General features: G+C 40.4%; 54 protein-coding genes and 1 other RNA gene (2 of these 55 running past the window's edge). 35 read left to right on the forward strand and 20 right to left on the reverse strand.

What is annotated here, in order from left to right; genetic code table 11:
- The 8 genes from zapE to sspB form a co-directional block, all read left to right on the forward strand.
- A protein-coding gene (zapE, locus tag PVK62_RS05220) for a cell division protein ZapE (RefSeq protein WP_274442472.1) crosses the window boundary here: on the forward strand, positions 1-1,013 show its 3' portion. Its footprint begins 94 nt before the window's first position; 1,013 of the gene's 1,107 nt are visible here — the last part of the coding sequence; its start codon lies beyond the left edge, outside the window; the stop codon is at positions 1,011-1,013.
- A gap of 278 nt (positions 1,014-1,291) precedes the next feature.
- Complete coding sequence (gene rplM / locus PVK62_RS05225) at positions 1,292-1,720, forward strand: 50S ribosomal protein L13 (protein ID WP_122033687.1); 429 nt, start codon at positions 1,292-1,294, stop codon at positions 1,718-1,720.
- Positions 1,721-1,735: 15 nt separating this feature from the next.
- On the forward strand, positions 1,736-2,128 hold the full coding sequence (rpsI, locus tag PVK62_RS05230; protein WP_274442473.1) for a 30S ribosomal protein S9: 393 nt from the start codon (positions 1,736-1,738) through the stop codon (positions 2,126-2,128).
- A 396-nt stretch (positions 2,129-2,524) separates the two neighbouring features.
- Positions 2,525-3,118 carry a ubiquinol-cytochrome c reductase iron-sulfur subunit gene (gene petA / locus PVK62_RS05235; RefSeq protein ID WP_122033850.1) on the forward strand — a complete coding sequence of 198 codons (594 nt, stop codon included), beginning with the start codon at positions 2,525-2,527 and terminating at the stop codon, positions 3,116-3,118.
- Positions 3,118-4,386: a cytochrome b gene (locus PVK62_RS05240; RefSeq protein WP_274442474.1), complete on the forward strand. Its 1,269-nt coding sequence runs from the start codon at positions 3,118-3,120 to the stop codon at positions 4,384-4,386. Before petA ends, PVK62_RS05240 begins: the two co-directional genes overlap by 1 nt.
- Complete coding sequence (locus PVK62_RS05245) at positions 4,383-5,120, forward strand: cytochrome c1 (RefSeq protein ID WP_274442475.1); 738 nt, start codon at positions 4,383-4,385, stop codon at positions 5,118-5,120. Before PVK62_RS05240 ends, PVK62_RS05245 begins: the two co-directional genes overlap by 4 nt.
- Positions 5,121-5,264: 144 nt before the next feature.
- A complete protein-coding gene (gene sspA, locus PVK62_RS05250) occupies positions 5,265-5,900 on the forward strand; it encodes a stringent starvation protein SspA (protein WP_274442476.1) in 636 nt (211 codons plus the stop codon).
- Positions 5,900-6,358, forward strand: coding sequence for a ClpXP protease specificity-enhancing factor (sspB, locus tag PVK62_RS05255; RefSeq protein WP_274442477.1), 459 nt, complete (start codon positions 5,900-5,902; stop codon positions 6,356-6,358). Before sspA ends, sspB begins: the two co-directional genes overlap by 1 nt.
- Positions 6,359-6,441: 83 nt before the next feature.
- On the opposite strand, the gene PVK62_RS05260 is transcribed toward sspB, so the two are convergent.
- From PVK62_RS05260 to PVK62_RS05275, 4 genes are read right to left on the reverse strand one after another with little or no spacing between them, the layout of a single operon-like run.
- A complete protein-coding gene (locus PVK62_RS05260; RefSeq protein ID WP_274442478.1) occupies positions 6,442-7,029 on the reverse strand; it encodes a BON domain-containing protein in 588 nt (195 codons plus the stop codon).
- 4 nt (positions 7,030-7,033) lie between these two features.
- On the reverse strand, positions 7,034-7,624 hold the full coding sequence (locus tag PVK62_RS05265; protein ID WP_122033680.1) for a phosphoheptose isomerase: 591 nt from the start codon (positions 7,622-7,624) through the stop codon (positions 7,034-7,036).
- Between the two features lie 3 nt (positions 7,625-7,627).
- Positions 7,628-7,999 carry a YraN family protein gene (locus tag PVK62_RS05270; RefSeq protein ID WP_274442479.1) on the reverse strand — a complete coding sequence of 124 codons (372 nt, stop codon included), beginning with the start codon at positions 7,997-7,999 and terminating at the stop codon, positions 7,628-7,630.
- Positions 7,980-9,791: a penicillin-binding protein activator gene (locus tag PVK62_RS05275; RefSeq protein WP_274442480.1), complete on the reverse strand. Its 1,812-nt coding sequence runs from the start codon at positions 9,789-9,791 to the stop codon at positions 7,980-7,982. Before PVK62_RS05275 ends, PVK62_RS05270 begins: the two co-directional genes overlap by 20 nt.
- Positions 9,792-9,926: 135 nt before the next feature.
- Between PVK62_RS05275 and rsmI the strand changes: the two genes are divergently transcribed.
- The 16 genes from rsmI (at position 9,927) to lpxC (ending at position 27,966) form a co-directional block, all read left to right on the forward strand.
- Complete coding sequence (gene rsmI / locus PVK62_RS05280; protein WP_274442481.1) at positions 9,927-10,790, forward strand: 16S rRNA (cytidine(1402)-2'-O)-methyltransferase; 864 nt, start codon at positions 9,927-9,929, stop codon at positions 10,788-10,790.
- A 55-nt stretch (positions 10,791-10,845) separates the two neighbouring features.
- Positions 10,846-11,253, forward strand: an RNA gene (rnpB, locus tag PVK62_RS05285) — RNase P RNA component class A.
- A 167-nt stretch (positions 11,254-11,420) separates the two neighbouring features.
- Positions 11,421-12,371: a 16S rRNA (cytosine(1402)-N(4))-methyltransferase RsmH gene (rsmH, locus tag PVK62_RS05290; protein WP_122033676.1), complete on the forward strand. Its 951-nt coding sequence runs from the start codon at positions 11,421-11,423 to the stop codon at positions 12,369-12,371.
- Positions 12,368-12,694, forward strand: coding sequence for a cell division protein FtsL (gene ftsL / locus PVK62_RS05295; RefSeq protein ID WP_274442482.1), 327 nt, complete (start codon positions 12,368-12,370; stop codon positions 12,692-12,694). The genes rsmH and ftsL overlap by 4 nt, the downstream gene beginning before the upstream one ends.
- The gene (locus PVK62_RS05300) at positions 12,691-14,430 is read left to right on the forward strand and encodes a penicillin-binding transpeptidase domain-containing protein (protein WP_274442483.1); all 1,740 of its coding nucleotides are present in this window, start codon (positions 12,691-12,693) and stop codon (positions 14,428-14,430) included. Before ftsL ends, PVK62_RS05300 begins: the two co-directional genes overlap by 4 nt.
- Before the next feature lie 7 nt (positions 14,431-14,437).
- On the forward strand, positions 14,438-15,913 hold the full coding sequence (gene murE, locus PVK62_RS05305; RefSeq protein WP_274442484.1) for a UDP-N-acetylmuramoyl-L-alanyl-D-glutamate--2,6-diaminopimelate ligase: 1,476 nt from the start codon (positions 14,438-14,440) through the stop codon (positions 15,911-15,913).
- A gap of 2 nt (positions 15,914-15,915) precedes the next feature.
- Positions 15,916-17,274 (forward strand): UDP-N-acetylmuramoyl-tripeptide--D-alanyl-D-alanine ligase, encoded by a 1,359-nt coding sequence (locus tag PVK62_RS05310; RefSeq protein ID WP_274442485.1) that lies wholly within the window; start codon positions 15,916-15,918, stop codon positions 17,272-17,274.
- Positions 17,274-18,356 carry a phospho-N-acetylmuramoyl-pentapeptide-transferase gene (mraY, locus tag PVK62_RS05315; RefSeq protein ID WP_274442486.1) on the forward strand — a complete coding sequence of 361 codons (1,083 nt, stop codon included), beginning with the start codon at positions 17,274-17,276 and terminating at the stop codon, positions 18,354-18,356. Before PVK62_RS05310 ends, mraY begins: the two co-directional genes overlap by 1 nt.
- Position 18,357: 1 nt before the next feature.
- Positions 18,358-19,683 carry a UDP-N-acetylmuramoyl-L-alanine--D-glutamate ligase gene (murD, locus tag PVK62_RS05320; protein ID WP_274442487.1) on the forward strand — a complete coding sequence of 442 codons (1,326 nt, stop codon included), beginning with the start codon at positions 18,358-18,360 and terminating at the stop codon, positions 19,681-19,683.
- A gap of 2 nt (positions 19,684-19,685) precedes the next feature.
- Positions 19,686-20,888 carry a cell division protein FtsW gene (gene ftsW / locus PVK62_RS05325; RefSeq protein WP_274442488.1) on the forward strand — a complete coding sequence of 401 codons (1,203 nt, stop codon included), beginning with the start codon at positions 19,686-19,688 and terminating at the stop codon, positions 20,886-20,888.
- On the forward strand, positions 20,872-21,936 hold the full coding sequence (murG, locus tag PVK62_RS05330) for an undecaprenyldiphospho-muramoylpentapeptide beta-N-acetylglucosaminyltransferase (protein ID WP_274442489.1): 1,065 nt from the start codon (positions 20,872-20,874) through the stop codon (positions 21,934-21,936). The genes ftsW and murG overlap by 17 nt, the downstream gene beginning before the upstream one ends.
- Positions 21,937-21,953: 17 nt before the next feature.
- On the forward strand, positions 21,954-23,417 hold the full coding sequence (gene murC, locus PVK62_RS05335; protein WP_274442490.1) for a UDP-N-acetylmuramate--L-alanine ligase: 1,464 nt from the start codon (positions 21,954-21,956) through the stop codon (positions 23,415-23,417).
- 225 nt (positions 23,418-23,642) lie between these two features.
- The gene (locus tag PVK62_RS05340) at positions 23,643-24,383 is read left to right on the forward strand and encodes a cell division protein FtsQ/DivIB (RefSeq protein WP_274442491.1); all 741 of its coding nucleotides are present in this window, start codon (positions 23,643-23,645) and stop codon (positions 24,381-24,383) included.
- Positions 24,384-24,397: 14 nt separating this feature from the next.
- A complete protein-coding gene (ftsA, locus tag PVK62_RS05345) occupies positions 24,398-25,660 on the forward strand; it encodes a cell division protein FtsA (protein ID WP_274442492.1) in 1,263 nt (420 codons plus the stop codon).
- 32 nt (positions 25,661-25,692) lie between these two features.
- Positions 25,693-26,943 carry a cell division protein FtsZ gene (gene ftsZ, locus PVK62_RS05350; protein WP_274442493.1) on the forward strand — a complete coding sequence of 417 codons (1,251 nt, stop codon included), beginning with the start codon at positions 25,693-25,695 and terminating at the stop codon, positions 26,941-26,943.
- 105 nt (positions 26,944-27,048) lie between these two features.
- On the forward strand, positions 27,049-27,966 hold the full coding sequence (lpxC, locus tag PVK62_RS05355) for a UDP-3-O-acyl-N-acetylglucosamine deacetylase (protein WP_122033663.1): 918 nt from the start codon (positions 27,049-27,051) through the stop codon (positions 27,964-27,966).
- A gap of 83 nt (positions 27,967-28,049) precedes the next feature.
- Here lpxC and PVK62_RS05360 read toward each other — a convergent pair whose 3' ends face one another.
- Positions 28,050-28,517 (reverse strand): DUF721 domain-containing protein, encoded by a 468-nt coding sequence (locus tag PVK62_RS05360; protein ID WP_274442494.1) that lies wholly within the window; start codon positions 28,515-28,517, stop codon positions 28,050-28,052.
- Between the two features lie 335 nt (positions 28,518-28,852).
- On the opposite strand from PVK62_RS05360, the gene secA reads away from it, so the two are divergent.
- Both secA and mutT read left to right on the forward strand, forming a co-directional pair.
- A complete protein-coding gene (gene secA / locus PVK62_RS05365; RefSeq protein WP_274442495.1) occupies positions 28,853-31,576 on the forward strand; it encodes a preprotein translocase subunit SecA in 2,724 nt (907 codons plus the stop codon).
- An 84-nt stretch (positions 31,577-31,660) separates the two neighbouring features.
- Entirely contained in the window at positions 31,661-32,059 is a 399-nt protein-coding gene (mutT, locus tag PVK62_RS05370) for an 8-oxo-dGTP diphosphatase MutT (protein WP_274442496.1), read from the forward strand.
- A gap of 78 nt (positions 32,060-32,137) precedes the next feature.
- Here mutT and yacG read toward each other — a convergent pair whose 3' ends face one another.
- From yacG to nadC, 8 genes are all read right to left on the reverse strand, one after another.
- A complete protein-coding gene (yacG, locus tag PVK62_RS05375; RefSeq protein ID WP_274442497.1) occupies positions 32,138-32,347 on the reverse strand; it encodes a DNA gyrase inhibitor YacG in 210 nt (69 codons plus the stop codon).
- A 7-nt stretch (positions 32,348-32,354) separates the two neighbouring features.
- A complete protein-coding gene (gene zapD, locus PVK62_RS05380) occupies positions 32,355-33,101 on the reverse strand; it encodes a cell division protein ZapD (protein WP_274442498.1) in 747 nt (248 codons plus the stop codon).
- A 5-nt stretch (positions 33,102-33,106) separates the two neighbouring features.
- The gene (coaE, locus tag PVK62_RS05385) at positions 33,107-33,730 is read right to left on the reverse strand and encodes a dephospho-CoA kinase (RefSeq protein ID WP_274442499.1); all 624 of its coding nucleotides are present in this window, start codon (positions 33,728-33,730) and stop codon (positions 33,107-33,109) included.
- Positions 33,727-34,614: a prepilin peptidase gene (locus PVK62_RS05390; RefSeq protein ID WP_274442500.1), complete on the reverse strand. Its 888-nt coding sequence runs from the start codon at positions 34,612-34,614 to the stop codon at positions 33,727-33,729. The genes coaE and PVK62_RS05390 overlap by 4 nt, the downstream gene beginning before the upstream one ends.
- A 53-nt stretch (positions 34,615-34,667) precedes the next feature.
- Entirely contained in the window at positions 34,668-35,894 is a 1,227-nt protein-coding gene (locus tag PVK62_RS05395; RefSeq protein WP_443111762.1) for a type II secretion system F family protein, read from the reverse strand.
- Between the two features lie 32 nt (positions 35,895-35,926).
- On the reverse strand, positions 35,927-37,615 hold the full coding sequence (pilB, locus tag PVK62_RS05400) for a type IV-A pilus assembly ATPase PilB (RefSeq protein ID WP_274442502.1): 1,689 nt from the start codon (positions 37,613-37,615) through the stop codon (positions 35,927-35,929).
- Positions 37,615-38,067 (reverse strand): pilin, encoded by a 453-nt coding sequence (locus PVK62_RS05405; RefSeq protein WP_274442503.1) that lies wholly within the window; start codon positions 38,065-38,067, stop codon positions 37,615-37,617. The genes pilB and PVK62_RS05405 overlap by 1 nt, the downstream gene beginning before the upstream one ends.
- Positions 38,068-38,404: 337 nt before the next feature.
- Complete coding sequence (gene nadC / locus PVK62_RS05410; RefSeq protein ID WP_274442504.1) at positions 38,405-39,292, reverse strand: carboxylating nicotinate-nucleotide diphosphorylase; 888 nt, start codon at positions 39,290-39,292, stop codon at positions 38,405-38,407.
- Positions 39,293-39,416: 124 nt separating this feature from the next.
- Here nadC and ampD point away from each other — a divergent pair, with 124 nt between their 5' ends.
- The 5 genes from ampD to lpdA all read left to right on the forward strand — a co-directional run bounded on the left by ampD (position 39,417) and on the right by lpdA (position 47,355).
- Positions 39,417-39,968 carry a 1,6-anhydro-N-acetylmuramyl-L-alanine amidase AmpD gene (ampD, locus tag PVK62_RS05415; protein ID WP_274442531.1) on the forward strand — a complete coding sequence of 184 codons (552 nt, stop codon included), beginning with the start codon at positions 39,417-39,419 and terminating at the stop codon, positions 39,966-39,968.
- Between the two features lie 299 nt (positions 39,969-40,267).
- Positions 40,268-41,038, forward strand: a complete 771-nt coding sequence (gene pdhR, locus PVK62_RS05420) for a pyruvate dehydrogenase complex transcriptional repressor PdhR (protein WP_274442505.1) — start codon at positions 40,268-40,270, stop codon at positions 41,036-41,038.
- Positions 41,039-41,093: 55 nt separating this feature from the next.
- Positions 41,094-43,757 carry a pyruvate dehydrogenase (acetyl-transferring), homodimeric type gene (gene aceE / locus PVK62_RS05425; protein WP_274442506.1) on the forward strand — a complete coding sequence of 888 codons (2,664 nt, stop codon included), beginning with the start codon at positions 41,094-41,096 and terminating at the stop codon, positions 43,755-43,757.
- 11 nt (positions 43,758-43,768) lie between these two features.
- A complete protein-coding gene (gene aceF, locus PVK62_RS05430; protein ID WP_274442507.1) occupies positions 43,769-45,646 on the forward strand; it encodes a pyruvate dehydrogenase complex dihydrolipoyllysine-residue acetyltransferase in 1,878 nt (625 codons plus the stop codon).
- 278 nt (positions 45,647-45,924) lie between these two features.
- Positions 45,925-47,355, forward strand: coding sequence for a dihydrolipoyl dehydrogenase (gene lpdA, locus PVK62_RS05435; protein WP_274442508.1), 1,431 nt, complete (start codon positions 45,925-45,927; stop codon positions 47,353-47,355).
- Positions 47,356-47,450: 95 nt separating this feature from the next.
- Here lpdA and PVK62_RS05440 read toward each other — a convergent pair whose 3' ends face one another.
- Positions 47,451-48,056: a TetR/AcrR family transcriptional regulator gene (locus PVK62_RS05440; protein WP_274442509.1), complete on the reverse strand. Its 606-nt coding sequence runs from the start codon at positions 48,054-48,056 to the stop codon at positions 47,451-47,453.
- A gap of 329 nt (positions 48,057-48,385) precedes the next feature.
- On the opposite strand from PVK62_RS05440, the gene hpt reads away from it, so the two are divergent.
- Positions 48,386-48,916, forward strand: coding sequence for a hypoxanthine phosphoribosyltransferase (gene hpt / locus PVK62_RS05445; protein WP_274442510.1), 531 nt, complete (start codon positions 48,386-48,388; stop codon positions 48,914-48,916).
- 341 nt (positions 48,917-49,257) lie between these two features.
- On the opposite strand, the gene can is transcribed toward hpt, so the two are convergent.
- The gene (gene can / locus PVK62_RS05450; RefSeq protein ID WP_274442511.1) at positions 49,258-49,917 is read right to left on the reverse strand and encodes a carbonate dehydratase; all 660 of its coding nucleotides are present in this window, start codon (positions 49,915-49,917) and stop codon (positions 49,258-49,260) included.
- A gap of 292 nt (positions 49,918-50,209) precedes the next feature.
- Between can and PVK62_RS05455 the strand changes: the two genes are divergently transcribed.
- From PVK62_RS05455 to PVK62_RS05465, 3 genes are all read left to right on the forward strand, one after another.
- Positions 50,210-51,865, forward strand: coding sequence for a SulP family inorganic anion transporter (locus tag PVK62_RS05455; RefSeq protein ID WP_274442512.1), 1,656 nt, complete (start codon positions 50,210-50,212; stop codon positions 51,863-51,865).
- 138 nt (positions 51,866-52,003) lie between these two features.
- On the forward strand, positions 52,004-52,921 hold the full coding sequence (locus PVK62_RS05460) for an ABC transporter ATP-binding protein (protein ID WP_274442513.1): 918 nt from the start codon (positions 52,004-52,006) through the stop codon (positions 52,919-52,921).
- Complete coding sequence (locus tag PVK62_RS05465) at positions 52,921-53,691, forward strand: ABC transporter permease (protein ID WP_274442532.1); 771 nt, start codon at positions 52,921-52,923, stop codon at positions 53,689-53,691. Before PVK62_RS05460 ends, PVK62_RS05465 begins: the two co-directional genes overlap by 1 nt.
- A 67-nt stretch (positions 53,692-53,758) precedes the next feature.
- Here PVK62_RS05465 and panC read toward each other — a convergent pair whose 3' ends face one another.
- From panC to gluQRS, 5 genes are all read right to left on the reverse strand, one after another.
- Positions 53,759-54,649: a pantoate--beta-alanine ligase gene (panC, locus tag PVK62_RS05470; protein WP_274442514.1), complete on the reverse strand. Its 891-nt coding sequence runs from the start codon at positions 54,647-54,649 to the stop codon at positions 53,759-53,761.
- A gap of 9 nt (positions 54,650-54,658) precedes the next feature.
- Entirely contained in the window at positions 54,659-55,453 is a 795-nt protein-coding gene (gene panB / locus PVK62_RS05475) for a 3-methyl-2-oxobutanoate hydroxymethyltransferase (protein WP_274442515.1), read from the reverse strand.
- A 22-nt stretch (positions 55,454-55,475) separates the two neighbouring features.
- The gene (folK, locus tag PVK62_RS05480; RefSeq protein WP_274442516.1) at positions 55,476-55,961 is read right to left on the reverse strand and encodes a 2-amino-4-hydroxy-6-hydroxymethyldihydropteridine diphosphokinase; all 486 of its coding nucleotides are present in this window, start codon (positions 55,959-55,961) and stop codon (positions 55,476-55,478) included.
- On the reverse strand, positions 55,958-57,310 hold the full coding sequence (gene pcnB / locus PVK62_RS05485; protein ID WP_274442533.1) for a polynucleotide adenylyltransferase PcnB: 1,353 nt from the start codon (positions 57,308-57,310) through the stop codon (positions 55,958-55,960). Before pcnB ends, folK begins: the two co-directional genes overlap by 4 nt.
- Positions 57,311-57,414: 104 nt before the next feature.
- Positions 57,415-57,671, reverse strand: the 3' portion of a protein-coding gene (gene gluQRS, locus PVK62_RS05490; protein ID WP_274442517.1) for a tRNA glutamyl-Q(34) synthetase GluQRS. Its footprint extends 637 nt past the window's final position; 257 of the gene's 894 nt are visible here — the last part of the coding sequence; the start codon falls outside the window, past its right edge — the gene reads right to left on this strand; its stop codon occupies positions 57,415-57,417.

Here is a 57,671-nt window from a genome sequence, read left to right on the forward strand (position 1 = left end):
TATATCGACGCTTATCTACTCGAAAAGTTCCTCAGCCAGAAGTGAAAAAATCATGGCGCACTTTTTTTAAGAAAACGACGCCTGAAAAGCTAACCCCAGAAAAAGGTCTGTATTTTTGGGGCGGGGTAGGGCGAGGTAAAACGTATTTAGTTGATACTTTTTATGATGCATTGCCAACAGAGCGAAAGATGCGAGTGCATTTCCATCGTTTTATGCAGCGCGTTCATGATGAGTTAGGGGAATTGCAACAGCAGGCTGATCCTCTATTAATTGTGGCGGACAAATTTAAACAAGAAACGGACATTATCTGTTTTGATGAGTTTTTTGTCTCTGACATTACCGATGCGATGATTTTAGCTACGTTATTAGAGGCTTTATTTGAGAGAGGGATCGCATTGGTGGCAACATCAAATATCCTACCTCAAGATTTGTATCGTAACGGTTTACAGCGTGCGCGTTTCCTCCCTGCTATTGCCCTTATAGAAGAGCATTGTGACATTGTAAATGTGGATAGCGGTATTGATTATCGCTTAAGAACATTAGAGCAGGCAGAGATATTTCATTTTCCATTAGATGATAAAGCAGAGCAGAATATGAAAACATATTTTGAAAAGCTCACGTCTGAAAGTGAATATCAGCCGATGGTTATTGAAATTAACCATCGTCAATTACAGGTAAAAGCAGAGGGTGATGGGGTTGTTCATTTTGAATTCTCTGCATTATGTGAGAGTGCACGGAGTCAGCATGACTATATAGAGTTGTCTCGTTTGTACCATACCGTATTACTTTCTAATGTTAAGGTGATGGGGGAATTGAATGATGATGCAGCTCGTCGTTTTATTGCCATGGTTGATGAATTTTATGAGCGAAACGTCAAATTAATTATATCCGCAGAGGTGGATTTAGCCTGTATTTATGAAAAAGGACGTTTAACGTTTGAATTTAAACGTTGTCAGTCTCGGTTGATTGAAATGCAAAGCCATGAATACCTAGCAAAAGAACATTTATCCTAATCATTCTCCCCTTGTTTTTATAATTTAAGGGGGTTATTTGATGTGATGAGGTTCAAAATTCATTTTTTTTATCTTTTTTCCCTAATATGTGAAATATCTTCAAAAAAAAGGTGATTTTTTCTTCACGCTTCACTATAATCCTCCGACCCACCGTTACTGTACTGGCTTAATAGCCAAGAGTGCCAACCACTCGAAGGGGTGATGACTGGGCTCGAAAATATACAGTGGGAGCTAAAGCTCCTAATCAGTGAATTTATTTTAAAACGGGTATCATTAGCATGAAAACTTTCGTTGCTAAACCAGCCGCTGTAAAGCGTGACTGGTATGTTGTAGACGCTGAAGGTAAAACTCTTGGTCGTATCGCAACTGAAATCGCATCTCGCCTACGTGGCAAGCATAAAGCAGAATACACTCCTCACGTAGATACTGGTGATTACATCATCGTTATCAACGCAGAGAAAGTACGCGTAACTGGTAACAAAGCAGCTGGCAAGATCTACTACCGCCACTCAGAGTTCCCAGGCGGACTAAAATCTATTTCTTTCGAGAAACTGATCGTTCGTAAACCTGAAATGGTTATTGAATTAGCTGTTAAAGGTATGCTTCCACGTGGTCCTCTTGGTCGTGCTATGTACCGTAAACTTAAAGTTTACGCTGGCGCTGAGCATAACCACACTGCTCAACAACCACAAGTACTAGACATTTAACCGAGGATCATTGCAATGGCAGAGAATCAATACTACGGCACTGGTCGCCGTAAAAGTTCAGCAGCTCGTGTTTTTATCAAACCGGGTACTGGCAACATCGTAATCAACAAGCGTAGCCTTGACGTTTACTTTGGTCGTCCAACAGCACGTATGGTTGTTAACCAACCTCTAGAGCTAGTTGAAATGACTGATAAACTAGACCTATACATCACTGTTTCTGGTGGTGGTATTTCTGGTCAAGCTGGTGCGATCCGTCACGGTATCACACGCGCTCTTATGCAATTCGATGAAACATTACGTCCTGCACTACGTGCTGCTGGCTATGTTACGCGTGACGCTCGTTGCGTTGAGCGTAAGAAAGTTGGTCTACGTAAAGCTCGTAAGAAACCACAATTCTCTAAGCGTTAATATTACGCTTACCAAGTGGCTTTGGTTTCAAAGTCATTTTGGTTATTGTGGAAAAAGCTCAGCATTTATGCTGGGCTTTTTTTGTTTTTGTGATATCGCATACTCTTCATCGCTTGAATTTCCTTGTCTTTTCTTATCCTTTCTCTTCACTCGCTTTAAAAAGCATATCTAGCTCACAAATGTTGCAAAAAAGTAGCTTTATCTTGTCAAAAAGTAAGGATTTCTTTATCATTTATGGGTTAAAACGACAGCGTTAAAAATATGAACAAATTCTTTAGCTTTATTTAGAGTTTGAGGTATCAATACTCTGTTGTATCACACCTTAAAGTTAGCCGTAGCTCGAAAATGTATGGACATAATAAAAACTATATCAAAGAGCACATGGGAGAAAGTTGGATGAGCAATGCGCCAGTGAGTAATGGTCGACGTCGTTTCTTAACCGCAACAACGGCAGTTGTTGGCGGACTAGGGGCAGCAGCGGTGGCCGTACCTTTTATTAAATCTTGGAACCCGAGTGCAAGAGCGAAAGCCGCGGGTGCTCCAGTTGAAGTCGATATCAGTAAGCTTGAAGATGGACAGATGGTTCGTGTTGAGTGGCGAGGTAAGCCTGTATGGGTTGTACGTCGTTCAGAGGCACTTCTGCAATCGTTAACTGAAATTGATGGTCAACTACGAGATCCTTCTTCAGGGGAAGAGCAACAACCGAACTATGCTCAAAATGCATACCGTTCAATTAAGCCTGAGATATTTTTAGCCGTTGGGATTTGTACCCACCTTGGTTGTTCACCTACCTATTTACCTGACAGTTTTAGTGAGCAAGTTGAAGGGGTTAATTCTGGTTTCTTTTGTCCGTGTCATGGTTCTAAATTTGATATGGCTGGTCGAGTATTCCAAGGCGTACCTGCACCACTAAACCTTGTTGTTCCTAAACATATGTACCTTAGTGATACTCGTATCCTTGTTGGGGTTGATGAAGGAGGGGAAGCCTAATGCAACCATTACTTGATTGGGTAGAAAAACGTCTACCTGTAATGAATGCTTATAAAAAGCATTTATCAGAATATCCAATGCCGAAAAACTTTAACTTTTGGTATTTTTTTGGCTCACTAGCAATGTTGGTTTTAGTTAATCAACTAATTACGGGTATTTGGCTAACGATGAACTACGTTCCTTCAGGCGAGGGTGCGTTTGCTTCTGTTGAGTACATTATGCGTGATGTCGATTACGGTTGGTTGTTGCGCTATATGCACTCCACTGGTGCGTCAGCGTTCTTTGTTGTCGTTTATCTGCATATGTATCGTGGTTTGATTTATGGGTCATACCAGAAACCTCGCGAGCTTCTATGGCTGTTTGGTATGTTGATTTTCCTAGTGTTAATGGCTGAAGCTTTCATGGGGTATTTATTACCATGGGGCCAAATGTCTTACTGGGGGGCTCAAGTTATCATTTCACTGTTTGGTGCAATACCGGTTATAGGTGATGACTTAACACTGTGGATCCGTGGAGATTATGTCATTTCCGGTGCGACGCTAAACCGTTTCTTTGCTCTGCATGTTATTGCTTTACCTATTGTATTGTTGCTATTGGTTGTACTGCATGTACTGGCCTTACATGAAGTTGGGTCAAATAACCCTGATGGTATTGAAACTAAATTACCAAAAGGAAAAGATGACAAGGGCGATCATACAACCCAGTTTAAATTTCACGAATATTACACTAAGAAATATAACATCATTGATTCTGTTCCTTTCCACCCGTATGGGACGGTAAAAGACATGATCGGTGTGGCTGGTTTCTTATTCTTCTTCTGTTATGTGTTGTTCTTTAATCCAGAAATGGGCGGCTACTTCCTTGAAGGGCCTAACTTTGAAGCGGCAAATCCACTGAAAACACCAGAGCATATTGCCCCTGTTTGGTATTTCACGCCATTCTATGCCATTTTGCGTGCGGTACCTGATAAGTTAATCGGTGTTGCAGCAATGGGAGCATCGATTGTTGTTCTGTTTCTTCTACCATGGTTAGATCGTTGCAAAGTACGCTCATATCGCTATCGCAGTAAGTTACATCTATTGAATATTGCACAATTCACTATTAGCTTTATTGCTCTTGGTATTTTAGGTGCATTACCAGCAACGGCGTTGTATACGTTACTGGCGCAAATATTCAGCTTAACTTACTTTATGTTTTTTGTTCTTCTGTTTGTTTACAGTAAAAATGAAGTGACAAAACCATTACCAGAAAGGGTGACATTCAAATGAGAAAGTTGATTTTAGTGCTTTTTGTTTTGTTGCCATCAATGGCAATGGCTGCTGGGGCTAGCGTTCCATTAGATAAAGCAAATAATGATATACGTGACCAAGCATCGCTGCAAAATGGTGCGAAGCTATTTATGAACTATTGTGCAGGTTGTCACTCAACTCAGTACCAACGTTATGGTCGAGTAGCAGAAGATTTAGGCATCCCTGTTGATTTAATGATGGATAACCTTGTTTTTGATCCGAACGCTAAAATTGGCGATTTGATGGAGAATGCAATTCCTGAAAAACAAGCTGCGAACTGGTTTGGTGCTCCGCCACCAGATCTAACTCTTGTTGCACGTGTTCGTGGAACGGATTGGTTGTATACGTATTTACGTACATTCTATGCTGATCCAACGCGCCCATTTGGTGTAAATAATATGGTGTTCCCAAGTGTTGGTATGCCTCATGTATTTCAAGAGCTACAAGGCGTAACTACTCCTATTTATGAAACAACCATCATTGATGGTGTTGAACATAAAATAGTAGTGGGTGTGGAGTCTGATGGTACTGGTGAACTTAGTACGGGTGAATACAACGTGGCAGTTCGTGATTTAGTTAACTTTTTAGAGTATTCAGGTGATCCGGTACAACTTGAGCGTCACCGTTTAGGTTGGTGGGTTATGGGCTTTTTAGTGATATTTGCCTTTGTTTGTTACCTGCTTAAGAAAGAATATTGGCGTGATGTCCACTAATCGTGATATTCTAGATCGTTAATTGTACGCAATGGAGGCTTGGCCTCCATTGTTTTTGTGTCACTACTATTTTAGATTGAATGGTAGCTGACAAGCACCAACAATATGGTGCTTTTTGCTCCTAGATAAATACCGGAGGGCTCAATGGCTGTTGCTGCCAACAAACGCTCAGTAATGACGCTTTTTTCAGACGCTTCTGACATGTACAGTCATCAAGTACGCATTGTACTTGCTGAGAAGGGTGTAAGTGTTGAAGTTGAATTGGTTGAACCATCTAACTTGCCTGCAGAACTTGTAGAATTAAACCCTTACAAAACGGTACCAACGCTAGTTGACCGTGAGCTTGCTCTATACAATTCAAACATCATTATGGAATATTTAGATGAGCGTTTTCCTCATCCTCCATTGATGCCTGTTTACCCTGTCGCTCGTGGTAATAGTCGTCTAATGATGCACCGCGTCGAAACTAACTGGTACTCATTAGCAAAAATTATTGAGTCTGGTTCTTTTGATGAATCTGAAGCTGCTCGTGCAAAACTGCGTAACGACTTACTAATGTTAGGTCCAATTTTTGCTGAATACACTTACTTCATGAGTGATGAGTTTAGCCTAGTTGACTGTTATTTAGCTCCGCTGCTATGGCGTTTGCCATCAATGGGAATTGAATTATCAGGCCCAGGTGCTAAAGAACTTAAAATTTATATGACTCGTGTATTTGAACGTGATTCATTCCTAGCTTCGTTAACAGAAGCTGAACGTGAACTGCGTCTAACAAACTAATGGATATTAGTTCAATGATGCCGCGTCGCCCATATTTATTACGAGCATTTTATGAATGGATCGTTGATAACGAACTAACACCACATCTTGTTGTTGATGCAACTATGAATGGTGTTCGAGTACCTGAAGACTTTGTTCAAGATGGTCAAATCGTTTTAAACGTGGCGCCACATTCTGTTGGTAATTTAGAAATGGGTAATGAAGCGGTAACATTTAATGCCCGTTTTGGTGGTCGACCACATTCGCTTATTCTTCCTCTATATGCGATTCAAGCTATCTATGCGCGTGAAAACGGCGCTGGAACTATGTTTGAACCAGAAGAGGCTTATGAGTTGACTGCGGACGATGGGGTGTTTGAAGAGACACTTTCTTCTGTATCTGAAGATGAAACATCATCAGATGATAAGCCTGAGCCACCACGACCAACAGGTCGACCAAGTTTACGAGTAGTTAAGTAGTTTATACTATTTACATCCAGCATAATAAAAAAGCCTGCATATCATTGCAGGCTTTTTTTTAAATAGAAATCATAGAAATAAGGTTATTTTTCTACATTGCCACCTTGGCCGTACTCAAAGGCCTTAATCACTTCTTTAACGCCTTTAATATTGCGTGCGACTTCTGCGGCTATATTACCTTGCTCTTTTGTGACAAAACCAACAAGGAATACTTCTTGTGCTTCAGTGAACACACTGATCTTTATCCCATTTAACTCTGGTTTAGCAAGCAATGTAGACTTCACTTTTGTGGTGATCCAGCTATCGTTATTAATTTGAGAGAAGGTTAATAAAGGACGAATTTGAATTTGGTTATAAACGGTATTTATACCGCTCATATTTTTAATTTGTTGTTCAAATTTTTGATTGAGTTGTGCATCTTTTGCTTGCCCCATTAGTAATATTTTACCGTTGTAAGTAACAGCATTTACACGCATGTTATATTGATAAGGCGCTTTATTGACTAGGCCTGTTGCTTCTAAAGATAGATTCTTATCTGACAACTGCTCTTTCATTGAACGGTTATCTGTCACAACAGAGGCGGTTGTTGCTGCACCAGCAATGAACAAACCAGCACAGCCTTGCAATAAAATGGCAGAAAGTAAAAGAGCACTTAGTTTTACTAATTTCATCGTATTACTCTGAATGTTGTGGGAACAGTACTTGATCAACAAGATCACAAATACAGTGCAGGGTTAAAAGGTGAACCTCTTGAATGCGGGCAACACGATGAGATGGAATTCTAATTTCAACATCAGACTCACCTAATAGGCCAGCCATAACGCCACCATCCATTCCCGTTAAAGCAATGATGGTCATATCTCTACTCACTGCTGCTTCCATTGCCTTTAAAATATCTTGGCTATTACCACTTGTTGAGATGGCAAGTAAAATATCCCCAGGTTGACCTAGAGCTCTCACTTGTTTAGAGAAAATTTCATCATAATTATAGTCATTGGCAATCGCTGTCAGAGTTGAAGTGTCAGCCGTTAAAGCCATGGCTGGTAAGCTAGGACGCTCCGTTTCAAAACGATTTAATAGACAGGATGCAAATTGTTGAGCGTTAGATGCAGAGCCACCATTACCGCAGGATAAAATTTTATTCCCTTTTAATAAGGTAGAAACCATCGCTTGAGAAGCATGCATAATGTGGTCAGGAAGCGCTTCAGCTGCTGCTATCTGGATTTGAATACTTTCAGTAAAGCTTTCTTTAATATGTTCTAGCATTGTTTACCCTTCAACAATTGCGTTTTTGATCCAGTTGATTTCCTTACCTTGGGAGTGGATAGCAACTACATCAAATCTAAAAGATGTATGTTCAACAGAGAGCCCATTTTTCATGAGCCAAAAGAGAGCGGTTCGCTGTAATTTGCGCTGTTTCTGCCATGTTACCATTTCTTGCGCGGAACCGTAATTTGAAGTGGCGCGATATTTTACTTCGACAAAAACAAAGCTATCTCGATCTCGCATGATGAGATCGAGTTCGCCTGTTTTTGAATAGAAATTACGATCAATGAATATGAGTTGATGTTGTTCTAAATAGCGTTGAGCCATCAACTCATAATATTCCCCTTTTGCTCGCTTATTCTGCTTTTTCTCCATGAATAGACCAACTCATTTGTCGTTGAATAACGCATTCTTGGTTAATACTCAACTCACCGGTTTTACCTTGCATATGATAATCATCTGAGGCTTTCATTTGTGGTAATTCGGCAATCAATTGGTAAGCATCCATCCCTAATGCGTGAAGTCGAGTTTCGCCATTGCTGCTTTTTGGCCAAAGCTCATCATATTGTGCTTTAAACTTATTGTCTTCATTGATTAATAGTGGAATATCACTGAATTCAATACCATGAATTTCGACCAATTTAGTTTGGCGACCACTATTACTACGTGAACTCGCGTACAATTTTGGTACGGTAATTCCTGGATTAATTGCGACATCAATGAAAGGTTTTAAGAGCACCAATTCACTGCTTCTTGCAACCATGTAAACCGAATCAATATCACGACGACTACGAGGTTGAGATTCTAGTTCAATTTTTGTTAGGGCATTCATTTGATAAATACGGGCTTGGCTGCTTTCAAGGCCAAACACACTGTTCACTCTCTGTTGTAATTGTGATTTTTTACCAAAGTAACTGATCGATGGTTTCTTGGCTGTTAATTGATACCATTTGTCACTAAATGCTTGGCTAAGACGTTCGCCCATCGTTCCTTGTGGAGCTAAGAACAGTGGGTGCTTATGTCCTAATTTAAAGAGGTGGATAGCGGCTTGTTCAGCTTCTTGTTCTGGGGAAAGAGTGAAATAACAGCTGTTTTTGTCAGCATCAATAACACTTGGGATATTTAGTGCTAACTGAGGGATTTCAGATTCATTTAATGATTGAAATTCTTCAATTTTACTGCGTAGAAGTGGCCCAACAACAAATTGGATATCTTCTTGGTTTAATGTGGCGATAATTTCAGACATTGGTGTCGCTTCTGTATCAATGACTTTAAATTTGGTAAATTCGCCACGTTCTTTATCTTCCATCATGGCATTAATAAAGCCATCTCGGACAAGTATTGCTTGAGCACCAAATCGCCCCGTAAGCGGCAGCAGCAGTGCGACATTATCAGGGCGTACAATTTCCAGCGCAAGAATGTCAATGATTACTTGAGGCGTATAAATCGTTGCTGGATGGCTTGGATTTGCTTGTAGCCATTCATTTAGTGTTTCTTGAAGGCGAGCGGGAGAATGTTTTAACGCATCTAAATAAGTCGCTAGTTGTACCCAACCATGTAAATTGGTTTCATTCTCATCTAACTTAACATCTTGCAAATTTGAGCTATTTAATGAAGACACATTTGTCCACACTTGAGCCCAAAGCTGTTCTTTTTGATCGTTAAGCGTGAAGGTGTCTAATTCAATTAATTCACGAGCAGAGTTAAGATTATCCCCTCTGAATAAGTAAAGTTCATGACGTAGTTTATGGTATTGAACCCATTGGCTGTCTTCTAGCTTCCACCATGTTTGAAAGTTGAGTACTTGAAGTGCCTCTTCATACTTATTTTGTGTTTTTAGCATACTTGCATGGCTTAATTGCATTTCAGCGGTTTGAGCAGAAGAGAGTTGCATGCTCGCTAAGCGTATTAATAGCTTATTTGCTAAATCTCCATTCTGTTCTTGCACAGCAGCTTTTAATGCCATGATCAGGAAATCAGCTTGAAGTGTGCCTTGTTGTTGGTCTGCTTTTAAAATATAAGCACTGCTGGTTTCTGATGGTGATAGTGTAATATCAAGATGATCAGGCGCTTTGGGTGAGTTCGAGCATGCTGCTAATGTCAGTGCTAAGGCTACAGGAGCTATCAGGCGTGTTACACTGTTCTTTCTAAGGGTCATATTTGCCATGGGTAATATACTGGTCCTACTTAAAAGGGCTGTTTTACTATGGATGCTAATCACCCGAACAGCTAAAATATTATTTTGATTATAGTGGTGTCTATCTATGTTCCCTATATTAATCGCAGAAGAGATAGTAAACAAATGACAGAACACAATTTATCTGTGGTAGAGACTGCAACTTTGTACATTGTTCCTACCCCAATCGGTAATTTAGGCGACATAACGCAACGTGCTTTAGAGGTGTTAAAATCCGTTGACTTAATTGCTGCTGAAGATACTCGACATACAGGCAAGTTATTGTCTCATTTTGGTATTTCTAGTCAAACATTTGCATTACATGATCATAACGAACAGCATAAAGCAGACTTGTTGATCAGTAAATTACAACAAGGTAAATCTATTGCGCTTGTCTCAGATGCTGGAACGCCGTTAATTAGTGACCCAGGGTATCATTTAGTGAATCGTTGTCGTCAAGCTAACGTCAATGTTGTGCCATTACCTGGTGCTTGTGCGGTAATTACTGCGTTGTCAGCAGCAGGCTTACCTTCTGACCGCTTTAGCTTCGAGGGTTTTCTGCCGCCAAAAAGTAAAGGGCGTCGTGATAAATTTGAAGAAATTGCACAAGCAGAACGTACGTGTATTTTTTATGAATCACCACACCGAATTATGGATTCATTAGACGATATGTTAACGGTTCTTGGTGCAGAACGACAAGTTGTTCTTGCTCGTGAATTAACTAAAACTTATGAAACCATTCATGGAGCGCCACTTGGTGAGTTGATTGAGTGGATAAAAGAAGACTCAAATCGTAAACGTGGAGAGATGGTATTATTGATCCATGGCTTTAGAAGTGAAGCAAAAGATGAACTACCATTTGAAGCGACACGTTCGGTTTCTATTCTTGTAAAAGAACTTCCGCTCAAAAAAGCAGCGGCAATGGCGGCTGAAATTCATGGTGTGAAGAAAAATGCCCTATATAAATGGGGTTTAGAGCATTTAGACTAAGAGAATTGAAAAAAGGGGTGGTAACTTATTACTGACTCTTATATTATTCGCTTCAGGAGCTGACTCGGTAATCGCTGCTTCATTGATGTCCTTCGGGAGACTGATGGAGGGGAGGAAAGTCCGGGCTCCATAGAGCAGGGTGCCAGGTAACGCCTGGGGGGCGCAAGCCCACGACAAGTGCAGCAGAGAGAAAACCGCCGATGGCTTAATCTTCTTTTATTCTTCGGGATAGGAAGTAAGCACAGGTAAGGGTGAAAGGGTGCGGTAAGAGCGCACCGGGCGTCTAGTAATAGTGCGTTGCAAGGTAAACTCCACCCGGAGCAAGATCAAATAGGCCCTCACATAGCATTGCTCGTGTTTGGGGGCGGGTAGATTGCTTGAGCCTGTGAGCGATTGCAGGCCTAGACGAATGGTTACCACCGCGCAAGCGGGACAGAACCCGGCTTATATGTCGGCTCCTAACTTAGCCCACCATAGTACTATTTCGGTAGTGTTATGGTGGGCTTTGTGCTTTCTGCAACATTGGTTTAGAATTATCATTAATTTGACACACATCCCTGTATTTTTAGTTTACAATTTATACTAAAATTCAGTCGCTTATTCTCATAATTACGGTAGTAAATACTCACTATGTCTGAACAATTTCAACACGTATCTGTACTTCTTAATGAATCTATTGATGGCTTAGCTATTAAACCTGATGGTATCTACATTGATGGTACTTTTGGTCGTGGTGGTCACAGCCGTCAAATTTTATCGCGATTAGGTGAAAATGGACGTTTGTACAGTATTGACCGTGATCCACAAGCGATTGCTGAAGCGAAAACCATTACTGACCCACGCTTTACTATTATTCATGGTCCTTTTTCAGGATTAAAAGGGTACGTTGAAGAGCTTGGTCTGGTTGGACAAATTGATGGTGTATTATTAGATTTAGGTGTGTCATCTCCGCAATTAGATGATGCCGATCGTGGTTTCAGCTTTATGAAAGACGGTCCTTTAGATATGCGAATGGATCCAACCTCTGGAATGCCCGTTTCTCAATGGTTGCAAGATGCAGATGTTGAAGACATTACTTGGGTTATCCGTGAGTTTGGTGAAGATAAACATGCATGGCGTATTGCAAAGGGCATTGTTGCTTATCGTGAAAATGAAGAAAATGAGCCATTAACGCGTACCGGTCAATTAGCTAAGTTAATTTCTGATGTGGCTCCAAAGAATTTTAAAGAGAAAAAACACCCAGCAACTCGAGCTTTCCAAGCTTTCCGTATTTACATTAATAGTGAATTGGATGAGATTGATACTGCATTGAATGGTGCATTAGATGTATTTGCTGAAGGAGGCCGTTTATCGGTGATCAGTTTCCATTCGCTAGAAGATCGCATGGTTAAGCACTTTATCCGTAAAGAAAGCCGAGGCCCACAAGTTCCTCACGGTCTGCCACTAACAGAAGCCCAAATTAGTGCGTTAGGCAGTGCTAAAATGAAAGCGGTTGGTAAAGCAATTAAACCGACTGATAATGAAGTTGATGTGAATGTTCGTTCACGCAGTTCTGTTTTGCGTATTGCTGAGCGCTTATGAGTCAAGATACCTCTCCACCATCTAATTTAATAAAAATGATTGGCCTAGATCTTTTTAATGTAGGTCGGCTTCATACTATTTTGTTATTTTGTGTTTTTTTTAGCGCCATCGGGGTGGTGCTAGCAACCCATAGCACCCGTCAAATGGCGGTTAAGCGAGAAAATCTGTTGCTTGAAAAGGACATATTAGATGGTGAGTGGCGTAATTTGATTCTAGAAGAGAGCGCATTAGCTGAGCACAGTCGAGTTCAGTCTCGTTCTGTTCAAGAGTTAAATATGGAACGCCCAGCACCAGATAAAGAAGTCATAATTAAACTACGATGAAACTACCAAATAGAAAAAAAAATAATAAACGCATAACCAAAGCGCCGCCGACTCTCATTCAGTGGCGCTTTGGCGTTATTGTTTTCTTCGTTTTTCTCGCATTAGCGATTTTGATAGCACGAGCGGCTTATATTCAAGTTATTGAACCTGATAATTTGATTAAACAAGGTGATATGCGTTCAATCCGAGTTAAATCTCTTCCTTCTGCTCGTGGCATTATCTCTGATCGTAATAATGAACAGCTTGCGGTTAGTGTTCCTGTGGATGCCGTTTGGGCCGATCCTGTTGCCATTTATAAGGCTGGCGGTCTAGTTGAAGTTGATCGCTGGTATGCGCTTGCTGATGTGTTAGGACTAAAACGAAAAGAATTATTAACTAAGATAGAGAAGAACAAAAAACGTCGTTTTATTTACCTTCAACGTCAAATATCTCCAGCGGTTGCTGCCTATATTCGTAAATTAAAATTAGCCGGAATTGGCTTAAAAGCAGAATCACGTCGTTATTACCCAAGTGGTGAGATCAGTGCGCATGTTATTGGTGTAACAGGTATTGATAGCCATGGTTTGGAAGGGGTAGAGCGCAGTTATGATGGCTGGTTAACGGGAGAGCCGGGTCGTAGAACCGTACGTAAAGATCGTTATGGTCGCGTGGTTGAAAATATTTCTCTAAAAGAGAAGCAAGAAGGTAAACCATTAACTCTAAGTATTGATCAGCGTTTACAAGCGATAGCTTATCGCGCAATTAAACAAGCTGTATCTGACTTTAGAGCCATGTCTGGCTCAGTTATTATGATCGATATTAAAACGGGTGAAGTACTTGCAATGGTTAATGCACCATCTTACAACCCGAATAATCGTGAACAGTTACAAAGCTTTAGAATGCGTAACCGTGTAATTACCGATACATTAGAACCAGGCTCTACGGTAAAACCTTTTGTCGTGTTAGCCGCTTTAGATGGCGGAACAGCGAACTTAGATACGGTCATTGATACTGGCAATGGCATCATGCGTATTGGCGGTAGTCGTGTGCGTGATAGCTCGAAAGTAGGTAAAGCTGATCTAACAACCATCTTGAAGAAATCAAGTAACATCGGTGTAGCACATTTAGCGTTAGGAATGCCTTTGCAAGAGTTGCTAGCTGAGTATGCGGCTGTTGGCCTTGCTGATCCATCAGGCTTAAACCTCATTGGGGAGGCCACGGGTATTTTCCCTGATCGCCGTCGTTGGTCTGATTTTGAAATTGCGACGTTAGCGTTTGGCTATGGTCTTTCTGTTACGCCAATTCAGTTAGCACACGCTTATGCAACGTTAGGGGCTTATGGCGAATATAGACCGCTTTCAATTTTGAAAACGACTGGGCCAACGCCGGGTAAGCAAGTGGTTAACCGTCAACATGCGAAAGCCGTATTAGAGATGATGGAAACCGTAACTCAACCAGGTGGTACAGCAACAAGAGCTGCTGTACCTGGTTATCGAGTTGCTGCCAAAACAGGTACTTCACGAAAAGCCGTTCGTGGTGGCTACAGTGATGAATATATAACGGTGACAGCGGGTGTCGCACCAGTAAGCAACCCTAGAATCGCACTCGTCACTATCGTAAACCAACCGCAAGGCGATGAGTATTATGCTGGTCAAGTTGCGGCACCGATCTTTGGTCAAGTGATGAAAGATGCGCTACAAATTTTGAATGTAGCGCCAGACGAAAGTACCGTAAAACATATCGATGTATTGAATTAGGAAAATGATGATGCAGTTATCTGAATTACTGTTGCCTTGGTGCGAGTTAAATCAATCGGTGGCAATTTCATCTATGACATTGGACAGCCGTCAAGTTTCTCCAGGCTGTTTATTCGTTGCAATCAAAGGCCATGCAGTTGATGGTCGTCTATTTATGTCATCGGCTATTGAGCAAGGCGCTGTGGCGATTCTCGCCGACGCTGATGGAGAGAACATTGCAGGTACGGTAAAGATTATTGATCACACTATCGTTGTTTATTTTAATTCTCTTTCTATGCACCTAAGTGCAATTGCAGGGCGTTTTTATCAAGCCGATAAACGAAAAATGCAATTAGTGGGGATTACCGGTACTAATGGTAAAACGACGATCTCTCAGATCATTGCTCAATGGGCGACCTTATTAGGACAACCTGCCGCCGTAATGGGGACCACAGGTAACGGATTATTATCAGATTTGAAACCTGCGGTGAACACGACGGGCAGTCCAATTGAAATACAACAAACACTGACAGAGCTTGAGAATATCGAAGCTAAACTGACGGCATTAGAAGTGTCGTCTCACGGTTTGGTTCAAGGGCGTGTTAATGCGCTATCTTTTGATGCTGCCGTATTTACGAACTTAAGCCGTGACCATCTTGATTACCATGGTGATATGGAAAATTATGCTGAAGCTAAAAAGTTACTTTTTACTTCTCATTGCCCAAAACATTCAATCATCAATGCGGATGATCAAGTCGGTTGCCAATGGCTAAAAGAGATGCCTCATGCCGTCGCTGTTTCTTTAAATGAAGAAAGCGTCTATTTTCACTCTGGTAAGAAGGTATTTGCGACATCGGTTGTTTATTCAACCGAAGGTATTCAACTTTCTATTTCTTCTGATTGGGGAGATGTTGCTTTTTCAGTGCCTTTAATTGGAGCATTTAACGCAAGCAATATTCTCGTTGCTTTCGCAACACTTCTTTCTCTTGGTTATGACATTCAAGCCTTAGCTCAAACAGCCTCTCAGTTGAATGCGGTCATTGGTAGAATGGAGTTGTTTACTGCAGATAATAGAGCCAAAGTGGTTGTCGATTATGCGCATACACCTGATGCTTTAGATAAAGCATTGCAAGCATTACGAGTTCATTGTGAAGGGAAACTTTGGTGTATTTTCGGTTGCGGTGGCGATAGAGATACGGGCAAACGACCAATGATGGCAAGTATTGCTGAGCAACAAGCGGATATGGTCATTCTAAGTGATGATAACCCTCGCTCAGAAGATCCAAGTTTAATTACTAATGATATGTTAGCAGGGGTAAAAACACCAGAATTAGCACATGTTATTCATGACCGTTTTGAAGCCTGTCAGTTCGCACTTTCTCAAGCGGATGAAAAGGATATTATTTTACTCGCAGGCAAAGGACATGAAGATTATCAAGTGCTCGCTAATGAGACTATCCATTACTCCGATCGTGAAACAGCTCAGCAATTATTAGGATTATAATCATGATGTTAATGTCATTAAATGAGATTGCTCAAGCGTGTCAGGGGAACTTAATTGGCTCTGATACCACCATTTTAAGTGTGTCTACTGACAGCCGAAATATGGCAGAAAAAGGGCTGTTTGTTGCACTTATTGGTGAGCGTTTCGATGCTCATTCTTTTATTTCTGTTGCTCAAGAACAAGGCGCCGTTGCGCTATTAGTTTCGCGTGAAGTTGACTCTCTATTACCTCAAGTCGTCGTTGATGATACTGAAAAAGCATTAGGCTTATTAGGAAAATACGTTCATCAGCAGTGCAATACATTTACACTGGCGCTAACAGGAAGTTGTGGAAAAACAACCGTAAAAGAGATGTTAGCCTCTATCTTGAAGCTCTCAGGAGAAGTCGTAGCGACGGCGGGTAATTTTAATAATGAGATTGGTGTTCCACTAACCTTATTGCGCTCTCAACCAAGTAATGATTTTGCTGTTATTGAATTAGGAGCTAATCATCAAAATGAAATAGCCTATACCACGCAGCTTGTTCAACCGAATATAGCATTGGTTAATAATATCGCGGCGGCACATCTAGAAGGTTTTGGATCGATAGAAGGGGTAGCCAAAGCAAAAGGTGAGATCTTTGAAGGGCTAAAAGAGAACGGTACGGCTATTTATAATCTAGATAGTAATGGCTTACCTAATTGGAACGCTTTATTTGATGGTAAAACGGTATTTAGTTTTTCTCAAGATAATCACCAAGCAGATTTTTATGCCAGTAGTATAGAGGTGAATGAGCTAGGAGAACCGTCATTCAACTTAAATACTCCAATTGGCAGTGTCAGTGTTTCTTTAGCAATTATTGGAAAACATAATGTTGCCAATGCCGTTGCCGCTGCAGCATTAGCAATTCAAGCAAAATGTACATTAGATGATATTCAGCAAGGTTTACAAGCGCTAGGAAATGTTAAAGGCAGAGTCGCCGTTGAGATCTTACCGTCAGGACTTAAAGTGATTGATGATACATACAATGCCAGTGTTCCAGCGATGAAAGCGGCAGTGGATTTATTAGGTGGATTTAGCGGCAATCGTTGGCTTATTTTGGGGAATATGGCAGAGCTTGGTGAAGAAAGCCTTGCACTTCATCGTGAAGTTGGGGAATATGCTGCCCCATATCAATTTGAGCAAGTACTTACTTTTGGTGATGACACTAAGGTAATTAGTGAGTTATGTGAGGGGCGTCACTTTAAGTCTCGTGATGCATTAAATAGCTATGTACTGCAACAATTACAATTAATTAAACATAATGAGGTTACCGTGTTAGTAAAAGGTGCCAATAGTTCACGTATGAGCGAAGTGGTTTCTGCTCTTAAGGAGTGTCAGTAATGATCATCTGGTTATCAAACTTTCTAGAGCAATATTTCCCGTTTTTTCGTTTATTTGAATACCTTAGCTTCCGAGCTATTTTAAGTATTATCACGGCATTATCTATTTCATTATGGATGGGACCGAAACTCATCCGATGGTTACAGAACCTGCAAATTGGTCAAGTGGTTCGTGATGATGGACCAGAGTCTCATTTCAGTAAACGTGGTACGCCAACAATGGGCGGTATCATGATTTTAACCGCCATTTCGGTAACGGTTTTCTTATGGGCAGATCTTACCAACCCTTATGTATGGGCGGTTATGTTTGTGTTATTAGGCTATGGCGCTGTCGGTTTTGTTGATGATTATCGCAAAGTGGTACGTAAAAATACCGATGGGCTTATCGCTCGTTGGAAATATTTTTGGCAATCTGCAATCGCGCTTGTGGTTGCTTTTGCATTGTATGCTTATGGTAAAGATACCACGGCAACTCAGCTTGTTGTTCCTTTCTTTAAGGACATCATGCCACAGCTTGGCTTAACTTATATCCTACTAACCTACTTTGTTATTGTCGGAACAAGTAATGCGGTTAACTTAACCGATGGTCTTGATGGCTTAGCGATTATGCCTACGGTATTTGTTGCAGCAGGCTTTGCCTTTATTGCATGGGCAACGGGTAATGTACAGTTTGCGAATTACTTACACATTCCACACATTCCACAAGCAAGTGAATTAGTGGTTGTTTGTGCCGCAATCGTTGGTGCTGGTTTTGGTTTCCTATGGTTTAACACTTACCCAGCACAAGTATTTATGGGCGATGTAGGTTCGTTAGCACTAGGTGGCGCATTAGGTACGATTGCTGTTCTTGTTCGTCAAGAGTTCTTATTAGTTATTATGGGTGGTGTCTTTGTTGTTGAAACCTTATCGGTAATTCTTCAAGTAGGATCATATAAACTACGTGGTCAGCGTATTTTCCGTATGGCCCCAATACATCACCATTACGAACTGAAAGGATGGCCAGAGCCACGTGTTATTGTACGTTTCTGGATTATCTCTATGTTATTGGTTCTTATTGCATTAGCGACATTGAAGGTACGTTAATATGACAGGTTTTGGTGGTGTTAAAAATGTTGTCGTTGTTGGCTTAGGTATGACAGGTCTATCTGTTGTTAAGCACCTACTACGACAGCCTGAAGCGTTAACAATAAAGGTTATTGATACTCGTGATACACCGCCAGGCCAAGAGCAATTGCCTGAACAGGTTGAGTTACACGCCGGTGGTTGGCAGCAAGAGTGGCTTTTAGAAGCCGATCTTATTGTCGCTAACCCTGGTATCGCACTTGCCTCACCACCATTACAACCTGCGATAGAGCAAGGCACGCGTGTGGTTGGTGATATTGAGTTGTTCGCTTGGGCGGTTACGGCACCAGTGATTGCCATTACGGGCTCAAATGGTAAAAGTACCGTCACAGATTTAACCGGTGAAATGGCGAATGCTGCCGGTGTTAAAACGGCAGTGGGTGGTAACATTGGTTTTGCTGCTCTGGATCTTTTAGAGCAAGACGCCGATCTTTATGTTCTAGAGTTATCCAGTTTTCAACTCGAAACGACTTCATCATTAAAACTAAAAGCGGCAGCATTCTTAAATCTATCTGAAGATCATATGGATAGATATCAAGGAATGGCCGATTATCGTCAAGCTAAGTTACGTATTTTTGATCACGCAGAAGTGTGTATTGTGAATCGTGATGACAGAGCGACCTATCCAGATGCACCAGATAAAACCGTTAAAAGCGTTGGCTTTGATCAAGGTGATTATGGTTGTATCGACGTAAATAAAACCCATTACTTAGCAAAAGGTTCAACAAAAATTCTTGCAACCAATGAATTGGGTTTAGTGGGTAAGCACAATATAGCCAATAGCTTAGTTGCGATTGCTTTATTGGATGCGGTTGGAATTAATCTTGATTTAACCCTAGAAACATTAATAACTTACAATGGATTGACACATCGATGCCAAGTTGTCGCTGATAATCAAGATATTCGCTGGGTCAATGACTCTAAAGCAACGAATGTGGCAAGTACATTAGCCGCATTGTCTGGTTTGAAAATTGATGGCAAATTACATCTGTTGGTTGGTGGTGTTGGTAAGGGGGCTGATTTTTCAGAGCTAGCACCAGCATTAAAAGCATTAAATGTAATGATGTATTGCTTTGGGGAAGATGGAAATCAATTCATTCCGTTAGATCCTCGTTCTTGTTTATGTAACACAATGGATGAAGCAATTGAAACACTATTTCCTACGTTAAAAACTGGTGACATGGTGATGTTATCTCCAGCATGTGCGAGTTTTGATCAGTACGCAAATTTTATGGCTAGAGGTGACGCGTTCACTCAACTAGCAAAACAGTATTCAACTGAGAGTTAATTTTGATAATTGATCGTATTAAACAATGGACGTCTCCTGTTCAAGAGTGGTGTTTAACCCCGTCACCTAAAGTGATGTTTGATCGTCAGTTGATTTGGATTGCTCTTGCTTTGATGTTGACCGGCCTTGTTATGGTCGGCTCTGCGTCATTCCCTATTAGTACTCGCTTAACAGGTCAGCCATTTCATTTTATGATGCGACATATGTTATTTGTATGTTTGGCGTTGGGTGCATCATCAATAGTATTACGGATTAAATTAGATGACTGGTTGAAGTACAGTAGTCACCTATTATTGATTTCTTTTTTGTTATTGGCTGCTGTTTTAGTGGTGGGTAAATCTGTTAATGGTGCAGCACGTTGGTTGCCATTAGGGATCTTTAACTTACAACCTGCAGAGGTTGCTAAACTCTCTTTATTTGTCTTTATTTCTGGTTATCTTGTTCGTCGCCATGGTGAGGTGAGAGACAGTTTTAAAGGATTTGTAAAACCGTTAGTTGTTCTGATAGGCCTTGCTTTTTTCTTACTGCTACAGCCTGATCTAGGGACAACCATCGTAATGTTTGTTACCACTATCGGTATGCTATTTATTGCAGGCGCTAAGTTGTGGCAATTTATAGCATTAGTGATGAGTGGTATCTCATTAGTTATCGTACTGATCGTGGCAGAACCTTATCGTATGCGTCGTGTCACTTCCTTCTTAGACCCATGGCAAGACCCGTTTGGCAGTGGTTATCAGCTAACTCAATCGCTAATGGCATTTGGTCGAGGCAGCTGGTTTGGTGAGGGACTAGGTAATTCAATTCAAAAGTTAGAGTATCTGCCAGAAGCTCATACCGATTTTGTATTTGCGGTAGTAGCTGAAGAGTTAGGATTTATTGGTGTAACTCTCGTCCTTGCGTTGATTTTTTCTTTAGTGTTAAAAGCACTGCTTATTGGACGTACGTGTCTACAATACGATCAGCGTTTTGGTGGTTTTTTAGCTTTTGGTATCGGCATTTGGTTTGCGTTTCAAACGTTAGTTAATGTTGGTGCGGCTGCGGGTATTGTACCAACGAAAGGATTAACGTTACCTCTTATCAGTTACGGTGGTTCCAGTTTAATCATTATGTCAGTAGCAGTATCCCTGCTTATTCGTATTGATCATGAATGTCGTGTCTTTTTAGAAAACGAGCCTCCACGGAGCGAAAATGAAGAACAAAAATAAACGTTTATTAGTGATGGCTGGTGGTACTGGCGGTCATGTATTTCCTGGGTTAGCAGTAGCAAAACAGCTACAAAGTGAAGGGTGGGAAATTCGTTGGTTAGGTACAGAAGATAGAATGGAAGCGGATTTAGTACCCAAACATGGTATTGAAATAGATTTTATCAAAGTAAAAGGCTTACGCGGCCAAGGTTTTAAAAAGTTGCTTGCTGCACCATTTCAAATATTAGGTGCGATTTCTCAAGCTAAAAAGCATATCAAAGCATGGCAGCCTGATGTTGTACTTGGTATGGGTGGCTACGTAAGTGGCCCTGGTGGTATTGCTGCTTGGTTATCTGGTATCCCGGTTGTATTGCATGAACAAAATGCGGTTGCTGGCTTAACTAATCAATGGTTATCTAAAATTGCTAAACGTGTATTTCAAGCATTTCCGGGTGCTTTTCCAAATGCGGACGTCGTTGGTAACCCAGTAAGGGAAGATGTATGCCAATTGCCTCACCCAAGCGAACGATTTGCTGAACGTAGTGGCCCTATTCGTGTATTAATCATGGGGGGCAGTCAAGGTGCCCGTATTCTTAATACGACATTGCCAGAAGCATTGCCAAAACTGAATCACGCTGTTGAAATTTGGCATCAAGCAGGTAAAGGCAATCAAGAAACGGTTCATCAAGCATATTGTGATAATGGAATGACAGACGCGAACGTAACAGAGTTTATTGATGATGTTGCTGCGGCTTATGCATGGGCTGATTTATTGGTATGCCGTTCAGGTGCGCTAACGGTATCTGAAGTTTCAGCTGCTGGTGTTGGCTCTGTATTTATTCCCTTTATGCACAAAGATCGTCAACAAGCATTAAATGCGGATCACCTTGTACAGTGTGGCGCAGCGCAAATGATTGAACAACAAGATTTAACAGTTCAGGGTTTGGTTGATACACTGAATGGTTTAGAGCGAAAAGAATTATTAGAAATGGCATGTAATGCTCGTAAGGCAGCCATTATTGATGCTGATATACGTGTTGCCAGTGCGATTAAAGACCTCGCAAAATAGAAGAATTGAGATTTAGAATGATAAAAGATCAGAAACTGCAATTAGCTGAAATTAGAACCATGATCCCAGAAATGCGCCGTGTAGAATGCATTCATTTTGTTGGTATTGGTGGCGCAGGCATGAGTGGTATTGCCGAAGTACTTTTAAACGAAGGCTATAACATCAGTGGTTCAGATATGGCTGAAAATACAGTCACTGTTCGTTTAGCTCAAAAAGGCGCAACGATCTTTTTTGGTCATCAGGCAAGCAATGTAGAAAAAGCCAGCGTTGTGGTGGTATCTACCGCGATTGATCCAATGAATCCTGAAATTGTCGCTGCGAAAGAAAACCGTATTCCAGTTATCCGCCGTGCAGAAATGTTGGCCGAGTTGATGCGTTACCGTCATGGTATTGCAGTTGCAGGAACTCACGGTAAAACAACGACTACAGCACTAACGACTCAAATCTACTCAGAAGCAGGTTTGGATCCAACGTTTGTTAATGGTGGTTTGGTTAAAAATGCAGGTACAAATGCACGTTTAGGCTCTAGTCGTTTTCTTATTGCAGAAGCTGATGAAAGTGATGCTTCATTTTTGCACCTTCAACCAATGGTTAGTATTGTTACTAATATCGAAGCTGACCACATGGATACCTATGGCGGTGACTTTGAAGTATTAAAACAAACGTTTATTGATTTTCTTCACAATCTACCATTTTATGGTCAAGCGGTAATGTGTATTGATGATGATGTGGTAAGAGAGTTATTACCTCGAGTCAGTCGTCAGGTTATTACGTATGGTTTTGCAGAAGATGCGGATGTTCGTTTAGTTAACTATCGTCAAGTAGCTCAGCAAAGCTTCTTCACAGTACAAAGAAAAGATCGTACTGATTTAGATATTGTTCTTAATATCCCAGGAAAGCATAACGCCTTGAATGCAACTGCTGCGATTGCAGTGGCAACAGAGGAGGAGGTAGAAGATGAAGCTATTCTATCTGCACTGTTGAATTTTGAAGGCGCAGGTCGTCGTTTTGACCAATTAGGTGAATTTGAAACGGGTAATGGTTCTGCAATGTTGGTGGATGATTATGGTCATCATCCAACCGAAGTTGATGTAACGATAAAAGCAGCTCGTGCAGGTTGGGCTGATAAGCGTTTAGTTATGATCTTCCAACCGCATCGTTATAGTCGAACTCGTGACTTATATGATGACTTTGCCAATGTTCTGGATAATGTAGACGTGCTTATCATGCTTGATGTGTACTCTGCGGGTGAAACGCCAATTGTAGGTGCCGATGGGCGAGCATTATGCCGAACTATTCGTGGTCGTGGAAAAATTGATCCTATTTTTGTGCCAAATATAGAAGCATTACCACCAGTATTGGCTAATATTCTTCAAGAAGGTGATTTAGTCCTGACACAAGGGGCTGGTGACGTTGGTAAACTAGCAAAACAGTTAGCTTCATTAGAGTTAAATATTGAAACAATGAAAACATTAGGATAATAATTGTTTAATTAGTTAGAACTTCTAATAAAAACACGAATAATGAGATAGAATCCTCATTGTATTAATAATATCCTATCAGAAACTAGGATAGGTTTTTTTCAACCTATCGTTATTAGATGAATTTATTTTAATGCCATTAAATAGCGGTCATTTTATTTAATATAAAAGTGATGGCGATATTTTTGGCTCGATTGTGAAAATAATATGATTAAGACGGTCAAAATGAATACTTCATTTGATAAAGAAAAAATAAGAAAACACCTGCCAGGTGCGCTTTTTCTTTCTTTGGTTGTGATGATTTCATTATGGTTGATTGTCTCAACGATAAGTTGGATGACAGATGAAGATAGATTGCCCTTATCTCATATGATTATCCAAGGGCAGTTGAAACATATTACGGCAGATGATATTCGTGACGCGATAGACTCAATGGATTCTATTGGGACCTTCATGACGCAGGATGTTAATAAGTTGCAAGATGCCTTACTGACGTTGCCTTGGATCGCTCAGGTTTCTGTTCGTAAGCAATGGCCAGAAACGATAAAAGTGTTTGTGGTAGAAAATCAACCAGAAGCAACATGGAATAACAAAGTCATTGTTAATCCTGAAGGTGTGATTTTTAATGCACCAATGAGTGATTTATTAGAGCCTAAACCTGCGTTATTTGGCCCTGAAGCAAATAGTAAAGAGGTGCTCGATTTTTGGCATCAGTTACAGGCTCAATTTACCGTAATAAATACAACTGTGCATAGTGTTGCATTAACTGAACGTTTATCGTGGCAGGTCGTATTAGATAATGGCATTCGACTAGAGCTTGGTCGTGATGCTCGAGAAGAAAGAGTACAGCGTTTCATTGCTTTATATAAGCAATTAGATGATAAAAAGAATTCGATAGATTATATAGATCTTCGTTATGATACTGGCGCTGCTGTTGGGTGGAAGCCTGATAATGTAGACGATTAAAGAAGAGAATTGACATGAGTAAAACGCCAGAAGGCAGTATTATTGTTGGTTTAGACATAGGTACAAACAAGGTCTCAGCACTTGTAGGCGAAGTTTTACCTGATGGCCAAGTGAGCGTTATTGGCTCTGGTTCATGTCCCTCTCGCGGAATGGATAAAGGTGGCGTTAACGATTTAGAATCGGTAGTTAAATCGGTTCAAAGAGCGATTGACCAAGCTGAATTGATGGCAGAGTGCACCATTACCTCTGTGTTTATTTCTTTATCGGGTAAACACATTGCTAGTCAAATAGAGAAAGGTATGGGGTCTATTTCTGAAGAAGAAGTAACCCAAGATGATATGGATAGTGTTATTCATACTGCTAAATCGGTTAAGATTGGCGATGAACAACGTACACTGCATGTGATCCCTCAAGAATTCTCTATTGATGTTCAAAAAGGTATTCGTAATCCAATTGGGTTATCGGGTATGAGAATGGAAGTGAGTGTTCATCTTATTACCTGTCATAATGATATGGCACGTAATATAATAAAAGCGGTAGAGCGTTGTGGCTTAAAAGTTGAACACATCATCTTTTCTGGTTTAGCATCAAGCAATGCCGTGATTACAGAAGATGAGCGAGATCTTGGTGTTTGTGTCGTTGATATCGGCGCCGGAACGATGGATATTGCAATTTGGACCGATGGCTCATTACGTCATGCTGAGGTGCTCCCTTATGCTGGAAATGCAGTAACAAGTGACATTGCTTACGCTTTTGGTACACCATTTAACGATGCTGAAAAATTAAAAGTAAAATATGGTAGTGCTATTAGTGAACACATTAATCGTGATGAAACGGTTAACGTACCGAGTGTTGGCGGTCGACCGTCTAGAAGTTTACAGCGAAGAATGCTAGCAGAAGTGATTGAACCAAGGTATTCTGAGCTACTCGGGCTTGTAAATCAGCGTGTTCTTGCTATTCAAGATAAATTACGCGCTGAAGGTACAAAGCACCATCTTGCCGCCGGTATTGTATTAACGGGGGGCGGATCGCAAATTAATGGGTTGGTTGATTGTGCTGAGCGCGTGTTCCAGACCCAAGCTAGAATAGGCCAGCCTTTAGAGGTAACAGGTCTAACCGATTACGTAAAAGAGCCTTATCAAGCAACAGCGGTAGGGCTTTTGCATTACGGTAAAGAAAGTCAATTACATGACGATGAAGATTATGTGCCGAATAAGCAGCAATCTTTTACAACTGTAATGAAGAAGTTTAAAAATTGGATACTAAAAGAGTTTTAACCTGAGCGAACAGGAAGAAACGGAGAGAACAGATGTTTGAGCCGATGATGGAAATGTCCGACGAAGCAGTAATTAAAGTAGTCGGTGTAGGTGGCGGTGGCGGTAATGCTATCGAGCACATGGTACGTGAGTCAATTGAAGGTGTTGAATTCATTAGTGTAAATACTGATGCACAAGCACTTCGTAAGACTAGTGTAAATACAGTTATTCAAATTGGAGGAGACATCACAAAAGGCTTAGGTGCAGGTGCAAACCCGCAAGTTGGTCGTGATGCTGCGCTAGAAGATCGTGAAGCAATTAAAGAAGTATTAGCTGGTGCCGATATGGTATTTATCGCAGCTGGTATGGGGGGAGGTACTGGTACAGGTGCTGCGCCAATTATTGCTGAAGTTACAAAAGAATTAAATATTCTGACGGTTGCTGTTGTAACAAAACCGTTTAGTTTTGAAGGACGTAAACGTCTTGCTTTTGCTGAGCAAGGTATTGAAGAGTTATCAAAACACGTTGACTCATTAATTACGATTCCAAACGAGAAATTGTTAAAAGTACTTGGTCGTGGAATTACATTATTAGAAGCATTTGCAAAAGCAAATGATGTTCTTCGTAATGCCGTTCAAGGTATTGCTGAGCTGATCACTCGCCCAGGTATGATCAACGTCGATTTCGCCGATGTTCGTACGGTTATGTCTGAAATGGGACATGCAATGATGGGTAGTGGTATCGCAGTCGGTGAAGACCGAGCTGAACAAGCTGCAGAAGAAGCGATCTCAAGTCCATTACTTGAAGATATCGATCTTGCTGGTGCTCGTGGTGTTCTTGTTAACATTACCGCTGGCCTTGATATGCGCCTTGATGAGTTTGAAACTGTTGGTAATACAGTAAAAGCGTTTGCATCTGATAATGCAACAGTGGTTATTGGTACTTCTCTTGACCCTGATATGACCGATGAAATTCGAGTAACCGTTGTTGCTACGGGTATTGGTTCTGAAAAGAAACCAGAAATTACGTTAGTAACAAATAAAACAACGACGGCTCCGGCTCAGTCAGCTCCTGCAGCACAACCTGTAGTTCAAGCATCTGTTCAAGCGAAAGCGCCAGTTGTTGAACCAACGGTTGAAAAAGCGGCACAAAATGTGCAGGTAACTAAATCAGCAGCACCACAAACTACACCATCAACGTCGCCAGCGGCAGGTGTTCAGAATGCTGGTGCAGCGCAAGCTAAGCCAGATCAGAAAGAAGATTATTTAGATATCCCTGCGTTTTTACGACGTCAAGCTGACTAATTAATCATCAAACGATTTGGTTTTATAGAAAATTGTGTGCTAGAATATCAAGCCAGTTCTTAGAATTGGTTTGATATCAAGCATATTTATAGTTGAGATGAGCATATGATCAGACAACGTACACTGAAAAGTATCGTACAAATGACAGGCGTGGGTTTGCACTCAGGCCGTAAAGTTACGCTTACTCTTCGTCCAGCAGCAGCAAACACCGGTGTTATTTATCGTCGTACCGACCTTAATCCACCTGTTGATTTCCCTGCGGACCCAGAGTCAGTACGCGATACAATGCTATGTACAGCGTTAGTTAATGATGAAGGCGTAAGAATCTCAACGGTTGAACACTTAAATGCTGCATTGGCAGGCATGGGCATTGATAACGTAGTTATCGAAGTTGATGCACCTGAAATTCCAATTATGGATGGCAGTGCAAGTCCTTTTGTATATCTTTTGCAGTCAGCGGGTATTGAAGAGCTTAATACAGCGAAGAAATTCATTCGTATTAAAAAACCTGTTCGCATTGAAGATGGTGATAAGTGGGCAGAAATTCGTCCTTATAACGGCTTTCGTTTAGATTTCACTATTGACTTCAATCACCCAGCAATTGACTCTGATGACCAAAAGTTAGTGTTTGATTTTTCAAGCCAATCGTTCATCAAAGATATCTCACGAGCTCGTACTTTCGGGTTTATGCGTGATATCGAGTACTTACAATCGCAAAACCTATGTTTAGGTGGTAGCTTTGATTGTGCAATCGTACTAGATGATTACCGTATTCTAAATGAAGACGGATTACGTTTTGATAATGAATTTGTAACGCACAAAGTTCTCGATGCTGTTGGTGACCTATATATGTGTGGTCATAGTATCTTGGGGCAAATAAGTGCTTATAAATCAGGTCATGCTCTGAATAATCAGTTACTTCGTGCTGTTCTTGCCGATCAAGAAGCATGGGAGTGGACAACCATTGAAGATGAACAAGAATCACCAGTTGCATTTATGCAGCCAGGAATGGTACTTGCTTAATCCGTCATAAAATTAAAAAGCCAAGCATTATGCTTGGCTTTTTTTTGTCTGTAATATTTCTATTTCTATTTCTATTTCTATTTCTATTTCTTATTTGCTAATGCAGCTAAGCTCTCTAATCGCTTTTTAAGTTTTGGTGATGCGGTTTCTGCGACCATTTCTAATGCACTTGCTGCTGCTGCGGATAATTCTCGCTTTGCTTGTTTTTCTGTTTTGTACACCGCCGGTTTTTCCCCAACAAAAGATCGGGCGAGATCTGGGTTGATCTTGATTTCTAAATTAGATAACCCAGGTAATCCATGGCGGCGAAAAGCAGATAATATAGTTAATCTTTCATAGTTTATTCGTGTTGCCCAAACGCTGCCTGAGACTTCGATCACTAAAGATCCTTGGCGGTAATTTGCCACGCGGCAATGGTCTTCACAGCCAGTGGGTAACGCATCTTTTAGTACATGTGATAATTTAGACAGAATAATCGCTTTTTCTTGAATATCTTTAAAGCGAGTATTATTAAAAAAATCATTCGCAGGCTGGGGTCTGTGGTCTCGCATCGTTAGTAATTCTCATATATAGAGTGCTATTTAATAGGCTAACACCAAAGAAAAAGTCATAAATGCCAATTAGATCTGAATTTTTCAGAATTGAAATCAAACTCTACGGATTTAGCTTAGGATTGCTTTACATTATCGCTTATACTTTCCTAATTATTACTTATGATGACTAGCAACACAACTATCATGATAGGCCTTGAAAAATCAAAGTTGAATCCCCATAAGATAAGTATATAAAGAAGTTTTTTTCTTAGAGTAATTTCTCTAGGTGATTGATTCACATTTCAGATAAACCGATCAGAAATGATCATAGAGATAAGAGAAGCAACGGAATCATGTTTTCTAAAATTCTAACAAAAGTTATTGGTAGCCGTAATGATCGTACATTACGTAAGCTACGTAAAATCGTAGATCAAATTAATAAGATCGAACCACAATTCGAATCATTACAAGACGAAGAATTAAAAGCGAAAACAATCGAGTTCCGTGCACGTTTAGAGCAAGGTGAAGATTTAGATAGTTTACTGCCAGAAGCGTTTGCGACGGTACGTGAAGCATCTAAGCGTCTGTATGGTATGCGCCACTTTGACGTTCAAATGATTGGCGGCATGGTTCTGAACGATAGCCAAATTGCAGAAATGCGCACTGGTGAAGGTAAAACATTAACAGCAACACTACCATGTTATTTAAATGCATTAACCGGTAAAGGCGTTCACGTCGTAACGGTGAATGACTACCTTGCAAAGCGTGATGCTGAAACTAACCGAGAGTTATTTGAATTCTTAGGCATGACTGTTGGTATCAACGTGCCAAATATGCCACCTCAAGAGAAAAAACAAGCGTATTTATGCGATATTTTATATGGCACAAATAACGAATTTGGTTTTGACTATCTACGTGACAACATGGCTTTCCGTGCTGAAGATCGTGTTCAACGTGAACGCTATTTCGCAGTAATCGATGAAGTGGATTCAATCTTAATCGATGAAGCTCGTACCCCTCTTATCATTTCAGGTCCTGCGGAAGATAGCTCTGCGCTTTATACGCGAATTAATACACTTATCCCTCAACTTGTGAAACAAGATGAAGAAGACAGCGAAGAGTATCGCGGTGAAGGTCACTACACATTAGATGAAAAAGGAAAACAAACGCACCTGACTGAAAACGGTCAAGAGTTTGTTGAACAGCTACTAAAAGATGAAGGCTTAATGGAAGCGGATGATACCTTGTATTCTCCAGCTAACATCAGCTTACTTCATCACATCAATGCAGCACTACGTGCACATGTATTGTTTGAAAAAGACGTGGACTACATTGTAAAAGACGATGAAGTTATCATTGTTGATGAGCATACTGGTCGTACAATGCCAGGTCGTCGTTGGTCTGAAGGTCTACACCAAGCTGTTGAAGCAAAAGAAGGTGTTAAAATTCAGAACGAAAACCAAACATTAGCATCAATCACTTTCCAAAACTTCTTCCGTCTATATGACAAACTGTCAGGTATGACAGGTACAGCGGATACGGAAGCTTTTGAATTTCAATCTATTTATGGTCTTGATACGGTAGTAATTCCAACTAACCGTCCAATGACTCGTAATGATATGGGTGATTTAGTCTACATGACAGAAGCAGAAAAATTTGCAGCTATCATTGAAGACATTAAAGGTTGTTCTGAACGTGGTCAGCCAGTATTGGTTGGTACCGTTTCGATTGAAAAATCAGAGCTGCTTTCAAATGCATTAAAAAAAGCAAAAATTAAGCACAACGTACTTAATGCAAAATTCCATGAAAAAGAAGCAGATATCGTTGCTAATGCAGGTACAACAAGTGCGGTAACTATTGCAACTAACATGGCAGGCCGTGGTACGGATATCGTTCTTGGTGGCAGCTGGCAGGCAGAGCTTGCTAAAATAAACGAGCCAACTGATGCACAAATCCAAGAAGCAAAAGCTAAATGGAAAGAAGCTCACGATGCAGTACTTGCTGCTGGTGGCCTTCATATTATTGGTACAGAGCGTCATGAATCACGTCGTATTGATAACCAACTACGTGGTCGTGCTGGTCGTCAAGGTGACGCGGGTTCTTCACGTTTTTACCTATCAATGGAAGATGCTCTAATGCGTATCTTTGCTTCGGATCGTGTATCTAACATGATGAAGAAGCTAGGTATGGAAGAGGGCGAGGCAATTGAACACCCTTGGGTAACAAAAGCGATTGAAAATGCACAACGTAAAGTTGAAGGTCGTAACTTCGACATTCGTAAGCAATTGCTTGAATACGATGATGTTGCCAATGATCAACGTAAAGTCGTTTATGAGCTGCGCGATGAGCTGATGAATGTCGATGATATTAGCGAGATGATTGCTTATAACCGTCAAGATGTTCTTGAAGGGCTATTTGGTCAATATATTCCAGCACAGTCATTAGAAGAAATGTGGGATGTTGAAGGGTTAACAACACGTCTACGTGCTGATTTTGATTTGGATATTCCGATTCAAGAATGGTTAGATAGCGATGATAAACTTCATGAAGATAATTTACGTGAAAAAGTGATTGAAACAGCGATTCAAGTTTATAAAGACAAAGAAGAGTCTGTTGGTGAGTCAGTACTGCGTAACTTTGAAAAAGCAGTTATGCTACAAACGCTTGATGGTTTGTGGAAAGAGCACTTAGCGGCGATGGATCATCTTCGTCAAGGTATCCATTTACGTGGCTATGCTCAGAAAAACCCGAAACAAGAGTACAAGCGTGAATCGTTTGAATTGTTTGAAGGCTTACTTGATACATTAAAATTTGATGTAATTTCAATCTTAAGTAAAGTTCGTGTACAGCAACAACAAGATGTTGAGCGTATGGAAGAGCAACGTCGTCAACAAGCGGAAGAAATGACTCGTCGTCAGAAGCTGCAGCATCAAAATGCTGAAAGCCAATTAGATGATGGTGAAACGGCAGAAGACGCTCATACACCAATGGTTCGCGATGAGCGAAAAGTAGGTCGTAATGAAATTTGTCCTTGTGGCTCTGGTAAAAAATACAAACAGTGTCATGGTAAAATCTAGTTGATATAGACTGTTGATGTATAATTTAAAGCCGCTATTTTTAGCGGCTTTTTTATAGGCATATTATTGATATAAAGGCTATAAATGAAACGATTGCATATAGTTGCGGCTATTATTTTTAATGCAGATAAGAGCCAAGTATTTATTACTAAACGTCCCGATAAAGCACATAAAGGTGGATTTTGGGAATTCCCAGGTGGAAAGGTAGAGCAAGAGGAAAGTGCAGAGCAGGCGTTAATTAGAGAGCTATATGAAGAGCTTGGTATCAAATCTACAGAACTCGCTATTTTTGAATCGTTTAATCATGACTACCCTGATAAATCGCTCTATTTTGATTTTTTTACCGTAACTCAGTTTGTAGGTGAACCCTATGGAAAGGAAGGACAGGAAGGGCTATGGGTTCCTATTTTAGATCTCGCATCTTATGAATTTCCAGAAGCAAATGTACCTATTTTACATAAAGTACTTGAGTGCTTTCGCTAGCTTGATGCTATGTTTTGTGAACATAAAAAAAGCGATCGTAAATGATCGCTTTTTTATTGGCGTAGATAAAACGTCGTATTAATATTGGTCTTCAGACCAACCATCAGAATCTGACATGTCTGGAGCGCCAGGAATGGATTTTTCTTCATCAGCCCATTCACCAAAATCAATCATTTGGCATTTTTTACTACAGAATGGACGAAATTGACTCTCTTCATTCCAGATAACGGCGGCTTGGCAAGTTGGGCATTTTACCGTTGTTGGTTGGATATTATTTGATTCTGACATGGATTCCTCAGCAGACAGCAAGCGTAAACTCAATGTCTTTTTCACAATTCTTGTTGGTTTCGAAAGACATAAAGCGTAACGCAAAACGACTTTTATGCCCAGAGATCATTGGATAAACCCCTTGGTCAATAGGTATCTCTAGGCGCAATAAATTGGAATTTTCCATTTCACTTTGCATAAATCCATTGCGTGCAATTTGAGGTTCAAAACGAGCGGTTTCTCGGGTTAGTCGCAGCCACAATGATAAGGCATCTGATAGCGAAAGTAACTGAGACATCCAATTATGAGTATTACGACATCGAACTTCTAAAGGAAGGTGTAGCCAATGGTGCAATATCGGTAAATCAAAGCAGCAATCACCACCCGGAATAAAAAATCGTTGTTTTAATGCAGATAGAAAGCGATCTTCTTTTAAAGAGTGACCTGGTCGAGTAGTTTGCATTAGATTGTAATGCACTTGACTAACTTGCTCTAAAACAGAAAGTAAAGCCGATTGGTCAACCCCTTCGATATCCATCCAAGCACGATATTGTAAACGAAGCTTTTCTAGGTCTTTGCCTAAATCAGCCTTCACCTGAACTTGCTCTAAAATATCGAGCATATTAAAAAGAGAGCTAAAGAATACCTGGTATTCAAATGGTTGGGTTAAATCAGCAGAATGCCCAAGCTTACGAAATAGAGATTCTATTCGTAAATAAATTCGAGTCCTTTCATTTAAAGGGTGTTCAAATTTTTGCGTACCCAATCCATTCATAGTCTTTATTGATTCTCTTTATTTATAGGTGACTGAGACAATAGCAGATATTTATTATGTAGCAGAGCTATTTCATTATCGAGATCGCAAATATTGTGATCATTCTTAATTATGTCATCAGCAAGTGCCAGTCGCTCTTCTCGTGAGGCTTGCGAAGCAAGAATAGCTTTAACTTGTTCAATATCCACTTTATCACGGGTAATAGTACGATTAATTTGAGTTTGCTCCAAAACATCAACAACAAGGACTCTATTGGCTAGATATTGAAGTTGATTTTCAACTAAAAGTGGAACCACAAGCAGTACGTAAGGTGATGTGGATAATGACAGTTGACGCTGCATCTCTTCACGGATCAATGGATGAAGTAAATTGTTAAGCCATGTTTTTTCATTGGTGTTTGAAAAAATTCGTTGTCGCAGCTCTGCTCGATTTAGAGTTCCATTAGGTAATAGAATGGAATGACCAAAATGTTCTGCGATCGAGGTTAAGCCTTTTGTATTCGGTTTAACAACATCACGAGCAATGATATCCGCATCGACAATGTCGATAGTATGGTTTTTCTGAAAAGTATCAGCAACAGTGGTTTTTCCGCTGCCTATCCCGCCAGTAATTGCGACAACATAACTCATAATGGGAAACCTAAAATTGTAGTGAAGTACCATTGGCCAATTTGTTGCCCCCATAATAGGCAGATCCAACCAGAAATGGCTAAATATGGGCCAAAAGGGATTGCTTTATCAAAGCCTTTTTTTTGTGCACTTAACATTGCAATGCCGATAATGGCACCGACAACAGAAGAGAGTAGAACCACTAAAGGCAATTGTTGCCAACCTAACCAAGCGCCAATGGCAGCCAGTAATTTAAAATCACCATACCCCATGCCTTCTTTACCGGTTAATAACTTAAAACCCCAATAAATAGACCACAGAATAAGATAGCCAGCCATTGCGCCAATAACCGAGTCAATCAAGCTAATAGGGCTCCATCCCACTAAAGCCAAATAAATACCAGACCATACTAATGGTAAGGTAATTTGGTCGGGTAATAACATCGTATCAATATCGATAAAGGTCAGTGCGATGAGGGCTAAGGTAAATAGGATGGCGGCGACAGCAAAGTATGAGAAAGGCAGCAAGTATGATACAGCAAAGCACATAGCGCCGGATAAAAGCTCAATAGTAGGGTATCTAAAGCTAATAGGATTACTGCATTGGCGGCACTTTCCTTTTAAGAGCAACCAGCTAATAACTGGAATGTTGTCATAAAATTTAATTTGAGTGTTACATTTAGGACAGCGAGAGCGAGGCACGCTAAGGTTGAAGACTTCTTCTTTTTTAGTTGTTTTATTCTGTGGTGCTAAATCAGGGAAGCAGTTAATACACTCTTTTTTCCACTCTTTTTCCATCATAATAGGAAGGCGATAGATCACGACATTAAGAAAGCTACCGACTAATAAGCCAAATAGTGTAGCAAAGAGTGGGAAGAGCCAAGGGTAGTAATCAAAAACAGCCATGTAAAAAGCGTCCTGTATTAGAAGAGCATAAGTACAGAGATGGTATCAGAATTTTATCCTATTACACTCATTAAATTAAAGATAGGAAGATACATAGCAACGACCAATCCGCCAATCATACCTCCTAGGAAAATGATGATTAATGGTTCTAGTAATTTACCTAAATTATCAACCGTATTATCAATATCTTCTTCATAGATCAGGGCTATTTTATTGAGCATATCGTCAAGCCTCCCGGATTCTTCACCAATCATAACCATCTGAAGTACCATCTCTGGGAAAGCTTGAGAGTGACGCATAGCAAGATAAAGAGGCATCCCTGCGGCAGTACTTTGTTGCACTAAAAAAATAGCTTGTTGATAGTATAGATTTCCTGTGGTTTTACTGGTGATTTGTAAGCTGTGTAAAATAGGTAACCCTGAGTTAAAACTGGTTGCTAAAGTACGGCTAAATTTTGCTATAGCCGCTTTGGATAAAATAGAACCAATAATTGGAATACGCAGACTGTTTTTACTAAGTATCAGTTGCAGCGTATAAGATCGCCTATAAACAGACTTAAAAATAAAGCTGCCGATGAGCATTAGGATTAATATCCATAGACCATAGTGCTGTAATAGATATGATGCTTGAATTATTTGTTGGGTAAACCAAGGAAGTTCAGCGCCAAAGCCACTAAAAATATTTTCAAATTCAGGAATGACGAGAGTAAGCATTAAAATGGCCACGATAATGGAAACAAGCAAAACCATGGTTGGGTAAATCATCGCTTTGATGACTTTAGATCTTAATTGTTCACTTTTTTCTCTATAAGACGCTAAACGCTCAAAGGTTTGGGGTAAGTATCCGGTTTCTTCTCCAGTAGCGAGCATATCAAGATAAAAGGGATTAAAGAAAGGGCTACTTCTTAGCATGGCCTTGGAAAGGAGCTCTCCTGATTCTACTGATAAAATTATTTGATTTAATATAGATTTCATTTCTGCTTTGGGATTACTTTCTGCAATAAGCTGTAAAGATTGAACTAACGGTATTCCCGCATTTAATATCGTTGCTAACTGACGCGTTAATAGAGTGATGTCCTTATCTTTTATTGTATGCTTTATTCTTTCCACGCTAGATATCTGGCGTTTTTTGATTTTCTTTATTCGTATTTGTTGTGCGTTTAGTTTTGCTCTAACTTCTTGCTCATTCAATACCAATAGTGTGCCGGAAACGTTCTGATCTTTCAGATTAAGCCCCCTCCAATAGAAACGTGTTAAGCGAGGGAAGTTGGTTTTATTTATTGAATTCTGCATAGTCTGGTGCCATTAAAGTGTTAGAAATAGAGCACTCGAGTGAGTTCTTGTAAGCTTGTTGTACCCTCTTCTAATCGATGAATTCCGGAGGTTGCTAAGTTATCCATCCCTTGTTTAATGGCAAGTTCTTCTATCTCATTCGCGGAGGCTCTTTTTAAAATAGCGGCGGATAATTCTTTGCTAAAAGGCATGACTTCATAAACCCCAATACGGCCTGAATAGCCATGAGTGCATTTGTTACAGCCATTTTGATTGGCTTTAAAAAGGGTACTTTCTAATTTGATGGCATACTTATTTCTGATGTCAGGGCTGAGAGGGTCAACGTGTTTACAATGTGGGCACAGTTTTCTTACTAAACGTTGTGCAATGATTAAGCTTAGAGATGAAGCAAGGTTAAATTGCTCTACTCCCATGTTAGCTAAACGAACAATGGACTCTGCGGCTGAATTAGTATGAAGCGTTGAAAGCACTAAATGCCCTGTTTGGGCCGCTTTGATTGCGATTTCAGCGGTTTCAAGATCTCGAATTTCACCTACCATCACGACATCAGGATCCTGTCGTAAGAATGAGCGTAATGCATGAGAAAAATCAAAGCCTATTTTGGGATTTACTTGGACTTGATTAATGCCTGTAAGGTTTATCTCTACGGGATCTTCAGCGGTAGATATGTTTTTATCTGGGGTATTTAAAATATTAAGCCCAGAGTAAAGGGAAACGGTTTTTCCACTGCCAGTTGGCCCCGTCATTAGAATCATCCCTTGGGGGCGTTTTAGTGCAGAGAGATAGAGTTGTTGTTGCTGTTTATTGTAGCCGAGTTGATTGATATCTAAATATGCAGAGTTGCTATCTAATAAACGCAAGACCACTTTTTCACCCCACAATGTCGGTAAAGAAGAAACGCGCATATCAATGGCGGTATCATTATTTAACTTGAGTTTTATTCGGCCATCCTGAGGCAGGCGACGTTCTGCTATATCAAGTTTTGCCATTATCTTTAAACGAGCAGAAAGACGTCGACTCAAGTGAGAGGAAGGGGTGCTATTTTCTATTAAGATCCCATCGCAACGAAAGCGAACTCGATAGCTATCTTCATAGGGTTCAAAATGAATATCGGATGCTCCTTTTCGAACGGCTTCAATTAAGATTTGATTAATAAAGCGAGAGACTGGAGCATCGTCTTTACTGAGATCCTCAGTTAATTCGATTTCATCTGAAGAGAGTTCGACAAGCGAAGCAAGCTCGTCTTGAGTGATCTCTTTATATTGCGCAGCGTTTTCAGAAAGTGTGTAGCCATAAACTCGGCGAATTGCTGCGTTGATCTGTTCTTGATCTGCTAGAACAATGTCGATCTGCTTTCCGCTAGTAAAACGAAAATCCTCTTCAATGTGGCTAATGCTTGGATCTGAAACCGCTAAACGAATGGTGTTGTTGTCATGATAAATAGGAAGGGCTTGGTATTGGATGATTAGTTCTCGCAGTCCTAGTTTTTGACATGTCCCGGTATAATTATGTTGAGTGATATCGACACTCTCAAGACCAAAAATACGAGCAAGATGATCAAGTAGTTCATCAGAGCTAAATATGCCTTGAGCCAAAAGCGCAGAAGACACCGTGTGTGTTTTGGCCTTAATTAATTCTATGGTGGCACTTTCTTGCGTCAAGCTGATTAGCTCGGCTTGACGTAGAATTGAGGCTAGATTGGTATGCATTATTGTATTGTTTGTCCTGAGGTGCAGTTTATAGGGCTTGTCGCTTTGTTTGCATCAGTACTACAACTCCATTGCCCGTCAGTCTCTCTAGATAATTGTAATTTTGTACCAGAAACTTTACTGTCAGAGTTAAATGTGAAAAGTATTGTTCCATCAGTTGATGTTGTCTTTGCTAGTTTTAAAGTACCATTATTGAATGTCTCTATGGTGCCAAGACGAGAAAAAGAGTCTGCATCACCAGCAGTTGTCGCGGGGAACTCTCCTTCTGTTGAAATATATTCTTCAATATTAATTTTTATTGCCGCAATATTTGATAAACCAACACCTATCGCTGCTTTTTCTACGTAGTTTTTATATTGAGGGATAGCAACCGCTGATAACACTCCAATAATAGCAACGACGATCATTAACTCTATCAGGGTAAAACCTCTTTGCCTTTGACGATCTTTCATTATCTTCTCCTTTAATATGTATCATGTTGATTCAGTAAGAGAAGCATAGGAGGAAATTAGAGAGAAAAAAGAGATAAGCAATGAGCTTTCGAGTTGGTAGGGGTTTTTATGTAAATGAGTGATAGTGGTGGGGGGCAATTACGGTCCACTTCAAGAAGGTAACTTTTCTTATTTAGTATGAGTCGTAATTCTTATTATTAAGCGAATAAAGAAAAAAGAAGAGCGAGAGAGGTAATTTGTGGAGAGTATCGAGGTATTAGAATCAAAGCTTATGTATAGATACAAAAAAGGCTGATAAAGAATCAGCCCTTTGAGGTGTTAGCATGCGTTAAATAACTTATTTAAAGCGCATTGATAAATCCATTGCGTTTAGATGCTTCGTTAATGCACCGACAGAGATGTAATCAACCCCAGTTTCAGCAAACTCTGCAACCGTATCTAAAGTTACATTGCCAGAATTTTCTAAAGCAGCACGGCCTGCATTTAATGCCACGGCTTCACGCATCATGTCAGTAGTGAAGTTATCCAACATAATAATGTCAGCACCAGCATCAATCGCTTGCTGTAGTTCGTCTAAACTTTCAGTTTCAATTTCTACAGGCTTACCTGGATTAAGTTCTTTTGCCGTTGAGATAGCTTTTTCAATTCCGCCACAGGCGATGATGTGATTTTCTTTAATTAAATAGGCATCAAATACGCCAATACGGTGATTGAAACCACCACCACAAGCTACGGCATATTTTAATGCACTGCGTAGGCCTGGGATTGTTTTACGAGTATCAAGTAGGCGGCATTTAGTGTGTGCAATTTTTTCAGCGTAGGTTGCTGTTACGGTTGAGCACCCTGATAAAGTTTGAATAAAATTCATCGCATTGCGTTCACCCGTTAAGAGTGTGCGAGCTGGGCCAGTTAAGGTACAAAGCGTTTGGTTTGGTTCTACTTTGTCTCCATCTTCTACGTGCCATTCGATAGAAACGGTACCACCGAGTTGCTTAAAAACTTCATCGGCCCACATTTTTCCACAAAACACACCATGTTCACGCGTGATGATCGTTGCAACAGATTGAGTATCTTCTGCGATTAAGCTTGCGGTAATGTCCGTACTTACATCGAGAGTTCCACCTAAATCTTCACGTAGTGTATCTGATACGGCACGAGTGATTTCTGTAGGAAGTTGTTGCTTTAAATATTCAAGACGAGAGGCGCTATCATGGGTTTTGATCATGGTGAGGTCCATTGAATTATTTGAAATAAATTTATGGCGACAATAATACTCGCGCTAGAGCAGAATTTCATCATAAGATATACGTAAGTTACACAAGTTACTTTAATTCATAGAGGAATAGATGATGAAATTCACTTTATCAACAGATCATTGGCTTAATGAAGCAAGGCACGTAGTGTCACCATTCTATGACGCGCGTCTTGATGATGAAGATATTTCTCTGCTTGTTATTCACAATATAAGTTTACCACCGGGGCAATTTGGTGGTCCTTATATCGAACAGTTATTTACTGGAACATTAGATCCCGCCGCTCATCCATTTTTTAAAGTGATCCATAAATTCAAAGTATCAGCTCACTGTTTGATCCGTCGTGACGGCTCTGTAATACAGTTTGTTCCTTTTAATGGCAGAGCTTGGCATGCTGGAGTATCATCTTTTGCAGGACGTGCGCGATGTAATGATTATAGTATTGGTATTGAGTTGGAAGGGACTGATTTTACTGCCTATACTCAAGAACAATATGATAGTTTGGCTGCTGTAACAAACGTGCTACAAGCTACTTACCCATTGATTCTTGATAGCCGTATAACTGGTCATCAGTACATTGCCCCATTGAGGAAAACAGATCCCGGGTTATCATTTCATTGGGAAAAGTACCATAACTTAATGAAATAGAAGAGATTAGCTTCTAAGGTTATGTACTTTTAGTTCTTGGTTTTGGTGTATTAAGTGGTGTATTAAGCGGTGTTTTAAAATTAAATTGGTCAGACCAATTGTTTTTATTATGTGCTTTCATTGTTAATTAACAACACAAAGCAACTCTATTCCATGATTCAAATCAACTTTTATCTAGACAAATTCCCTTTTTTAATGATAAATTGCACCTCAATAAAATTGGTAATACCAATTGCTTAAAGTGACGAATGACTCACTGTAAGGTGGGAAGTAATCAACTTAAATTGGGTTGAGCTACGATGACATATCAAAGGATACGTCAGCCGAAGTTGTCCGATGTAATCGAGCAAGAGCTTGAACGGCTGATTTTAGAAGGAACGCTTTCTCCGGGACAAAAGTTACCAGCAGAAAGAGAGTTAGCAAAACAGTTTGATGTTTCTCGTCCATCGGTACGAGAAGCAATACAACGTTTAGAAGCAAAACACCTATTAACTCGCCGCCAAGGTGGTGGAACGTTTGTTAATAAGGGGTTATGGCAAAGTTTTTCAGAGCCCTTGTTAGACTTATTAGCAACGCATCCTGAAACTCAATTCGATTTACTGGAATCACGCCATGCGTTAGAAGGTATTTCTGCTTATTACGCTGCTTTACGTGGTAACGACGAAGATTTTAAACGGATTAAAGAGTCACATCAGTTAATCCAACAAGCACAACAAGACGGTGATTTAAAAGCAGAGGCTTCTGCGGTTATGAACTGTCTAATCACGGTGACTGAATCAGCGCACAATGTGGTATTACTACACATGGTACGTAGTTTAGAACCCTTGCTTGAACAAAATGTATTACAAAACTTTACCTTATTAAATCGCCGTGATGCGGTGGTGGAAAAGGTGAGAGCACATAGAGCTGAAATGGTAGAAGCGATAGTGTCAGGAGAGCCTGAAAAGGCACGTTTGGCCTCTCATTCTCATTTAGCCTATATTGAAGAAACATTGTTGGAATTGACAAAAGAAGAGAGCCGTAGAGAGTGCTCGCTTCGTCGAATTCAACAAAGTAATGACATGGATTAATTCGGTCCATTTCATTGTTACCCTATTTGAACCAACAAATAAAAGGATAGCTCGCATGTCTGACATGAAGCATGACGTTGATGCACTAGAAACTCAAGATTGGTTAGAAGCTCTTGAGTCAGTTGTACGTGAAGAGGGTGTTGAACGCGCCCAGTATCTATTAGAGCAAGTTCTTGATAAAGCTCGTTTAGATGGTGTTGATATGCCAACTGGCATCAATACTAACTACATCAATACCATTCCTGCGACGCAAGAACCAGCGTACCCAGGTGATGTTACTCTTGAGCGTCGTATCCGTTCAATTATTCGTTGGAACGCAATCATGATCGTTCTACGTGCTTCTAAGAAAGATTTGGATCTAGGTGGCCACATGGCTTCTTACCAATCTGCAGCTGCATTCTACGAAGTATGTTTCAACCATTTCTTCCGTGCTCCAAATGAGACGGATGGCGGTGATTTAGTTTATTACCAAGGTCATATCTCTCCTGGTATCTACTCTCGTGCTTTCGTTGAAGGTCGTTTAACTGAAGAACAACTAGATAACTTCCGTCAAGAAGTTGATGGTAAAGGTATTCCTTCTTACCCTCACCCTAAACTGATGCCTGAATTCTGGCAGTTCCCTACAGTATCTATGGGTCTTGGTCCTATTTCTGCTATCTATCAAGCGCGCTTCCTTAAGTACCTTGAAGGCCGTGGCATGAAAGAGACTGGTGCTCAGCGTGTATACGCTTTCCTAGGTGACGGTGAAATGGATGAGCCAGAATCACGCGGTGCGATCTCTTTCGCTGCACGTGAAAAACTGGACAACCTATGTTTCCTAATCAACTGTAACCTACAGCGTCTAGACGGCCCTGTTATGGGTAACGGTAGCATCATTCAAGAACTAGAAGGTCTATTTAAAGGCGCTGGTTGGAACGTTGTTAAAGTTATTTGGGGTAGCAACTGGGATTCACTACTTGCTAAAGACACGACGGGTAAGCTTCTTCAATTAATGAATGAAACTATCGACGGTGACTACCAAACATTTAAATCTAAAGATGGCGCTTACGTTCGTGAGAACTTCTTTGGTAAATACCCTGAGACAGCAGCACTTGTTGCAGATATGACTGATGACGAAATCTTCGCTCTTAAGCGTGGTGGTCATGATTCATCTAAACTGTTCGCTGCATTCAACAATGCAAAAGAAACAGGCGGTAAGCCAACAGTTATCCTAGCTAAAACTGTTAAAGGTTACGGCATGGGCGATGCAGCTGAAGGTAAGAACATCGCACACGGTGTTAAGAAAATGGACATGACTCATGTTCAACACCTACGTGATCGTTTAGGTCTAGAAGACATTCTTTCTGATGAAAAAATCAAAGAGCTTCCTTACCTTAAACTAGAAGAAGGTTCTGCTGAGTACAACTACTTACACGCTCGTCGTGATGCGCTACACGGTTACACGCCTAAGCGTCTACCTAAGTTTACTCAAGAATTCAAAGTGCCTGAGCTTGATGCATTTGCCCCTCTATTAGGTGAGCAAAAGCGTGATATCTCTACAACAATGGCTTACGTACGTACGCTAAATATCTTACTTAAAGATAAGAACATTGGTAAGAACATCGTTCCTATCATTTGTGATGAAGCACGTACATTCGGTATGGAAGGTCTATTCCGTCAGGTTGGTATCTACAACCCACACGGTCAAGAATATACTCCTGAAGATAAAGGTATTGTTTCTTACTACAAAGAAGCAACATCAGGTCAAGTTCTTCAAGAAGGTATCAACGAATTAGGTTCAATGGCGTCTTGGGTTGCTGCTGCAACATCATACAGCACCAACGATCTTCCAATGATCCCATTCTACATTTACTACTCTATGTTCGGTTTCCAACGTATTGGTGACATGGCATGGTTAGCGGGTGATCAACAAGCTCGTGGTTTCCTATTAGGTGCTACTGCTGGTCGTACAACGCTAAACGGTGAAGGTCTACAACACGAAGATGGTCACTCTCACATCATGGCAAACACAGTTCCTAACTGTATTTCTTATGACCCAACGTTTGCTTACGAGTTAGCGGTAATCATGCAAGACGGTATTCGTCGCATGTACGGTGAGAACCAAGAGAACATTTATTACTACCTAACAGTAATGAACGAAAACTACGCAATGCCAGCAATGCCTGAAGGCGCTGAAGAAGGCATTCGTAAAGGTATCTACAAGCTTGAGTCTCATGCTGGTTCTAAAGCTAAAGTTCAGTTAATGAGCTCTGGTACGATCATGAATGAAGTACGTAAAGCAGCACAGATCCTAAGTGAAGATTACGGCGTAGCGTCGGACATATTCTCTGTGACTTCTTTCAACGAGCTAACTCGTGATGGTCAAGATGCAGAGCGTTACAACATGCTACACCCAGAAGCAGAAGCTAAAGTACCGTACATCACAACTGTTCTTGGTAACGAACCAGCAATCGCTGCGACAGATTACATGAAGAACTACGCTGAGCAAGTACGTGCATTTATGCCAACTGAATCATACAAAGTACTTGGTACTGATGGCTTTGGTCGTTCAGACAGCCGTGAGAACCTACGTCGTCACTTCGAAGTTAACGCAGGCTACGTAGTTGTTGCTGCTCTAACTGAACTTGTGAAACGTGGTGATATTGAGAAATCTGTTGTTGCAGAAGCAATTGCTAAATTCAATATCGATACTGAAAAAACTAACCCGCAATACGCATAAGGTAGAAAACAATGACAATCGAAATTAATGTACCTGACATCGGTGCAGATGAGGTTGAAGTAACTGAGATTCTAGTTAAGGTCGGTGACCGAGTTGAAGAAGAGCAGTCACTGATCACTGTTGAAGGCGATAAAGCTTCAATGGAAGTTCCTGCGTCTCAAGCGGGTATCGTTAAAGAAATTAAAATTTCTGAAGGCGATTCAGTAACAACTGGTTCTCTAATCATGATCTTTGAAGCTGAGGGTGCTGCTGCACCTGCAGCTCCAGTAGTTGAAGCGGCTCCAGTAGCTGCTCCTGCTGCGGCATCTGTTGCTGAACTTAAAGAAGTTCATGTTCCAGATATCGGCGGTGATGAAGTTGAAGTAACTGAAATCATGGTAGCGGTTGGCGATACAGTAGAAGAAGAGCAATCTCTTTTAACTGTTGAAGGCGATAAAGCGTCAATGGAAGTTCCTGCACCATTCGCTGGTACAGTTAAAGAAATCAAAATCGCTTCTGGTGATTCAGTGTCAACTGGCTCTTTAGTTATGATCTTTGAAGTTGCAGGTTCTGCTCCAGTCGCTGCACCTCAAGCGGCGGCAGCACCAGTTGCAGCGGCTCCAGCAGTCTCTGCTGAGAAAGAAGTAAACGTTCCAGATATCGGCGGTGATGAAGTTGAAGTAACTGAAATCATGGTTGCAGTTGGTGATACAGTAGAAGAAGAGCAATCTCTAATTACTGTTGAAGGCGACAAAGCATCAATGGAAGTTCCTGCTCCTTTTGCTGGTACTATCAAAGAGATTAAGATTGCAGCTGGCGATAAAGTATCAACTGGCTCTCTAATCATGACATTTGTTGTTGAAGGCGCAGCACCAGTTGCTGTACAAGCGACAGCAGCACCAGTTGCACAAGCCGCTCCTGCACCAGTTGCCGCGGCTTCTGCTCCAGCAGCTACGGGTGAATTTGAAGCAAACAACGAATACGCACACGCGTCTCCAGTTGTTCGCCGTCTAGCTCGTGAGTTTGGTGTAAACCTTGCTAAAGTTAAAGGTACTGGCCGTAAAGACCGTATCCTAAAAGAAGACGTTCAAAGCTTTGTTAAAGATGCACTTAAGCGTCTTGAATCTGGTGCTGCTGCATCAGGTAAAGGTGGTGACGGTTCAGCTCTTGGTTTACTTCCATGGCCAAAAATTGATTTCAGCAAGTTTGGTGAAACAGAAATTAAGAAACTTTCTAAGATTAAGAAAATTTCTGGCGCTAACCTTCACCGTAACTGGGTAATGATCCCGCACGTTACACAGTGGGATAACGCTGATATCACAGAGCTAGAAGCATTCCGTAAAGAGCAGAATGCAATCGAAGCGAAAAATGATACTGGTATGAAGATCACGCCACTTGTGTTCATCATGAAGGCGGTTGCGAAAGCGCTTGAAGCGTTCCCAGCGTTTAACTCTTCTTTATCTGATGATGGCGAAAGCATCATCCTTAAGAAATACGTAAACGTAGGTATCGCTGTTGATACACCAAACGGTCTTGTTGTTCCTGTATTTAAAGATGTGAACAAAAAAGGCATTTACGAGCTATCTGAAGAGCTAATGGCTATTTCTAAGAAAGCACGTGCTGGTAAACTAACTGCTTCTGATATGCAAGGTGGTTGTTTCACAATCTCAAGCCTTGGTGGTATCGGTGGTACAGCATTTACACCAATCGTAAATGCTCCAGAAGTAGGTATCCTAGGGGTATCTAAATCTGAAATTAAACCAGTATGGAATGGTAAAGAGTTCGCTCCTCGCCTACAGCTTCCTCTGTCTCTGTCTTATGACCACCGTGTTATTGATGGCGCAGAAGGTGCTCGTTTCATTACTTTCCTAAACAGTGCATTATCAGACATTCGTCGCTTAGTACTGTAATTAGCGGTAATTGAAATAAACAATAAGGTGGCAAATAAGCCGCCTTATTGCTTCATAAATTGAAGAAATAGCTTCAGTTTTTTTGAATTAAATTAAGTTCAATTTACGAGTATTAGGCGATTTTATTTAAAATAGTCATCACGTGAATTGTTGTCTAGCTCACAGGCTAACCCCATCTTGCTTTCACACTGTTAACATATATGTAAAATAAACGCAGTCTGAAAACAATACTAGAACATCGGTCAGCCTGTTAGGGAAATGACTATAACGAGGTCAAAATGAGCAAAGAAATTAAAGCCCAAGTTGTGGTACTTGGTGCCGGTCCTGCTGGTTACTCTGCAGCATTCCGTTGTGCAGATTTAGGTTTAGAAACAGTTATCGTTGAACGTTACAACACACTTGGTGGTGTATGTTTGAACGTTGGTTGTATCCCATCAAAAGCGTTACTTCACGTAGCTAAAGTTATTGAAGAAGCAAAAGCGATGGCAGATCATGGCATCGTATTTGGTGAGCCTCAAACGGACATCGATAAGATCCGTTTATGGAAAGAAAAAGTGGTAACTCAACTGACTGGCGGTCTTGGCGGTATGGCTAAGATGCGTAAAGTAACAGTCGTAAATGGCCTTGGTAAATTTACTGGCGCTAACACGATTGAAGTTGCAGGTGAAGATGGTAATACAACAATTAATTTTGATAATGCGATTGTTGCTGCGGGTTCTCGTCCAATTAAGCTACCGTTCATTCCACATGAAGACCCACGTATTTGGGATTCAACGGATGCACTTGAGCTTAAAGAAGTTCCTAAGAAACTGCTTATTATGGGAGGTGGTATCATCGGTCTAGAAATGGGTACGGTTTATCATGCACTAGGTTCTCAAGTTGACGTTGTAGAAATGTTTGACCAAGTAATCCCTGCTGCAGATAAAGATATCGTTAAAGTTTACACTAAGCGTGTGAGCAAGAAGTTCAACTTAATGCTTGAAACGAAAGTGACAGCCGTTGAAGCCAAAGAAGATGGTATCTACGTTTCAATGGAAGGCAAAAAAGCCCCAGCAGAAGCTGAGCGCTATGATGCCGTTCTTGTTGCTATCGGCCGTGTTCCAAACGGTGGTCTACTAGACGCAGAAAAAGCGGGCGTTGCTGTTGATGAACGTGGTTTCATTAATGTTGATAAGCAAATGCGTACTAATGTACCTCATATCCACGCTATTGGTGATATCGTAGGTCAACCTATGCTTGCTCACAAAGGTGTGCATGAAGGTCACGTTGCTGCTGAAGTTATCTCTGGTAAGAAGCACTACTTCGATCCTAAAGTGATTCCTTCAATTGCTTACACTGAGCCAGAAGTCGCGTGGGTTGGTAAAACAGAGAAAGAAGCAAAAGCTGAAGGCATTAACTATGAAGCTGCAAGCTTCCCTTGGGCAGCATCAGGCCGTGCAATCGCTTCAGATTGTGCTGATGGTCTAACGAAGCTTCTTTTTGATAAAGACACTAACCGTGTTATCGGTGGTGCTATTGTTGGTACTAATGCTGGTGAACTTCTTGGTGAAATTGGCCTTGCAATCGAAATGGGTTGTGATGCAGAAGATATCGCACTAACGATCCATGCTCACCCAACATTGCATGAATCAATTGGTATGGCTGCTGAAATCTACGAAGGTTCTATTACCGATCTTCCAAATGCAAAAGCAGTGAAGAGAAAAAAATAATTTTCTCTCAAACCATTAAAGTTTAAATATAAAAAAACCGCTGATTACTCAGCGGTTTTTTTTTATTATCACATTCCTGAATGTTATTCTGAATATTATTTATAAATACACAGCATATTTAAGAAACAATTTGCGGTATCTTCTAACTCTTCAGGGGAATTGTTTCGGTTCGCTTGAATGAAAACTGAGTAGCAAATGCCATGCAGCATTTTTGTTAAGTTCTCAGGAGTATGATCGTTACATACCTCATTTCTCTCAATACCTTCAGCAAACATAGTACAAATGATCTTTTGATTATTCACATGAGTACTTAAGAATAAAGGCCACACCTCTTCACGTGTTGATGTGCTCCATTCAAACCAAACTTTAATCCATTTATTGTCAGAGCGAACTGAATCAATAATGTTCATTAAAAGGGTATGAAGGTTTGTACGAACATCAAGTTCAAGAGAAATAGAGTTTTGTACAAATAGGTGGAACTGCTCTTCAACTTTATTTAATACATCATCAACAAGATCTTCTCTTGTTGGGAAGTAATTAAATACCGTTGCTACTGATACTTGTGCTATTTCAGCAATATCAGCATGGCCGCCACGGCCAATACCACGTTGTGAGAATACCTCAATTGCAATATCAAGCAGTTGTTCTTTACGCTTTTCTGGAGATAGCCTTGTTCTAGGCCTTTTTTGGATCGTATCCATTTTATTATATCCTTGCCAACAAATTATTATTTTTTATAGGGTTTTATTATTATTATGCTCAATAACCTTACATAAGGCTGTTTATATATTCAACAACTATTCACCTTATCAATTGAAAATATGACGGAGTTAAAGGTTATTTTTTAAAATTGCAATTATTTACCGTATAAACATATTTTAACAGCATCTGTTTTATAAAGTATTGTGGGTTAATCACAAAGTAGTATAAAAAACTTTTGAAATTGAACGAATTTATTTGTAGTTTTTGTTGTAAACTGTATAGGTCTAAGTCCTACCGTCGGTAGGTTTAATGAATAAAGTGAGATGGTATGAAGCATACAGTAGAGGTAATGATCTCTGAGCAAGAGGTTAACCAACGCGTTAAAGAATTAGGACAGCAAATTACAGAGTACTATAAGGCATCTGATGGCCTAGTTATGGTTGGTTTACTACGCGGTTCGTTTGTATTTATGGCTGACTTAGCACGAGCGATTGATACGCCAATGACGGTGGACTTTATGACAGCATCAAGCTATGGCAATAGCATGGAAAGTACACGTGATGTACGCATCCTAAAAGATCTTGATGATGACATTAAAGGCAAAGATATTTTGCTGGTTGAAGATATTATTGATACGGGTAATACGTTAAGTAAGGTATGCGAGATCTTGTCTATTCGTGAGCCTAACTCAATCACTATTTGCACGTTGCTTGATAAACCTTCTCGCCGTGAAGTTGAAGTAAAAGTAGATTGGATTGGTTTTTCAATCCCTGATGAATTTGTTGTTGGTGTAGGTATTGATTACGCTCAAAAATACCGTAACTTACCTTATATTGGTAAAGTGGTACCACAAGAGTAATATCAATATTGAATAACAGTAATTTAAAGTAATTAGATTATTTTAAATATAAAAAGTCGAAGATGCATTTGTGCCTTCGGCTTTTTTATTGTTACATCTATCAATTATATAATATGGTTTAAAGTTCGGTGTTATATTATAAATTTTACAACTAACCCATTTATAGAATGCATTTTACGTTTTAGGGGGTCAACATGACAGTTATTCATTCATACAAAATGTGTTGCGCCACCACTATGTCGTTTGAGTTTGAGAATAGCAACGTAATATTAAGCCAGAGAAAGTAGAGGTGAATTTTTCTCTGGCTATATTTTTATAATAAAGGGGGTACTACAGCCCTTTTATTTTTCACCACTAGCCTGTGTAATAACAGACATTGCGGCTTGATATGAGATCTCTAGTGATTCTCGGCTATGACCTTTAACCCCAAGGTCCGTTAAGACGCCATCTCCCATACCATAGACTACACCATGAACTTGAACGTCTTGCCCTCGTTCCCAAGCGGTCTGCATAATCGTGGAGTTACCTACATTATATACTTGTTCTGCGACATTTATCTCACACAGTTTATCGCCCCATTTTTCACGAGGGAGGCTACCAAATATGGTTCTGTGTTTTAGAAATAGGTCTCTAATATGTAGCAACCAGTTATTGATTAATCCCAACGGAGGATTATCAATCGCAGCATTTACTCCCCCACAACCGTAATGACCGCAAACAATGATGTGTTTAATCTTTAAAACATCGACGGCATATTGCAAAACAGATAGGCAATTTAAATCAGTATGAATGACTTGGTTGGCTACGTTGCGGTGAACAAACAACTCACCTGAATAAAGCCCGGTTAAACGTTCTGCAGGAACTCGGCTATCAGAGCAACCAATCCATAAAAAGCCAGGGCTTTGTCCTTCCTCAAGCTGGGAAAAAAACTCAGGGCGTCCCGCTTTAATTGATTTTGCCCATTTAGAATTATTTTCAAAAAGCTCTTTAATTTCTGGCATTTTAAATTTCTCATTCCTTAAATGCATAAGAAGCAAGGAGAACCCTTACACTTCTTTCTGTTAAAAACGTCAACAGGTTTATTTACTATACACAATGTTACAATTTCAATCTGCTAAAAACTTGCATGAAAAGTACTCATCTGACGAGTAGATAGGTTAAAAGAAGCGACAGAAGCATTAATTAGATAGATAAGACATAAACTGAAGGCATAAGTTCTAATTAATAGTTATGAGAGATGAATAACTTTTGTTAAATTAATGGTGATACGAGTTTATAAACAGGGAGCTAACGGTGTTTGGGCAACGATTTGAAAGTGTAAACTTTAAAGGTGATTTATTTGGTGGGGTAACGACAGCCATCATATCACTGCCTTTGGCATTAGCCTTTGGTGTTGCTTCAGGAGCAGGGGCTGAAGCTGGGCTTTGGGGAGCAATCATGGTGGGGCTTTTTGCTTCTCTATTTGGTGGTTCTTCAACATTAATCTCCGAACCAACGGGCCCAATGACAGTCATTATGACCGCGGTCTTAACGAGCATGGTCGCTAAATACCCTGAGACTGGTCTTGCAATGACGTTTACCGTTGTGATGATGGCTGGTGCATTTCAGATCCTCCTTGGTACTTTAAAGTTGGGTAAGTACATCACTTTAATGCCATACAGTGTTATTTCCGGTTTTATGTCAGGCATCGGCGTAATTCTCATTATCTTACAGCTTTCCCCTTTGCTTGGTCATGCTGCACCAGTAGGTGGTGTTATAGGGACGTTGACTGCTTTACCTGATACATTAGCGCATTTAGATATTAAAGAACTCTTTCTTGGCGTATTGACGCTTGGTGTTTTGTTTCTTTTTCCTCAGCAGTATCGTAAATATGTTCCAGCCCAATTGGTTGCTTTAGTTGCTGTTACGCTTATTTCAGTCATTATTTTTGATACCGATTCTATTCGTCGGATCGGAGAGATCCCCGCAGGCTTACCTTCCATTGTCATTCCTACCATTAACAGTGATATGTTTATGACCATGGTCATTGATGCTTTAGTGCTAGGTACATTAGGGTGTATTGATACGCTATTAACCGCTGTTATTGGTGATTCATTAACACGTAAAGAGCATGACTCAGATAAAGAACTACGAGGCCAAGGTTTAGCAAATATGATCTCTGGTTTATTTGGTGCACTGCCTGGAGCTGGTGCAACAATGGGGACGGTTACTAATATTCAAGTGGGTGCTCGCTCACCATTGTCCGGTGTATTTAGGGCTGCCGTACTTGCTTTGGTAGTATTGGTCGCGGGTGGATTAACAGAACCGATCCCAATGGCCGTTCTTGCGGGTATTGCCGTTTATGTCGGCTTTAATATTCTTGATTGGAGCTTTATCCAAAGAGCACATAAAGTCAGTTTTACCGGCATGGCCATCATGTACGGTGTAATGCTACTGACGGTATTTGTCGATTTAATTGTCGCCGTTGGTCTTGGTGTTTTTATTTCTAATATCATTATTATTGAACGTTTAAGTCGTGAGCAAGCTCGCCAAGTTAAAGCGATTAGTGATGCCGATGAAGATGATGTGCCTCTTACTGAGAGCGAGAGAGGTTTATTGGATAAAGCTAATGGAAAAGTTCTGTTCTTCTACTTATCGGGACCAATGATTTTCAGTGTCTCAAAAGCTATCTCACGTCAGCACACAAGTATTTCTGATTATGAGGTGATGATTTTAGATTTAACCGACGTTCCCATGATTGATGTTACGGTAGGATTGGCGTTAGAGAATGCGATTAATGATGCATTAGATGCCAATTGTAAAGTGTATTTACTGTGTCCAAATAAGCAAACAAGAGAGCAACTAGAGAAGTTTCATATTACGGACCTAGTTCCTAGTGAGAATACGTTTAAATTTCGTTATGAGGCGCTGACGTCTGCGATTAACTACGTTTCGCCTAGTGAAGAGTAACTCATTAATGTAATAGATCTTAATTAGCTGTTGAGGGACGAACTCTGATGAGCAGATTTTTCAAATTTGCTTGAATCGTCATTCAACGATAAGCTAACTATTATTAATAGATGATTAATCTAGGTACTGGGTAAATATATGTACGCATTAGAAATAGAACAGTTAAAAAAAACCTATGCAGGGGGCTTTGAGGCTCTAAAGGGCGTAGATTTAACGGTTGAACAAGGTGATTTTTATGCCTTGTTAGGACCAAATGGGGCAGGGAAATCAACGACTATCGGGGTTATCAGTTCACTTGTAAATAAAACCTCTGGCCGAGTTAAGGTGTTTGGTTATGATATCGATATTCATTTGGTTCAAGCAAAACAGCAGATTGGATTAGTACCTCAAGAGTTTAATTTTAATCCATTTGAAACCGTGCAGCAGATAGTTATACAACAAGCGGGTTATTATGGTGTCTCTCGAACTCTGGCTAAAGAACGAGCTAAAAAATACTTATCTCAGCTTGATCTTTGGGACAAGAAAGATGAGCGTGCACGTAATTTATCTGGAGGTATGAAACGTCGCTTAATGATTGCTCGCGCATTAATGCATGAGCCAAAACTACTAATTCTTGATGAACCAACCGCTGGTGTTGATATTGAATTGCGTCGTTCTATGTGGGAGTTTTTAAAGCAGATCAACGAACAAGGTGTCACTATTATTCTCACTACGCATTATCTTGAAGAAGCTGAAATGCTATGTCGAAATATCGGTATTATTAATAAAGGTGAAGTCATCGAAAATACGTCAATGAAACGGCTGCTTAACAAACTTCAAGTAGAGACCTTTATTTTAGATTTAGCGGAAGGTAGCCCTATTCCTAAGCTGGAAGGCGCGAAAGTAACAAGCAGTAAAGAAGGATCTGTTGAGGTTGAAATCGATAAATCTCAAGGATTAAATTATCTTTTTGAGCAACTAAATCATCAAGGCGTTAACGTACTTTCTATGAGAAACAAAGCGAATCGATTAGAAGAGCTATTTGTTAGTATCGTCCGTAGTGGAGAAGCTAAATGATGATGAACTTATATTGGACAGCATTCAAAAGCCTTATATCTAAAGAGATAAATCGATTTACTCGTATTTGGGTGCAAACCTTAGTGCCCCCTGCGATCACCATGACTCTTTACTTTATTATTTTTGGTAACTTGATTGGTTCTCGCATTGGTGAAATGAGCGGCTTTAGCTATATGGAATATATTGTTCCTGGCTTGATCATGATGTCTGTGATCACTAACTCTTATTCTAACGTCGCGTCTTCATTTTTTAGCGCCAAGTTTCAAAAAAATATAGAAGAGCTATTAGTTGCTCCAGTGCCTAACTACATCATTATTGCTGGTTTTGTTGGTGGTGGTGTTGTTCGTGGTTTATTAGTTGGAGCTTTGGTTACTTGTGTCTCTCTGTTTTTTGTTGATATTCAAATAGCTCATCTTGGTGTCATTATGCTAACCGTATTAATGACATCCATTGTGTTCTCTTTGGGTGGATTAATTAATGCGGTGTTCGCGAGAACATTTGATGATATCAGTATAATTCCGACATTTATTTTAACGCCATTAACATATTTAGGTGGGGTGTTTTACTCTATTAGTTTGCTGCCTGAATTCTGGCAAGGGGTATCTAAATTAAACCCGATCGTTTATATGGTAAATGCATTCCGTTATGGTTTTTTAGGGGTTTCTGATGTCGGTATCGGTACTGCGTTTACGGTATTAACGGCATTTATTGTGGTGCTTTATGGTGTGGCTCTACACTTGATCTCTAAAGGTACAGGCCTTAGAAGTTAATATTAATATCAGGACAATAAAAAAGGCAGGTGATCAGTGATCATCTGCCTTTTTGTTTGGTCGTTAATTATTCTTCTGTTTCTTCTTCTTCTTCTTCTTCAGCGGCAATATGAAGTTCAACCACTAAGTTATCAATCAAGCGAACTTGACCAAGGAAGGCTGCCATAAGGATAACGGCTTGAGTCGTTTCTTCTGTTGGTTCTTGAAGCGTTCTTGCGTCACGAATGAAGATTTCATCAGGTTGCAAATCAGCCGCACGCAGTTGATCACTTGCATCTTCAATTAATGAGTCATAATCAGTACGTCCGCCACGCATTTGACTGCTGATCCAGCGCATTGTACGCGCTAAAACAGGGGCTCTCTGACGTTCATTTAAGGTCAGAAGATTATTACGAGAGCTCATTGCCAAACTATCAGCTTCACGTACCGTCGCTACACCAACAATCTCGATATCTAAGGCCATATCAATTACCATTTGGCGGATAAGAGCAAGCTGCTGAAAATCTTTCTCACCAAAACAAGCTACATCTGGCTGAACGATGTTGAAAAGTTTGTTTACTACCGTAGAGACACCTTTAAAGTGTCCAGGGCGTGACGCGCCTTCTAAGATAGTGGAAATAATAGGAACATCGACAACCGTCTGCTTATCTAATCCTTCTGGATACATGATTTCAGGTGTTGGAGTGAAAACTAAATCTACTTTCTCTGCCGTTAGCTTTTCAATATCGTCATCAATAGTACGAGGGTAGTTATTTAGATCATCATTATTATTGAATTGCATAGGGTTAACAAAAATACTAGCAACAACAATATCTGCGTGTTCACGTGCGGTGCGAACAAGCGTAAGATGGCCTTCATGTAAGTTACCCATGGTAGGCACAAAAGCAATACGTTTGCCTTCGCGTTTCCAAGTCTTAATGTGTTCACGCAATGGTAGAATATCAGCAAAAATGTCCATTACGGGCCCTTAATTAAATGTATGTTCAGCCGCTGGGAATATCCCTTGCTCAACATCTTGAATATATTTAGTCACAGCAGTGCGGATGTCGCCAGTTTCAGCTAAGAAGTTCTTGGAGAATTTTGGCATGTAGTTCGCAGATATACCGAACATGTCGTGCATAACTAAGATTTGACCGTCAGTGCTGTTACCTGCACCAATACCAATTACCGGAACGCTACACGCTTTAGTGATACGCTCAGCAAGAGAGGCTGGAACACATTCGAGTAAAATAATTTGAGCGCCAGCTTTTTCAAGCGTTAGGGCATCTTTTACCATTTGCTCTGCTTTTTCTTGATCACGACCTTGGATTTTAAAACCACCAAAAATATTCACTGATTGGGGTGTTAAACCAAGATGCGCACAAACAGGTACAGCGCGTTCAGCAAGGATACTAATCGTTTCTGCTATCCATTCACCGCCTTCAATTTTTACCATATTCGCGCCAGCTTGCATTAATTTAGCTGCGTTCTCACAGGCTTGTTGAGGGGTTGCATAGCTCATAAATGGCATGTCAGCCATCACTAAGCTATTTGGACTCCCTGCACGAACACAGCGAGTATGGTAAGCGATCTCTTCGGTTGTTACAGGTAAGGTGTCATTTTTACCTTGTAAAACCATACCTAACGAATCACCAACAAGTAAAACAGGCATTTCTTGCTGTTCAAATAGTTGAGAGAAGCTAGCATCATAAGCGGTTACAGTTGCAAACTTACGACCTTCTTGCTTCCATTTCATTAAGTCATTAATAGAGATTTTTTTCATAAAACATCCTTACTAAAAGCGATTACGCTTGCCAGATAGTTAAGCCATTTCTATCTACTTTTGTGAGTAGTTGAGAAAGTGTTTCGCCATCGGGAAAGGTAAAATCGTTATAAATTTCTGAGAGCGGATATAGAACAAATTCACGTTCTTTCATGCCGTAATGGGGCACTGTTAATCGCTCATTGTCGATCACTTGATCGCCAAATAAAATAATATCGAGATCTAGGGTTCTTGGTCCCCAACGTTCATCTTTACGCACTCGACCTTGCTCAAGCTCAATTTTTTGAGTGAGGTCAAGTAAGTCTAATGGTTCAAGGTTAGTTTCAATTTCAACAACCGCATTAATATAATCGGGTTGATCTTGAGGCCCCATTGGAGAACTACTGTAAAGTGATGAAATTGCAGTCACTTTACAGTCAGGCAGTTGATGGAGTGCATTAATAGCAACTTTAGCCTGTTCTACTGGGTTGCCTAGATTACTCCCAATCGCAATAATAACTTTGATCATGAGTCGTTATTTGTGCGTTTTTTCTTACGATATGGGCTACGACGTTTGCGTGTCCCGGTAGATCGACCACCGTGTAGAGCTTGGATCATATTATTACGATGTGGTGTCGGTGCATCTTGAAATTCTGTCCACCAGTCTGCAAGTGCTTTTATTTCGCCACCTTCTACCGCTCCGCGCATTTCAAGGAAATCATAGGCTGCACGGAATTTCTGTTGGTCAATAAGAACAAATGCTCTTTTGCCATTACGACGAGGTAAGCGCAATTGAAGCTGCCAAACATCTCGAATTGTCGCGGTTAGTCGGCGTGGAATCGCGGTACTTTTAACTTGAATATCAAGAATAATATTAGACGCTTCCATAATAGATTCGTAATGATCATACTTTGGATTTTCATCTTGAATTTCTTGCGCTTTAACTGTTAACGGGTACCAAAGCATTGCTGCAAACATGAAGGCTGGATTAACTCGTTTGCCACTATTAATGCGTTTATCTGTCGAACGTAATACTAACTCAATCATTTTCTCTGTTGAGCTATTGCCTTTTTCGGTTAAGAAAGGCGTAAGCGCAGGAAAAAGTTGCTGAAATAAATTAAATTTACGCAGCATGTAATAAGTATCGAGCCCTTTGCCTGCTTGCAATAATTTTAATGATTCTTCAAATAAGCGAGCGGCAGGAATATCTTGTAATAAAGAAGACAACTCAACCATGGGTTCAGCGGTTTTATCACAAATGGTCATATTTAATTTGGCTGCGAAACGAACAGCTCGAAGCATACGAACCGGATCTTCGCGATAACGGGTTTCAGGATCACCAATTAAACGAACTATCTTATTGTTTAAGTCTTCAATACCGTTGGCGTAATCGTGAATTGAATAATCGGCAATGTTGTAATACATCGCATTAATCGTAAAGTCACGGCGTTGAGCATCTTCTTCAACTGTACCATAGACATTGTCACGTAACAGCATGCCTTCTTTTGACTGCGCGGAGATGTTTTTCTTCTCAGATTTATCATCGTCTTCTTCTTTGTGGTGACCACGAAAAGTAGCGACTTCAATGACATCTCTGCCAAATAAAATGTGAGCAAGACGGAATCGTCGGCCAATCAATCGACAGTTTCTAAATAGTTTTTTGATCTGCTCTGGTGTTGCGTTGGTTGCGATATCGAAATCTTTAGGTTCTTGGCCTAGAAGAATGTCGCGCACACCTCCACCTACGAGATAGGCGTCGTATCCAGCATTACTTAAACGGTAAAGTACTTTTAGCGCATTATCGCTTAGGTCTTTACGTGAAATATTATGTTCTTGGCGTGTGATTACGTTCAGTTTCAAATCCTCTGTAGAGCAAATATCACTGTTGTTTTTGAGTAAATTACGACAAAAACGGGCAACTTGATTAAAGATAATGACCTCGATATTCAAGTGAGCAGTCAAAAATAGGCGTGCATCATAGCTTAAATTGTGGGTTTTGAGAATGGGGTAGTGATCTCGAGCCCAGTTGGAAGCTGTTTTAGTTGCCAATTTTTGATTGCCCATTGAAGAATTTCATTCAATGTGACGGTTTCTATGTCCCTTGGTAAAACAAAACCTAAAAACCTCAAGGCTTCAATTAGCGTTGGTATTGGGCATGAGTTATCAATAGCTGGCGCATAGTTTTGTTTGGATAATTTGTTTCCTAACTCATCAACAGCAAGTGGTAAATGAAGATAAC

The sequence above is a fragment of the Aliivibrio sp. S3MY1 genome, from assembly GCF_028765575.1.
GTDB lineage: Bacteria > Pseudomonadota > Gammaproteobacteria > Enterobacterales > Vibrionaceae > Aliivibrio.

Bases quoted from the DNA above. Each gene is read 5' to 3' on its own strand.
- rplM (WP_122033687.1), top strand. From the start codon at position 1,292: ATGAAAACTTTCGTTGCTAAACCAGCCGCTGTAAAGCGTGACTGGTAT.
- rpsI (WP_274442473.1), top strand. From the start codon at position 1,736: ATGGCAGAGAATCAATACTACGGCACTGGTCGCCGTAAAAGTTCAGCA.
- petA (WP_122033850.1), top strand. From the start codon at position 2,525: ATGAGCAATGCGCCAGTGAGTAATGGTCGACGTCGTTTCTTAACCGCA.
- PVK62_RS05240 (WP_274442474.1), top strand. From the start codon at position 3,118: ATGCAACCATTACTTGATTGGGTAGAAAAACGTCTACCTGTAATGAAT.
- PVK62_RS05245 (WP_274442475.1), top strand. From the start codon at position 4,383: ATGAGAAAGTTGATTTTAGTGCTTTTTGTTTTGTTGCCATCAATGGCA.
- sspA (WP_274442476.1), top strand. From the start codon at position 5,265: ATGGCTGTTGCTGCCAACAAACGCTCAGTAATGACGCTTTTTTCAGAC.
- sspB (WP_274442477.1), top strand. From the start codon at position 5,900: ATGGATATTAGTTCAATGATGCCGCGTCGCCCATATTTATTACGAGCA.
- PVK62_RS05260 (WP_274442478.1), bottom strand. From the start codon at position 7,029: ATGAAATTAGTAAAACTAAGTGCTCTTTTACTTTCTGCCATTTTATTG.
- PVK62_RS05265 (WP_122033680.1), bottom strand. From the start codon at position 7,624: ATGCTAGAACATATTAAAGAAAGCTTTACTGAAAGTATTCAAATCCAG.
- PVK62_RS05270 (WP_274442479.1), bottom strand. From the start codon at position 7,999: ATGGAGAAAAAGCAGAATAAGCGAGCAAAAGGGGAATATTATGAGTTG.
- PVK62_RS05275 (WP_274442480.1), bottom strand. From the start codon at position 9,791: ATGGCAAATATGACCCTTAGAAAGAACAGTGTAACACGCCTGATAGCT.
- rsmI (WP_274442481.1), top strand. From the start codon at position 9,927: ATGACAGAACACAATTTATCTGTGGTAGAGACTGCAACTTTGTACATT.
- rsmH (WP_122033676.1), top strand. From the start codon at position 11,421: ATGTCTGAACAATTTCAACACGTATCTGTACTTCTTAATGAATCTATT.
- ftsL (WP_274442482.1), top strand. From the start codon at position 12,368: ATGAGTCAAGATACCTCTCCACCATCTAATTTAATAAAAATGATTGGC.
- PVK62_RS05300 (WP_274442483.1), top strand. From the start codon at position 12,691: ATGAAACTACCAAATAGAAAAAAAAATAATAAACGCATAACCAAAGCG.
- murE (WP_274442484.1), top strand. From the start codon at position 14,438: ATGATGCAGTTATCTGAATTACTGTTGCCTTGGTGCGAGTTAAATCAA.
- PVK62_RS05310 (WP_274442485.1), top strand. From the start codon at position 15,916: ATGATGTTAATGTCATTAAATGAGATTGCTCAAGCGTGTCAGGGGAAC.
- mraY (WP_274442486.1), top strand. From the start codon at position 17,274: ATGATCATCTGGTTATCAAACTTTCTAGAGCAATATTTCCCGTTTTTT.
- murD (WP_274442487.1), top strand. From the start codon at position 18,358: ATGACAGGTTTTGGTGGTGTTAAAAATGTTGTCGTTGTTGGCTTAGGT.
- murG (WP_274442489.1), top strand. From the start codon at position 20,872: ATGAAGAACAAAAATAAACGTTTATTAGTGATGGCTGGTGGTACTGGC.
- murC (WP_274442490.1), top strand. From the start codon at position 21,954: ATGATAAAAGATCAGAAACTGCAATTAGCTGAAATTAGAACCATGATC.
- PVK62_RS05340 (WP_274442491.1), top strand. From the start codon at position 23,643: ATGAATACTTCATTTGATAAAGAAAAAATAAGAAAACACCTGCCAGGT.
- ftsA (WP_274442492.1), top strand. From the start codon at position 24,398: ATGAGTAAAACGCCAGAAGGCAGTATTATTGTTGGTTTAGACATAGGT.
- ftsZ (WP_274442493.1), top strand. From the start codon at position 25,693: ATGTTTGAGCCGATGATGGAAATGTCCGACGAAGCAGTAATTAAAGTA.
- lpxC (WP_122033663.1), top strand. From the start codon at position 27,049: ATGATCAGACAACGTACACTGAAAAGTATCGTACAAATGACAGGCGTG.
- PVK62_RS05360 (WP_274442494.1), bottom strand. From the start codon at position 28,517: ATGCGAGACCACAGACCCCAGCCTGCGAATGATTTTTTTAATAATACT.
- secA (WP_274442495.1), top strand. From the start codon at position 28,853: ATGTTTTCTAAAATTCTAACAAAAGTTATTGGTAGCCGTAATGATCGT.
- mutT (WP_274442496.1), top strand. From the start codon at position 31,661: ATGAAACGATTGCATATAGTTGCGGCTATTATTTTTAATGCAGATAAG.
- yacG (WP_274442497.1), bottom strand. From the start codon at position 32,347: ATGTCAGAATCAAATAATATCCAACCAACAACGGTAAAATGCCCAACT.
- zapD (WP_274442498.1), bottom strand. From the start codon at position 33,101: ATGAATGGATTGGGTACGCAAAAATTTGAACACCCTTTAAATGAAAGG.
- coaE (WP_274442499.1), bottom strand. From the start codon at position 33,730: ATGAGTTATGTTGTCGCAATTACTGGCGGGATAGGCAGCGGAAAAACC.
- PVK62_RS05390 (WP_274442500.1), bottom strand. From the start codon at position 34,614: ATGGCTGTTTTTGATTACTACCCTTGGCTCTTCCCACTCTTTGCTACA.
- pilB (WP_274442502.1), bottom strand. From the start codon at position 37,615: ATGCATACCAATCTAGCCTCAATTCTACGTCAAGCCGAGCTAATCAGC.
- PVK62_RS05405 (WP_274442503.1), bottom strand. From the start codon at position 38,067: ATGAAAGATCGTCAAAGGCAAAGAGGTTTTACCCTGATAGAGTTAATG.
- nadC (WP_274442504.1), bottom strand. From the start codon at position 39,292: ATGATCAAAACCCATGATAGCGCCTCTCGTCTTGAATATTTAAAGCAA.
- ampD (WP_274442531.1), top strand. From the start codon at position 39,417: ATGAAATTCACTTTATCAACAGATCATTGGCTTAATGAAGCAAGGCAC.
- pdhR (WP_274442505.1), top strand. From the start codon at position 40,268: ATGACATATCAAAGGATACGTCAGCCGAAGTTGTCCGATGTAATCGAG.
- aceE (WP_274442506.1), top strand. From the start codon at position 41,094: ATGTCTGACATGAAGCATGACGTTGATGCACTAGAAACTCAAGATTGG.
- aceF (WP_274442507.1), top strand. From the start codon at position 43,769: ATGACAATCGAAATTAATGTACCTGACATCGGTGCAGATGAGGTTGAA.
- lpdA (WP_274442508.1), top strand. From the start codon at position 45,925: ATGAGCAAAGAAATTAAAGCCCAAGTTGTGGTACTTGGTGCCGGTCCT.
- PVK62_RS05440 (WP_274442509.1), bottom strand. From the start codon at position 48,056: ATGGATACGATCCAAAAAAGGCCTAGAACAAGGCTATCTCCAGAAAAG.
- hpt (WP_274442510.1), top strand. From the start codon at position 48,386: ATGAAGCATACAGTAGAGGTAATGATCTCTGAGCAAGAGGTTAACCAA.
- can (WP_274442511.1), bottom strand. From the start codon at position 49,917: ATGCCAGAAATTAAAGAGCTTTTTGAAAATAATTCTAAATGGGCAAAA.
- PVK62_RS05460 (WP_274442513.1), top strand. From the start codon at position 52,004: ATGTACGCATTAGAAATAGAACAGTTAAAAAAAACCTATGCAGGGGGC.
- PVK62_RS05465 (WP_274442532.1), top strand. From the start codon at position 52,921: ATGATGAACTTATATTGGACAGCATTCAAAAGCCTTATATCTAAAGAG.
- panC (WP_274442514.1), bottom strand. From the start codon at position 54,649: ATGGACATTTTTGCTGATATTCTACCATTGCGTGAACACATTAAGACT.
- panB (WP_274442515.1), bottom strand. From the start codon at position 55,453: ATGAAAAAAATCTCTATTAATGACTTAATGAAATGGAAGCAAGAAGGT.
- folK (WP_274442516.1), bottom strand. From the start codon at position 55,961: ATGATCAAAGTTATTATTGCGATTGGGAGTAATCTAGGCAACCCAGTA.